The 55,221-nt window shown below is 60.0% G+C and carries 57 protein-coding genes, 2 tRNA genes and 1 rRNA gene (1 of these 60 only partly in view); 44 read left to right on the top strand and 16 right to left on the bottom strand.

Annotated features, from left to right (window positions below; genetic code table 11):
- From tolQ to BLO49_RS15435, 12 genes are all read left to right on the top strand, one after another.
- A protein-coding gene (tolQ, locus tag BLO49_RS15490) for a protein TolQ (RefSeq protein WP_170828359.1) crosses the window boundary here: on the top strand, positions 1-45 show its 3' end. Its footprint begins 681 nt before the window's first position; 45 of the gene's 726 nt are visible here — the last part of the coding sequence; its start codon lies off the left edge, out of view; its stop codon occupies positions 43-45.
- A 4-nt stretch (positions 46-49) separates the two neighbouring features.
- Positions 50-535 carry an ExbD/TolR family protein gene (locus BLO49_RS15485; RefSeq protein ID WP_090650258.1) on the top strand — a complete coding sequence of 162 codons (486 nt, stop codon included), beginning with the start codon at positions 50-52 and terminating at the stop codon, positions 533-535.
- Between the two features lie 4 nt (positions 536-539).
- Positions 540-1,373, top strand: a complete 834-nt coding sequence (locus BLO49_RS15480; RefSeq protein ID WP_090650256.1) for a hypothetical protein — start codon at positions 540-542, stop codon at positions 1,371-1,373.
- Positions 1,374-1,404: 31 nt separating this feature from the next.
- Positions 1,405-2,757: a Tol-Pal system beta propeller repeat protein TolB gene (gene tolB, locus BLO49_RS15475; RefSeq protein WP_415500616.1), complete on the top strand. Its 1,353-nt coding sequence runs from the start codon at positions 1,405-1,407 to the stop codon at positions 2,755-2,757.
- 282 nt (positions 2,758-3,039) lie between these two features.
- Entirely contained in the window at positions 3,040-3,588 is a 549-nt protein-coding gene (gene pal, locus BLO49_RS15470; RefSeq protein ID WP_245679062.1) for a peptidoglycan-associated lipoprotein Pal, read from the top strand.
- A 245-nt stretch (positions 3,589-3,833) separates the two neighbouring features.
- Positions 3,834-4,793, top strand: coding sequence for a CsgG/HfaB family protein (locus BLO49_RS15465; protein WP_090650250.1), 960 nt, complete (start codon positions 3,834-3,836; stop codon positions 4,791-4,793).
- A 158-nt stretch (positions 4,794-4,951) separates the two neighbouring features.
- Positions 4,952-5,911: a tol-pal system YbgF family protein gene (locus tag BLO49_RS15460; RefSeq protein WP_090650249.1), complete on the top strand. Its 960-nt coding sequence runs from the start codon at positions 4,952-4,954 to the stop codon at positions 5,909-5,911.
- A 50-nt stretch (positions 5,912-5,961) separates the two neighbouring features.
- Complete coding sequence (gene tilS / locus BLO49_RS15455; protein WP_170828358.1) at positions 5,962-7,251, top strand: tRNA lysidine(34) synthetase TilS; 1,290 nt, start codon at positions 5,962-5,964, stop codon at positions 7,249-7,251.
- A gap of 98 nt (positions 7,252-7,349) precedes the next feature.
- Complete coding sequence (gene ftsH / locus BLO49_RS15450; protein ID WP_090650245.1) at positions 7,350-9,251, top strand: ATP-dependent zinc metalloprotease FtsH; 1,902 nt, start codon at positions 7,350-7,352, stop codon at positions 9,249-9,251.
- Between the two features lie 72 nt (positions 9,252-9,323).
- Entirely contained in the window at positions 9,324-9,686 is a 363-nt protein-coding gene (locus BLO49_RS15445; protein ID WP_090650244.1) for a ribonuclease E inhibitor RraB, read from the top strand.
- A gap of 4 nt (positions 9,687-9,690) precedes the next feature.
- Positions 9,691-10,047 (top strand): DUF2200 domain-containing protein, encoded by a 357-nt coding sequence (locus BLO49_RS15440; RefSeq protein WP_090650242.1) that lies wholly within the window; start codon positions 9,691-9,693, stop codon positions 10,045-10,047.
- The gene (locus tag BLO49_RS15435; RefSeq protein ID WP_090650240.1) at positions 10,044-10,592 is read left to right on the top strand and encodes a dihydrofolate reductase family protein; all 549 of its coding nucleotides are present in this window, start codon (positions 10,044-10,046) and stop codon (positions 10,590-10,592) included. Before BLO49_RS15440 ends, BLO49_RS15435 begins: the two co-directional genes overlap by 4 nt.
- 12 nt (positions 10,593-10,604) lie before the next feature.
- On the opposite strand, the gene BLO49_RS15430 is transcribed toward BLO49_RS15435, so the two are convergent.
- Positions 10,605-12,035 (bottom strand): DUF6880 family protein, encoded by a 1,431-nt coding sequence (locus BLO49_RS15430; protein ID WP_090650239.1) that lies wholly within the window; start codon positions 12,033-12,035, stop codon positions 10,605-10,607.
- A 265-nt stretch (positions 12,036-12,300) separates the two neighbouring features.
- On the opposite strand from BLO49_RS15430, the gene BLO49_RS15425 reads away from it, so the two are divergent.
- Complete coding sequence (locus tag BLO49_RS15425; protein WP_090650237.1) at positions 12,301-13,239, top strand: cell division protein FtsQ/DivIB; 939 nt, start codon at positions 12,301-12,303, stop codon at positions 13,237-13,239.
- 21 nt (positions 13,240-13,260) lie between these two features.
- Entirely contained in the window at positions 13,261-14,649 is a 1,389-nt protein-coding gene (gene ftsA, locus BLO49_RS15420) for a cell division protein FtsA (protein WP_090650235.1), read from the top strand.
- Between the two features lie 99 nt (positions 14,650-14,748).
- Here the strand turns inward: ftsA and BLO49_RS15415 are convergent, their stop codons facing one another.
- Together BLO49_RS15415 and BLO49_RS15410 are read right to left on the bottom strand one after the other, a co-directional pair.
- Positions 14,749-15,801: an aminotransferase class V-fold PLP-dependent enzyme gene (locus tag BLO49_RS15415; RefSeq protein ID WP_090650234.1), complete on the bottom strand. Its 1,053-nt coding sequence runs from the start codon at positions 15,799-15,801 to the stop codon at positions 14,749-14,751.
- Positions 15,798-16,538: a tryptophan 2,3-dioxygenase family protein gene (locus BLO49_RS15410; RefSeq protein ID WP_090650232.1), complete on the bottom strand. Its 741-nt coding sequence runs from the start codon at positions 16,536-16,538 to the stop codon at positions 15,798-15,800. Before BLO49_RS15410 ends, BLO49_RS15415 begins: the two co-directional genes overlap by 4 nt.
- 119 nt (positions 16,539-16,657) lie before the next feature.
- Here BLO49_RS15410 and BLO49_RS15405 point away from each other — a divergent pair, with 119 nt between their 5' ends.
- The gene (locus tag BLO49_RS15405) at positions 16,658-17,101 is read left to right on the top strand and encodes an Lrp/AsnC family transcriptional regulator (protein WP_090650394.1); all 444 of its coding nucleotides are present in this window, start codon (positions 16,658-16,660) and stop codon (positions 17,099-17,101) included.
- Here BLO49_RS15405 and plsY read toward each other — a convergent pair whose 3' ends face one another.
- From plsY to BLO49_RS15390, 4 genes are all read right to left on the bottom strand, one after another.
- Complete coding sequence (gene plsY / locus BLO49_RS15400; RefSeq protein WP_090650231.1) at positions 17,102-17,737, bottom strand: glycerol-3-phosphate 1-O-acyltransferase PlsY; 636 nt, start codon at positions 17,735-17,737, stop codon at positions 17,102-17,104.
- A gap of 42 nt (positions 17,738-17,779) precedes the next feature.
- Positions 17,780-18,082, bottom strand: a complete 303-nt coding sequence (locus BLO49_RS18235) for a hypothetical protein (RefSeq protein ID WP_139159712.1) — start codon at positions 18,080-18,082, stop codon at positions 17,780-17,782.
- Positions 18,083-18,193: 111 nt separating this feature from the next.
- Entirely contained in the window at positions 18,194-19,492 is a 1,299-nt protein-coding gene (pyrC, locus tag BLO49_RS15395) for a dihydroorotase (RefSeq protein WP_090650393.1), read from the bottom strand.
- 154 nt (positions 19,493-19,646) lie between these two features.
- Positions 19,647-20,618: an aspartate carbamoyltransferase catalytic subunit gene (locus tag BLO49_RS15390; RefSeq protein ID WP_090650229.1), complete on the bottom strand. Its 972-nt coding sequence runs from the start codon at positions 20,616-20,618 to the stop codon at positions 19,647-19,649.
- Positions 20,619-20,755: 137 nt separating this feature from the next.
- Here BLO49_RS15390 and BLO49_RS15385 point away from each other — a divergent pair, with 137 nt between their 5' ends.
- Positions 20,756-21,568, top strand: a complete 813-nt coding sequence (locus BLO49_RS15385; protein WP_090650228.1) for an isocitrate lyase/PEP mutase family protein — start codon at positions 20,756-20,758, stop codon at positions 21,566-21,568.
- Between the two features lie 146 nt (positions 21,569-21,714).
- On the opposite strand, the gene BLO49_RS15380 is transcribed toward BLO49_RS15385, so the two are convergent.
- Positions 21,715-22,653 (bottom strand): AEC family transporter, encoded by a 939-nt coding sequence (locus BLO49_RS15380; RefSeq protein ID WP_090650226.1) that lies wholly within the window; start codon positions 22,651-22,653, stop codon positions 21,715-21,717.
- Between the two features lie 183 nt (positions 22,654-22,836).
- Positions 22,837-23,328: a Holliday junction resolvase RuvX gene (gene ruvX, locus BLO49_RS15375; RefSeq protein ID WP_090650225.1), complete on the bottom strand. Its 492-nt coding sequence runs from the start codon at positions 23,326-23,328 to the stop codon at positions 22,837-22,839.
- A gap of 266 nt (positions 23,329-23,594) precedes the next feature.
- Here ruvX and BLO49_RS15370 point away from each other — a divergent pair, with 266 nt between their 5' ends.
- The 7 genes from BLO49_RS15370 to BLO49_RS15340 all read left to right on the top strand — a co-directional run bounded on the left by BLO49_RS15370 (position 23,595) and on the right by BLO49_RS15340 (position 27,805).
- Positions 23,595-23,948, top strand: a complete 354-nt coding sequence (locus BLO49_RS15370) for a UrcA family protein (RefSeq protein WP_170828357.1) — start codon at positions 23,595-23,597, stop codon at positions 23,946-23,948.
- 23 nt (positions 23,949-23,971) lie between these two features.
- Positions 23,972-24,322, top strand: a complete 351-nt coding sequence (locus BLO49_RS15365; protein WP_090650222.1) for a UrcA family protein — start codon at positions 23,972-23,974, stop codon at positions 24,320-24,322.
- A gap of 234 nt (positions 24,323-24,556) precedes the next feature.
- Positions 24,557-24,922 carry a UrcA family protein gene (locus tag BLO49_RS15360; RefSeq protein WP_170828356.1) on the top strand — a complete coding sequence of 122 codons (366 nt, stop codon included), beginning with the start codon at positions 24,557-24,559 and terminating at the stop codon, positions 24,920-24,922.
- Between the two features lie 121 nt (positions 24,923-25,043).
- Positions 25,044-25,331, top strand: coding sequence for an Asp-tRNA(Asn)/Glu-tRNA(Gln) amidotransferase subunit GatC (gatC, locus tag BLO49_RS15355; RefSeq protein WP_090650219.1), 288 nt, complete (start codon positions 25,044-25,046; stop codon positions 25,329-25,331).
- A 2-nt stretch (positions 25,332-25,333) separates the two neighbouring features.
- Positions 25,334-26,818 (top strand): Asp-tRNA(Asn)/Glu-tRNA(Gln) amidotransferase subunit GatA, encoded by a 1,485-nt coding sequence (gene gatA / locus BLO49_RS15350; RefSeq protein WP_090650217.1) that lies wholly within the window; start codon positions 25,334-25,336, stop codon positions 26,816-26,818.
- 84 nt (positions 26,819-26,902) lie between these two features.
- Positions 26,903-27,271, top strand: coding sequence for a hypothetical protein (locus BLO49_RS15345; protein ID WP_090650215.1), 369 nt, complete (start codon positions 26,903-26,905; stop codon positions 27,269-27,271).
- Between the two features lie 93 nt (positions 27,272-27,364).
- Positions 27,365-27,805 (top strand): hypothetical protein, encoded by a 441-nt coding sequence (locus BLO49_RS15340; RefSeq protein ID WP_139159711.1) that lies wholly within the window; start codon positions 27,365-27,367, stop codon positions 27,803-27,805.
- A gap of 10 nt (positions 27,806-27,815) precedes the next feature.
- Here the strand turns inward: BLO49_RS15340 and BLO49_RS15335 are convergent, their stop codons facing one another.
- A complete protein-coding gene (locus BLO49_RS15335; RefSeq protein ID WP_090650212.1) occupies positions 27,816-28,082 on the bottom strand; it encodes a hypothetical protein in 267 nt (88 codons plus the stop codon).
- 269 nt (positions 28,083-28,351) lie between these two features.
- On the opposite strand from BLO49_RS15335, the gene BLO49_RS15330 reads away from it, so the two are divergent.
- From BLO49_RS15330 to BLO49_RS15320, 3 genes are all read left to right on the top strand, one after another.
- Positions 28,352-30,391: an OPT family oligopeptide transporter gene (locus BLO49_RS15330; protein WP_090650211.1), complete on the top strand. Its 2,040-nt coding sequence runs from the start codon at positions 28,352-28,354 to the stop codon at positions 30,389-30,391.
- Positions 30,392-30,456: 65 nt separating this feature from the next.
- On the top strand, positions 30,457-30,888 hold the full coding sequence (locus tag BLO49_RS15325; protein ID WP_090650209.1) for a RidA family protein: 432 nt from the start codon (positions 30,457-30,459) through the stop codon (positions 30,886-30,888).
- A gap of 37 nt (positions 30,889-30,925) precedes the next feature.
- Positions 30,926-31,480, top strand: coding sequence for a hypothetical protein (locus BLO49_RS15320; RefSeq protein ID WP_090650208.1), 555 nt, complete (start codon positions 30,926-30,928; stop codon positions 31,478-31,480).
- Positions 31,481-31,844: 364 nt separating this feature from the next.
- Here the strand turns inward: BLO49_RS15320 and BLO49_RS15310 are convergent, their stop codons facing one another.
- Positions 31,845-32,396 carry an NADPH-dependent FMN reductase gene (locus tag BLO49_RS15310; RefSeq protein ID WP_090650204.1) on the bottom strand — a complete coding sequence of 184 codons (552 nt, stop codon included), beginning with the start codon at positions 32,394-32,396 and terminating at the stop codon, positions 31,845-31,847.
- A 16-nt stretch (positions 32,397-32,412) separates the two neighbouring features.
- Positions 32,413-33,486 carry a DNA topoisomerase IB gene (locus BLO49_RS15305; RefSeq protein WP_139159710.1) on the bottom strand — a complete coding sequence of 358 codons (1,074 nt, stop codon included), beginning with the start codon at positions 33,484-33,486 and terminating at the stop codon, positions 32,413-32,415.
- A gap of 123 nt (positions 33,487-33,609) precedes the next feature.
- Here BLO49_RS15305 and BLO49_RS15300 point away from each other — a divergent pair, with 123 nt between their 5' ends.
- From BLO49_RS15300 to virB11, 12 genes are all read left to right on the top strand, one after another.
- On the top strand, positions 33,610-34,509 hold the full coding sequence (locus BLO49_RS15300; RefSeq protein WP_090650203.1) for a dienelactone hydrolase family protein: 900 nt from the start codon (positions 33,610-33,612) through the stop codon (positions 34,507-34,509).
- A gap of 86 nt (positions 34,510-34,595) precedes the next feature.
- On the top strand, positions 34,596-35,495 hold the full coding sequence (gene ku / locus BLO49_RS15295) for a non-homologous end joining protein Ku (RefSeq protein WP_090650201.1): 900 nt from the start codon (positions 34,596-34,598) through the stop codon (positions 35,493-35,495).
- Entirely contained in the window at positions 35,496-38,066 is a 2,571-nt protein-coding gene (ligD, locus tag BLO49_RS15290) for a DNA ligase D (protein WP_090650199.1), read from the top strand.
- Between the two features lie 65 nt (positions 38,067-38,131).
- The gene (locus BLO49_RS18685) at positions 38,132-38,263 is read left to right on the top strand and encodes a hypothetical protein (RefSeq protein WP_281187280.1); all 132 of its coding nucleotides are present in this window, start codon (positions 38,132-38,134) and stop codon (positions 38,261-38,263) included.
- A gap of 51 nt (positions 38,264-38,314) precedes the next feature.
- Entirely contained in the window at positions 38,315-38,536 is a 222-nt protein-coding gene (locus tag BLO49_RS15285) for a hypothetical protein (RefSeq protein ID WP_245679061.1), read from the top strand.
- 221 nt (positions 38,537-38,757) lie between these two features.
- Positions 38,758-39,060, top strand: coding sequence for a TrbC/VirB2 family type IV secretion system protein (locus BLO49_RS15280; protein ID WP_090650196.1), 303 nt, complete (start codon positions 38,758-38,760; stop codon positions 39,058-39,060).
- A gap of 1 nt (position 39,061) precedes the next feature.
- Entirely contained in the window at positions 39,062-39,346 is a 285-nt protein-coding gene (locus tag BLO49_RS15275; protein WP_090650194.1) for a VirB3 family type IV secretion system protein, read from the top strand.
- A gap of 8 nt (positions 39,347-39,354) precedes the next feature.
- The gene (locus BLO49_RS15270; RefSeq protein WP_090650193.1) at positions 39,355-41,829 is read left to right on the top strand and encodes a VirB4 family type IV secretion/conjugal transfer ATPase; all 2,475 of its coding nucleotides are present in this window, start codon (positions 39,355-39,357) and stop codon (positions 41,827-41,829) included.
- Entirely contained in the window at positions 41,829-43,100 is a 1,272-nt protein-coding gene (locus BLO49_RS15265) for a TrbL/VirB6 family protein (protein ID WP_090650191.1), read from the top strand. The genes BLO49_RS15270 and BLO49_RS15265 overlap by 1 nt, the downstream gene beginning before the upstream one ends.
- The gene (locus BLO49_RS15260; protein ID WP_245679060.1) at positions 43,100-43,879 is read left to right on the top strand and encodes a TrbG/VirB9 family P-type conjugative transfer protein; all 780 of its coding nucleotides are present in this window, start codon (positions 43,100-43,102) and stop codon (positions 43,877-43,879) included. Before BLO49_RS15265 ends, BLO49_RS15260 begins: the two co-directional genes overlap by 1 nt.
- Positions 43,879-44,961, top strand: a complete 1,083-nt coding sequence (gene virB10 / locus BLO49_RS15255; protein WP_090650188.1) for a type IV secretion system protein VirB10 — start codon at positions 43,879-43,881, stop codon at positions 44,959-44,961. Before BLO49_RS15260 ends, virB10 begins: the two co-directional genes overlap by 1 nt.
- A 10-nt stretch (positions 44,962-44,971) precedes the next feature.
- Complete coding sequence (virB11, locus tag BLO49_RS15250; protein ID WP_415500634.1) at positions 44,972-45,946, top strand: P-type DNA transfer ATPase VirB11; 975 nt, start codon at positions 44,972-44,974, stop codon at positions 45,944-45,946.
- Here virB11 and BLO49_RS15245 read toward each other — a convergent pair.
- Positions 45,915-46,781: a CPBP family intramembrane glutamic endopeptidase gene (locus BLO49_RS15245; RefSeq protein WP_090650184.1), complete on the bottom strand. Its 867-nt coding sequence runs from the start codon at positions 46,779-46,781 to the stop codon at positions 45,915-45,917. The genes virB11 and BLO49_RS15245 overlap by 32 nt on opposite strands.
- 151 nt (positions 46,782-46,932) lie before the next feature.
- On the opposite strand from BLO49_RS15245, the gene BLO49_RS15240 reads away from it, so the two are divergent.
- The gene (locus BLO49_RS15240; RefSeq protein WP_090650183.1) at positions 46,933-47,871 is read left to right on the top strand and encodes a dioxygenase family protein; all 939 of its coding nucleotides are present in this window, start codon (positions 46,933-46,935) and stop codon (positions 47,869-47,871) included.
- 116 nt (positions 47,872-47,987) lie between these two features.
- Here BLO49_RS15240 and hfaD read toward each other — a convergent pair whose 3' ends face one another.
- From hfaD to hfaA, 3 genes are read right to left on the bottom strand one after another with little or no spacing between them, the layout of a single operon-like run.
- Positions 47,988-49,217 carry a holdfast anchor protein HfaD gene (gene hfaD, locus BLO49_RS15235; RefSeq protein ID WP_090650181.1) on the bottom strand — a complete coding sequence of 410 codons (1,230 nt, stop codon included), beginning with the start codon at positions 49,215-49,217 and terminating at the stop codon, positions 47,988-47,990.
- Positions 49,159-50,205, bottom strand: a complete 1,047-nt coding sequence (gene hfaB, locus BLO49_RS15230; RefSeq protein WP_090650392.1) for a holdfast anchoring protein HfaB — start codon at positions 50,203-50,205, stop codon at positions 49,159-49,161. Before hfaB ends, hfaD begins: the two co-directional genes overlap by 59 nt.
- Positions 50,206-50,213: 8 nt before the next feature.
- Positions 50,214-50,666 (bottom strand): holdfast anchoring protein HfaA, encoded by a 453-nt coding sequence (hfaA, locus tag BLO49_RS15225; protein WP_090650179.1) that lies wholly within the window; start codon positions 50,664-50,666, stop codon positions 50,214-50,216.
- A 245-nt stretch (positions 50,667-50,911) separates the two neighbouring features.
- Here hfaA and BLO49_RS15220 point away from each other — a divergent pair, with 245 nt between their 5' ends.
- The 5 genes from BLO49_RS15220 to BLO49_RS15200 all read left to right on the top strand — a co-directional run bounded on the left by BLO49_RS15220 (position 50,912) and on the right by BLO49_RS15200 (position 54,859).
- Positions 50,912-51,607 (top strand): rhomboid family intramembrane serine protease, encoded by a 696-nt coding sequence (locus BLO49_RS15220; protein WP_090650177.1) that lies wholly within the window; start codon positions 50,912-50,914, stop codon positions 51,605-51,607.
- A 91-nt stretch (positions 51,608-51,698) separates the two neighbouring features.
- Entirely contained in the window at positions 51,699-52,130 is a 432-nt protein-coding gene (locus tag BLO49_RS15215) for a CBS domain-containing protein (RefSeq protein WP_090650174.1), read from the top strand.
- A 923-nt stretch (positions 52,131-53,053) separates the two neighbouring features.
- Positions 53,054-54,512 (top strand): 16S ribosomal RNA (locus BLO49_RS15210).
- A 178-nt stretch (positions 54,513-54,690) separates the two neighbouring features.
- A tRNA-Ile gene (locus BLO49_RS15205) sits at positions 54,691-54,767 on the top strand.
- 16 nt (positions 54,768-54,783) lie between these two features.
- Positions 54,784-54,859 (top strand) — tRNA-Ala (locus tag BLO49_RS15200).
- The last annotated feature ends 362 nt before the right edge of the window (positions 54,860-55,221 follow it).

Here is a 55,221-nt window from a genome sequence, read left to right as displayed (position 1 = left end):
ATGGTGTCGCTGACCCGCCGCCTCGGCGACAAGCTGGGGGGCTGATCGCATGGCTATGGGAGGTTCAGGCCACGGAGGAGGCAGCCGCCGCGGACGCCGCACGCGCCGCCGCGCCGCCCTGTCGGAAATCAACGTCACCCCTATGGTCGACGTCATGCTGGTGCTGCTGATCATCTTCATGATCTCGGCGCCGCTGCTCAATTCGGGCATCAAGATCAACCTGCCCAAGACCGAAGCCGCCGCGCTCAAGGACGAGGGCGAGCCCGTCACCGTGTCGATCGACAAGACCGGCCAGCTTTATGTCAATGACGATCCAGCGAGCTACGATCAGGTGGCGCCGCGTCTGCTGGCCATCACCCGCGGCGATACCGAAACCCAGATCTATGTCCGCGGTGCGGGCGAAGCGACCTGGGATTCGGTCGCCCGCGTGATGGGCAAGCTGTCCTCATCCGGTTTCACCAAGATCAGCCTGGTGACGGATACCATGGGCAAGCCTGCCGCCACCGCTGCTGAGCCCGAAAGCGTGACCCCATAGACGCATGAAGAAATTCGGACCGTCCTTTATTGTCTCCCTTCTGCTGCACGTCGGCCTGATCCTGCTTGCCTTCATCAGCCTGAAACTGACGCCGCCGCCGCTCAAGGTGGCGTCAGTGCCGGTGACGATCATTTCCGACATGCCGAGCCGCCAGATGGCGGAAGCCCCGGTCGATGAACTGGCGGTCAAGACACCGGAACCGATCCCGCAGCCGGAGCCTGTGCCACCGCAGCCGACGCCGGCACCGCCGCAACCGGTGCCTGAGCCGATCAAGCCGGCAGCCAAGCCCACGCCCGCCCCGCCCAAGCCGGCCCCGGTCCCGCCCGACAAGAACGGCCTGAAAAAGCCGGATCCGACCCCGGCGAAAAAGCCGACAACGGCCAAGCCTGCGCCCAAGGCCAAGCCGCAGGACGACCTCCTGAGCCGCCTGGCCGCCACACCATCACAGGCGCCGACCCGCCGCGCGCCTTCGGCCAGTACACAGAAGACGACGGGCGCATCGGCTTTCGGTTCCGGCCCGGCCGATGCCGGACTGAAGACCGAAATGAACGCCCTGACCCAGAGGCTGAATAAGCTGTGGCTGATCAACTGCGATGTGCCGGGTAGTCAGGATGTGAAACCGGAGATTCGCTTCACAATTTCGCCCAGCGGCCGTGTTACCGATGGGCCTACATGGCTTAACAAGCGTAGTGACCCCGTGTGGCAGGCGGGGGCCAATCTGGCCCTGGCCGCTGTAAACAAGGGCCAGCCCCTGGCCTATACCGATCTGCCGGAGGGGCTTTATAACCGTCCGCTCAGAATTACTTTCGATGCCTCAAAGGCGTGCCAGGGACGCTGATACGCGACCGACCGACCAAAGGAGCTACATGATGCGACTGATAAACAAAATGCCATTCAGCCAGATTTTGGCGGCGGTGACCGGCGCGCTTCTGCTGATGTGCGTGCCCGCTTTTGCCCCAAATTACGCATATGCGCAGGATGAACTGACCGGCACGGTCGATCAGGGCAATATCCAGCCCCTGCCGATCGCCATTGCCATCGGCGGCAATGACGCGTCCGGCGGTGATCTCGGCAACAAGATTTCCAAGGTGGTTATGAATGACCTGGAAAGTTCCGGCTATTTCGCGCCGATCAATCCGGCCGCCTTCATCCAGCAAAACCCCGATGTCTCCGTCCAGCCGGAATTTGCCGCGTGGAAGACGATCAATGCCCAGTATCTCAGCAATGGCCGAGCCTTTGTCGATTCCGACGGCCGTCTGCAGGTCGATTTCCGCCTGTGGGATATCTTCTCGCAGAACCAGCTTCTGGGCCAGTCCCTGACCGCCACACCGGAGAACTGGCGCCGCATCGCCCACAAGATCGCCGACGCCATCTATGAAAAGCTGACCGGCCAGGAAGGTTATTTCGACACCCGTATCGTCTTCGTGGCTGAGAGCGGCTACAAGACGGCGCGCATCAAGCACCTGGCCATCATGGACCAGGACGGCGCCAATCCGTCCTACCTGCCGGTGGCCGGCAACAATACCAAGGTCATGACCCCGCGCTTCTCCGCCGACAGCCAGGAGATTGCCTACATGGCCCTGACCGCCGACAGCGCCCGCATCTATATCTATAATTTAGAGACCGGCCGTCAGGAGGCCGTGGGCCAGATCAAGGGTATGGCCTTCGCGCCGCGCTTCTCGCCCGACGGCTCCAAACTGGCTTTCTCGGTCAGCCAGGGCGGCGCCACCAATATCTATGTCATGGACCTGCGCACCCGCTCGATGACCAAGCTGACCAGCGGTGGCTTCATCAATACCTCGCCGTCCTTCTCGGCCGATGGCTCCACCATCGCCTTCACCTCCGATCGCGGCGGTTCGCCGCAGATCTACCTGATGAATGCCTCGGGCGGCAATGTGCGCCGGATCACCTTTGGCGGTGGCTCCTATTCCACGCCGGTCTTTTCGCCGAAGGGCGACCAGATCGCGTTCACCAAGCAGTCAGGCGGCCGCTTCTCGATCGGCGTCATGGATGCCGGCGGCGGCAATGCCAAGCTCCTGACCTCCTCCTATCTGGAAGAGGGGCCGACCTGGGCGCCCAATGGCCGCTACATCATGTTCTTCCGCGAGAGCCAGGGCGGCAATCCGTCGCTGTGGATGGTCGAGGTCACCGGCCGCGTTGAGCGCGCCGTGCCGTATCCCGGTGGCGCCTCCGATCCCGCCTGGTCACCCCGCCTGAAGTAAGCTGCTGAAACAGGGCGCAAACTTTGTATTTATAAGCTGTGTAAGGATTGGGCAACCATGTCCACAAACCGAAAATTCATCGGATTTGGTGTAAAGCGGTCGTGAAATTGCCCTATTCCGCCGCAAGATGGAAAAAATATCCAGTTCTCTGGAAAAATGACAACGCCCGTTTGACAAAAGTTAACAGCCATATCATCGTATCTTTATAAGTTTTGTGCATAATCCCGTCACAGAACAGAGATATGTTCAGCGCATTCTATTGAAATGAGAGGATTCAACATCATGGTATCGACCAAGTCCGTAGCAAAGTTCGCCGTAATGGCTCTGGTTATGGCGTCTATGGCGGCCTGTACCAGCAAGCCGAAGCCCGTGATCGAGCCGACCCCGGCTCCCGCGCCTGAGCCCGCGCCGCAACCGGTTCCGCAACCGCCCGTCGCCGAAGCGCCGCTGCCGGGCATCGTTCCGGGTTCGCAGCAGGACTTCGTCGTCAATGTCGGCGACCGCGTCTATTTCGATACCGATTCCTCCGACATCCGTTCCGATGCGCAAGGCATCCTGGCCGCCCAGGCCGCCTGGCTGGTTCGTTATCCGCAGGTCAATATCCGCATCGAAGGCAATGCCGACGAACGCGGCACCCGCGAATATAACTTCGCCCTCGGCGCCCGCCGCGCGCAGGCCGTTTCGGACTTCCTGGCCGGCAAGGGCGTTGCCGCCAGCCGCATCTCAACCATCTCCTACGGCAAGGAAAGCCCGATCGACAACGGTTCGGGTGAGGATGCCTGGGCCAAGAACCGTAACGCCCACACCACCCTGACCTCGGGTGCGCAATAAGCTTTAAACCGGCCTTATACGTCGGTTTTTGGATTGAAACTCATGCCCTCTGGCCGTAAGGTCAGGGGGCATGATGCGTTTTAGGGGCTCCATTCCCGGCGCTGTCACCTGTTCAATTCGGCCCAATTGGCCGCCAGTCAGTTCGCGTATTTCTGATATTTTCCGGTCATCCTGCCTTCGGCTTGTGCTTAGCCGTTGCCGCGGGGTGTCCGCCTGTTTTCAATCGATTATTGGGGAGCTGTTCCATGACATTCAATTCCATCCGCAAGAGTGCTGCCGCAGGTGTGGCAGTCGCCGCCATGCTCGGCCTGACCACAAATGCGCCGGCCTTCGCCCAGGCCAAGGCGAGCAAGGCGCAGCAAACGCAGGACAAGATGATGGCCGGCCTGCCGCATTGTTCGGCCAAGCTCGGCACCATCTCCGTCGTCAATGGTGACGATCCTTCCGGGTGGACCAATAACAGCCTGGCCGCGCCGCAAAAGCTGCTCAAGGTCATTGTACAGAAATCCGGCTGCTTCTCGCTGGTTGATCGTGGTGCCGGCATGGATGCGGCGCAGCGTGAGCGCGATATCGGCGGCAGCCTGGGCCTGCAACACGGCTCGAACATGGGCAAGGGCCAGATCAAGGCGGCGGATTTCGTGCTGGTGGCGGAGGTCGGCAGCGCCGATTCCAATACCGGCGGCGGCGGGGCCGCTGGCCTCTTGGGCGGCCTGGTCGGCGGCCGGGCCGGCGCCATTGTCGGCGGGTTCCGCACCAAGAAGAGCGAGGCCGATGTGGTGCTATCGCTCACCGATGTGCGTACCTCGGAATCCAATTCCTTTGAAGGCCATGCCGCCAAGAACGACCTGAGCTGGGGCGCCGGTGGCGGCATCGGCTTCGGCGGCGCGGTTGGCGGCGGTTACGAAGATACCGATATCGGCAAGATCGTGACCCAGGCGTTCATTGTCGCCTATGCCGAGATGGTCAATAATCTCGGCGGTATCGATGTCGGCGGCAAGGAAGCGGCGCCGAGCCGCAGCTTCACCGTCCGGACCGCGACCACTCTGCGTTCGGCGCCCAATGCCACGGGCAAGGTCATCCGCGCACTGCCGGTGGGGCTGACGGTTTACCCGACCGGCAACAAGGACGGCATGTACTGGGAAGTGGCCGACGACAATGACAATGTCGGCTGGGTGAAGAACGACAGCCTGGCGGCATCGCAATAAGCGCAAGGCGCGTTGAGCTGTAAAAGGAGGGCGCGGCCGCACGGCTTGCGCCCTTTATTTCGCCAGATGCAATTTAGGGTTTGCGTCTTATTTCAGCCTGACTATGTTGTTAGTTATAGGATAATTCCCTGGTTTTCGAGTAAAAGGGCGATCTGCACATGACGGATAGTAATATGACCCGCCGTGGTTTGCGTATGGGCTTGCGTGGCAAGATGGCCGCCGGCCTGTCCATTCTGGCGCTTTCCCTGCCCTTGACGACGATTACCCTGTCGGTTTTTGCACCCGCCGGTGCTCATGCCCAGATTTTCGGCGATGACGATGATGAAGAAATCCCCGGCCAGCAGCCGACCGATAACACGGTCTGGGACGCCAAGAAGCTGCAAAAGCTGGATCGCAATGTCCGCAAGCTGGAACGGGCCGTGTCGCGCGTCGAAAACAGGAAGGGCACGCCGCCGATCCTGATTGAACCCGATCCGGAAGTGGTGGCACTTCAGGCAACGGTAGACAGCCAGGCGCGCAAACTGGACCAGCAGGCGGGATCGATCACCACCCTGATCGGCCAGGTCGAGGAGTTGCAGCACCAGAACCAGTTGCTGCAGCAGGCCCTCAATAACCAGGCGGCCCGCATGGACACCCTGACCAAGCGCGCCGATCTCGCCGATGCCCACATCAAGGATCTGGAGGCGCAACTGGCGCCGCCACCACCGCCGCCGGCTTCGACCGGCAACGCCCAGGGCGATTTCGACCAGGCGTTCAGCCTGATGAGCTCCGGCCAGACGGATGATGCCGGGCGCGCCTTCGAAGCCTTCACCACGGCCTGGCCACAATCGGCGCAGACGCCGGAAGCCTGGTTCCGCCTGGGGCAGGTTCGCGCCATGAAGTCCGATCCGTCGGGCGCCGTTTCGGCCTTCGCCACCTCGCTGAAGGGCTGGCCCAAGACCTCCTGGGCACCGGAAGCGACTGTGCGTCTGGCCCAGGCACTGAACGACAGCAACCGTCCGGCCGATGTTTGCGCCTCGCTGGCCCAGTTCGACAAGGTCTATGCCAAGCTGGCCACCAATGAGATGCGCAATCAGGCCAAGGTTCTGAAGGACAAGAACAGGTGCGGGGCGGTTTAAGCGCCGCCTTGCCTGCTCCGGCTTTTATTCAGAATAAATTCCCAGATTTCGTGGCTCGTCTTGATGGTGACGGGCCCATCGGTGTGGCCGTTTCCGGCGGTGGCGATTCCGTGGCGCTGCTCTATGCGCTGGCGGCGTGGAACAAGAGGCCGCTGGAGGTTTTCTGCGTCGATCATGGTCTCAATCCCCTAAGTCCGCAATGGACCCAATCGGTGGCCGATCACGCGGCACGGGTCGGGGCCGGCTTCACCGCGCTTTACTGGCAAGGTGAAAAACCGGCCACTGGCCTGTCGGCGGCGGCACGGCTGGCGCGGCATCGTCTGCTGGCGGTGGCCGCGCGGGAAAAGGGTGTGTCCGTGCTTTGCCTGGCCCATACCGCCGATGATATCGCCGAGGCTCAGGCCATGCGCGCGCAGGGCTCCAATGTCGGCGCGCCGAAAGCCTGGGCGCCATCACCGGTCTGGCCGGAGGGGCATGATGTCTTTCTGTACCGGCCGTTCCTTGACGTGCGGAGGGAAGCCTTGCGGGATTATCTGCGCGGTCTGGAAGTGACGTGGATCGATGACCCCGCCAATGACAGTCCGCACTCCTTGCGGGCGCGGACACGAAAATATCTGCGCGAAAAGCCACTGGTGGCGCAGGCGTCCGAAGCAGAACCGCCCCTCGCGGCGGCGCAGTGGCAGGCCCTGCTGCACCTGCCGGAAACATTTGGCCCGTCAGGCATGATCGCTTTCAATGCGGAGGCATTCGATGCCCTGCCGCGCGAAACGGCGCTTAAACGGCTGGCCACCGCAGCGGTCTGTGCCGGTGGCGGTGATAAATTGCCGGGGCGGGACAAGGTCGAGGGCCTGCTCGAAAATCTCACATCAGTTCGCCCCCTGAATCTCGCCGGGGCGCGGATAGCCCGCCGGAACGATGTTATCACCTTTTGCCGCGAAGCGGGCGATATCGGCCGCAACCGGCCCGCCTCCTGTTCGCTGAATGGAACGGATGAGGTGGTCTGGGACGGCCGTTTCCTTGTCCGGTCATCGCAGGCAGGTGAAATTGTGGCCTCCGGGCGGGTGCGCGGTGACCTGAGCGAGGCTGACAGAGCCTGGCTTCTCACCTTGCCTGCGGACTTGCGCGGCACTCAGCCGGCCTTTGTGCCGGCTGCTCAAAAAGATAATCAAAATAAATGCTTGCTGACAAACCCGGCCTTAAGACAAAATGCGTATAAGGCCATTATGACCCGATGCCTGGTCGGATCGCGTCTGCGGGCCGCCCTGGGATTGATCACGACGGAAAGCGCTGTAATAGGCGCAAAAAGCGATTGCGTTTTTACACCGATAAATGGCGTGTAGCGAAACCGCACCGCGCGTCCTATATGGTAGTTTAATGTAAGATAACCCCGTAGAGGGGCGGCCCGTTTTCAAGGGCCTTATTGAGGATAGACACTGGCATGAACCTGAAGTCCATGGCGATTATCGGCGTGATACTGGCCTTTCTGCTCGGCATTTACGTGGTCATGAACACCAACGCCCGTGGCCTGGTGGCTGACCCGAACAAGCCGGTCGAGATGATCTATTCCGAACTGGTGTCAAATGTGAACGATGGTAAGGTAACAGAAATCGTCATTCATAACGACGAGGCCGCCGGCAAGACTGCCGATGGCAAGAAGTTTCATGCCGTGGTTGGCTTCGATCACAAGGATCTGGATGACGCCCTGGCTCAGAAGAAGGTGCCGACCAAGAAGGAAAGCGGCAAGACATCGCTGCTGATGAATGTCGTTACCACCCTCCTGCCGGTTATCCTGATAATCGGCATCTGGATCTTCTTCATGCGCCAGATGCAGGGTGGCGGCCGCGGCGGGGCCATGGGCTTCGGCAAATCGAAGGCGCGCCTGCTGACCGAGCACAAGAACCGCGTCACCTTTAACGATGTCGCCGGCGTGGACGAGGCCAAGGAAGAACTGCAGGAGGTCGTCGATTTCCTGAAAGACCCGTCCAAGTTCCAGAAGCTGGGCGGCAAGATTCCGAAAGGCGCCTTGCTGGTCGGCCCTCCGGGTACGGGTAAGACGCTTCTGGCCCGCGCCGTGGCCGGTGAGGCGGGCGTGCCCTTCTTCTCGATCTCCGGTTCGGACTTCGTGGAAATGTTCGTCGGCGTCGGCGCCTCGCGCGTCCGTGACATGTTCGAACAGGCCAAGAAGAACGCGCCGTGCATTATCTTCATCGATGAAATCGACGCCGTCGGCCGCCATCGCGGCGCCGGTCATGGCGGTGGCAATGACGAGCGTGAGCAGACGCTCAACCAGTTGCTGGTCGAGATGGACGGTTTCGAGGCCAATGAAGGCATCATCATGATCGCCGCCACCAACCGCCCGGACGTGCTCGATTCCGCCCTGCTGCGTCCCGGCCGTTTCGACCGCCAGGTTACGGTTTCCAACCCTGATCTGACCGGCCGCGAAGCCATACTGCGCGTGCATATGAAGCCGGTGCCGCTGGCGGTCGATGTCGATGTCAAGGTGATCGCGCGCGGCACGCCGGGCTTCTCCGGCGCCGATCTCGCCAACCTGGTCAATGAGGCGGCGCTCATGGCAGCGCGCAAGGACCGCAAGTTGGTCACCATGCGTGATTTCGAGGACGCCAAGGACAAGGTCATGATGGGCGCCGAGCGCAAGTCCATGGCCATGTCGGAGGAAGAGAAGCGCAATACCGCCTATCACGAAGGCGGCCACGCCATCGTGGCGCTCAAGACCCCGCAGGCCGATCCCGTCCACAAGGCGACGATCATCCCGCGCGGCCGGGCGCTCGGCATGGTGATGCAGTTGCCCGAAGGCGACCGCTATTCGATGAACTTTACCCAGATGACCTCGCGCCTGGCCATCATGATGGCCGGCCGCGTGGCCGAGGAAATCATCATGGGCAAGGACAACATCACCTCCGGCGCCTCATCCGATATCCAGGCCGCCACGCGCCTGGCCAAGTCGATGGTCACGCGCTGGGGCTTCTCGGACAAGCTGGGCTTTGTCGATTACAAGCAGGGCGAGGACGAATATGGCGCGCTCGGCCGCGATACCTCGGAAGCGACGCAGCAGATCATCGATGACGAGGTTAAGCGCTTGGTCAATGACGGTTATGAAGAGGCGAAGCGCATCCTGCTAGAAAACCTCGATGGCCTGCACCGCCTGGCCAAGACCCTGCTGGACCTCGAAACCCTGACCGGTGATGAAATCGCCAAAATTCTCAATGGCGAGGAAATCGTCCGCGATGAGGAAACCGGCGTGGCGATCGAACTGAGCGCCAATTCGGCGGTGCCGGAAACCGAAGCGGCCCCGACAGCCGTTCCGGTGATCGCCGAGTAAGTTTTCCGGATATATATGTGCTAAAGGCAGGCGGGAGCGCATCCCGCCTGCCTTTTTATTTGGAGTCCTGCCATGCCTGTTGATTTTCCCGCCGATGAAAACGGCGATGTCCTGCGCGCGATGCAGGCCGATGGGGACGATCTCTCCGTGGCGCGCGATATCGATTTCTCGCTGCTGTTCGGGGATGAGGAGTCGGCGAAAGCCTTCTGTGTCATCTTCGCCGAGAGGGGCTACGAGGTTGATTATGGCCCGTGGGAGATTGATCATGACAACGTGACCGATCTCAAATTCGGCAAATGGAATGTCCAGGTCGTTCACCACATGGTGCCGGATCATGCCCTCATCACCGCCTTTGAAGCGGAATTGCAGGAGGCCGCCACGCCGCTCGGTGGCCGCAATGACGGCTGGGGCTGCTTCCAAGTGAACGAGGCCTGATATCATGGCCGGTCACCGCATCTATGCCATGCATTTTGCCAGCGTCTATCCGCACCTTGTCGCCAAGGCGGAAAAGAAGGGACGCCGCCGGGATGAGGTCGACGAGATCATCCGCTGGCTGACCGGCTACAGCCAGGCCGAACTTCAGCAGCATCTCGAAGCCGGGACCGATTTTGAAACCTTCCTGACCGCCGCGCCTCGGCTAAATCCGGCGCGCAGCCTGATTACCGGTGTTATCTGCGGTGTGCGCATCGAGGATATCGAAGAGCCTACGATGCGTGAAATCCGCTATCTCGACAAGCTGATCGATGAACTGGCCAAGGGGCGGCCGATGGCAAAAATCCTGCGGAGTCCATCATGAGCAAACTAATCCTGGCCATGAATGTCTCGATTGACGGCTATGTCGATGATTTGGCTGGCACACTGGTGATGGGACCGCCTAGCCCTAAGGTATTTGAGTTCTGGACCGAGACCGTGCGTGATCAGGCGGCGGCGATCTATGGGCGACGCATGTACGAACTCATGCGATACTGGGACGAAGACCGCCCGGAATGGGACGCGCCGCTGCGGGCGTTTGCCGACGCCTGGCGCAAACTGCCCAAATGGGTAGTTTCACGCACACTCAAGGCCGTCGGTCCGAATACCACTCTTATTTCCGGTGACATCGCGGCACAGGTCCGCGATCTGAAGACGCGCATCGACGGCACGATCAGCGTTTCCGGTCCGGAACTGGCCGGCCTGATGACCGATCTGGGGCTGATCGATGAATATCATCTTGTCATGCGCCCCTGTGTACTGGGCCAGGGCAAGCCGTTTTTCCATACCACACCGCCGCCGTTGCGCCTGATTTCCAGCGCCAAGCTTGATGACGACACCCTGCATCTGATTTACGCGCCCGTTAATTAAGGCCAATTCTTACTAAAACACGCCCTTCCAGAAAATCGTGCGTCGCGCATAGGTATTAGCAAGCTTTTTCCGCCAGATGTCATGCGGATCGTGACGGCCGAAGTCGTCGATATGCCGCGCCAGGCTCTCGGCTTCCAGAAAGGGCAGGACGGCGGCTTCGTGCGCCGCTTCGCTGAAGGACGCCAGGCGCGCCTCGACGATCTGGCGCTGGAGCAGCAGGGCCGCCAGCGGGTAACGTGACGACAGGCGGTCGGCGGCGTAGGTCAGACGCTCGCCGTCGTTGCCATCCATCTCGCGCACCCGGTCGATGACCAGTTGGGCCGCCCGTTCAAGCGACGGCCAGCCGATGAGCAGCGCCAGCGCCACATTGGCGTCGGGCCACGCCTTGACAAGGTCCAGTTCCGCATCCTCGGCCTCGATATCGTCGAAATAGGGCAGGCGCTTGAGGTAGGCGCGCAGGTAATCCGGCTGCAGGGTGCGGCGGAAGCGTTCCAGGCGCACAGTTTGCGCCTCATCCTTGCGGTCCAGCGCCTCCAGCGCCTCGATGCGGGCATTGATCCACTCGGTCGGCATCTCGAAACGCGGGTTTTGCCGGGCGCTGTTAAGCGCCTTCAGCGCATCGGTCGCGCGCCCCGCCTTGAGCAGGCGATGGGCGATCTGCGCGGCGGTGGCCGGCAGGTAAGCGTCGGCCATCAGGGCGATGAAGGCATCGACATCGCCGAGGGCATCGGCAATGGCCAGCAGGGCCACCCGCGTGCTTTCGGCGCGGGTGCGTTTACGCAGGGCTTCGGAGGCAGCCAGCACCCGCTTGCGCCACCGTTTCACCGGCCGCGGCCGCGTGGCCGGTGAAGCCACCGGTTCCCCGGCGGCGGCCAGTATGGCGGCCCTGAGCCGCAGCAAGCCATCTTCACCGAGAAAAGGCGCCAGCAACGGGATAAGGGCATCATTCTGGCCGTAGCTGTTGGCCATCTGCGCGGCGGTGATCCGCATCACCAGATCGTCCACGGCTGGTCTGGCCACGGCTGAAATCGTCGCCGCATCCTGGCAGGCGCTGGCCATGACCTCGCGCACGCCGCCCGAAGCATCGCTGGTGCGTTCGATGACGGCATCGCCAAGCGCAATGAACTGCCAGATCAGGTCATGGGAATCCTGCGGTGCGGCGGTCGTCACCTGCTCGGCGATCAGCCGGCGCTGGGTATTCAGGTCGGTGCGGAAGCCCTTCAGTGTCCGCCACCCCACATTGGTGGTCGCGGCTCCAATGGCTGTCAGGCGCTTGCGGATTTCATTGCCGAGCTTCGATGGGCTTTCGCTGCCGGCCAGTTCGAGGCGCAGCCGGCGTTTGGTATTGGCATTGCCCTCGCTGATCTCGATCAGCAGCCGGGCCAGATGCGCGGCGCCCAGGGTTTCCAGGTTCTGGGCGTTGAGGGTCGTCTTGGAGGCCATTTGCCCAAGGTAGGCGCAGAGGCGCGGCTATACAAGCCGCGGCGGAATTCCGGCAAATATCGTTACAATTTCCTTACGATTTTCGCAGGCGTTATCACTCTATTAAGGACGTTCTGGCTTTTATAGGCGCTTACCAGCCGGGCGGGAGTATTTGGACGAAGCGTGCGTGATCGAGCGCGCGGCGGACACGCTCTTTTCCGGACAGACTGTGGCCAGAGAACCCTTGGCCAGCCAAAAACTGGCTAGAATGAATTGGAGAGTGCCCATGCCCGCTGTCGTCCGAGGTGGCAGACGTCAAGCCAGCCCCGCCGACACGAAGCCGGCGGCGAAGCCTGCGGGACGCGCCGGGGCGAAGCCGCGCGCGGCAGGTAGGTCTTCCGGACGCAAGGGCGCGCCGGCCGGCAAGGCGAGCGTCATCGGCACCGTTCACATGCCCAATGAATTGACGGCCTGGCTGGCGGTTCTGGTGATTGCCGGCCTGCTTTCCGTCGTGCTCCTGACCGGCCATCGCGCCGAGGCCCTGGGCAGCGCTATCACAAATTTTGCCGATGCCCGCCTGGCCTCCATCGGCCTGAAGCTGCAAAAGGTCCAACTCGTAAACGTCAGTCCGAAAGCCTCGCCCGATGTGCGAAAGGCGCTCAAGTTCGAGAAGGACCAGCCTTTCGCCCTGATGAACCTTGCCGATGTTCAGAAAAGTGTAGAGAATGTCGGCTGGGTGAAGTCCGCTACGGTCCGCCGCCAGTTTCCCGGCGTGCTGATCATCGAGGTGGTCGAGCGGCCACGTCTGGCCGTCTGGCAGTATAACGGCAAGAATACCGTCATCGATGACGAGGGCCATATCATCCCCGAAGCCGTATCGACGCGCTTCACTGAGCTGCCGTTCGTGGTGGGCGAGGGCGCCAACGAGGCCGCGCCGGCCATTATCGAACTGCTGCGCCAGCGTCCGGCCCTGCTGGAACAGACCTACGCCCTGCAACGCGTCAATACGCGCCGCTGGAATATCCTGCTGAAGAACGGCGCGGTCATCAAGCTGCCGGCGCTCAACCAGGAACAAGCCATGGCCCGTCTCGATGTCCTGATCGCGCAGCAGCGTGTGCTGGATCAGGGCTTTGCCTCCATCGATCTGCTCGATCCCGATTCCCTCGTCGTGGTGCCGCTTGAAGCGCACCCTGCCTCACCCCCCGCCGCCGTAGTCCTCCCCTAAGTCTGACAAAGTAGAAAACTCATGTCCAGATTTGAAGATCGCCAAAACGCCAAGGCCGCCGCCCTCAATCCCGATGTGGCAAAAGCCCGCCTCGCGCCCGCCACGAGCGGTGAAGCCCCCGGTCGCCCGCCCGCTTCACAGGGTCTGATCGCTTCGCTCGATCTCGGCGCCTCGAAGATCGGCTGTTTCATCATGCGGCCCGAAGGCGCGCGCCAGTCCGACCAGTCGATCCGCGTCGCCGGCGTCGGCTATGTGCAATCGAAGGGCATTCGCGCCGGTTCGGTCATCGATATGGAAGCGGCCTCGCAGGCCATCGCCCAGGCCGTGGAACGCGCCGAAGCCATGGCCAATGTGTCGATCCAGGGCGTGCGCGTCACCATTCCCGGCGCCCAGACCGCCTCGCACAAGGTGTCGGCCCAGGTGTCTCTGGGTCTCAAGCCGATCTCTGACCAGGATCTAAACCGCGCCATCGCCTCGGCCCTGGCGCAGGTCCGTTTCCCCAACCGTCGCGCCATCCACCTGCTGCCGGTGTCGTGGAGCGTCGATGACCAGTATGGCGTGCGCGATCCGCGCGGCCTGAATGGGCGCAATCTCGGCCTCGAGCTTCTGGTCGTGACCATCGACGAAAGCGTCTTCAACAATATCAATACCTGTGTTGGCCTGGCGCACCTGGAAGTCCAGGCCATTGTCTGTGCCCCGCTGGCTGCCGCCGTGGCCGCACTGGAAGAAGACGAAAAGGAACTGGGCTGCATCTGCATCGACATGGGCGCCAGCAGTACGACCGCGGCCATCTTCGCCAATGGCACGCTCGTGCATGTCGATTGCCTGAATGTCGGCGGCAGCCACGTCACGGCCGATATTGCGCGTGGTCTTTCGACCACCCTGGCCGGCGCCGAGCGCATCAAGACCCTGCATGGTTCGGCCATTGCCTCGGCCCACGAAGACCGCGAAACAGTCGAAGCCCCGCCGCGCGGCGACGACCGCGGCGGCGCGCCGATCACCGTGCCGCGCTCGATCCTCAAGGGCATTATCGCGCCGCGCGTCGAGGAAACCTTCGAACTGCTGCGCGAGAAGATCAAGGCGTCCGGCGTCCAGATCGAGCCCGGCGCCGGTATCGTCCTGACCGGCGGCGCCTCGCAACTGGCGGGCGTCCGCGAACTGGCCATCCGTGTCTTCGACCGCCCATGCCGGCTCGGCCGCCCCATGCGCGTGCCGCACCTGGGCGACGCGGCGGCCGGTCCGTCCTTTGCCGCCACGGCCGGGGTGATCCTGCGCACTCTCTACGGCCCGCGCGACGTGGTGCCGGTCAAGAAGATCATGGCCGCCAAGATCGGCCCCAAGGATGCGCCCAGCGGCGGCAGTGGCAATATCGTCGCCCGCATCATCGACTGGCTGAAGAGCAACCTGTAGCTTTAACGGCAAGAAACCCACCTCTTGCCACCGTAAGCGCTGGCTTCGTGTGGTGACCGGCCCCGGCTGCGCGGCTCCCGGACAAGCGCAGAGGTATAATCAAATCAAGCATCCCACCACGATATCGGCGTCCTGTTCCGTATTATAGATATGAAACGACAGCCGCAGGGTGTCGCCGCGGCGATCAAAGCGGCAGCCGGCGGCGGTCAGGGCGGCCATGGTCTTTTCCATATCCGCTGGCCTGTAGCAGAGGGTGCCGCCTTGGCCTGAACGGTCTGACGGATCGATCCGCGCGATCAGGGCGCGGTTGTGGTTGAGAATTTTTTTAACGCCGATTTCGCTGATCGTCCGGATGCCGGTGGTGGCCAGCACATAGGGCGCGACCGAAGGTGTACCGCCCCAGAACCGGCGGGCATCCGACGCATAGCGAAAATCGCGGATATCGAATTCAAAAGGGTTCTCGTGCGAAAACCAGCCGACATTCAGCGGCTTCAGGTCATGCGGGCACCACAGGAAACCGGCGCCCGGCCCGCCGCACAGCCATTTCAGGCACGAACCGGTCAGGGCATCGGCCTGCCAGGCCGTGACATCGATCGGCAATATGCCCGCCGATTGCGCGACGTCGATGATGCTGAATATGCCACGGGCACGGGCCAAAGCCGCGATCTCCGCCACCGGGGACACGATACTCGTGTTGGAATGGACGTGCATGACCACGACCACGGCCACATCCGGCGTCAACGCGGCCTCCCAGGTGGCGATATCGGCGGGATCGCCGTCGAACAGTCGCAAGCGTAAACCCAGCCGTTCGGCCTGTTGCGCCACAAAACCCAGCGAGGGGAAAGCCAGCGCAGACATGACGATGGCGTTGCGGTCGGGCGTCACGGTCAGCCCCGACAGCAGGGCAAACAGCGCCGCCGAAACATTGGGCTGAGGGCACCAGTCCTCCATGCGGCCGCCGAGCAGCCCAGCCAGGGCCACGCGAAAGTCGTCAATCGCGGTAAGCCACTGCGGCCAGCTTTCACCGGGCTGCGATTGCCACGGTCCGAAGAAGCCGGCCTCGAAATCACTTCGCGCCGCCTTGGGTAAGAGGCCCGCCGAATGGCTGAGCAGGTAAGGGCCGCCGGGTGGTTTCTCGAACAGATCGCTCATTCGGCGGCGCTCAGTGACGGCCGAACCTTGCCATAGGCGCCGCCCCAGGCATCGGTCATCTCATGGCGCACGGCCCACAGGTCCGGGAAGAAGCGGTGGCGCGCGCCGGCATCGAGCAGTTCGACCGGCCGGCCTTTCAGCGAAGCCGCGCCCATGCCGATGGAGCGCTGGATCAGGAAGATATGGTTGGATCGGAACTTGCCCATGCGCTCATCGAATTCGATCAGGCATTCGGCAATGACATAGGCGTCGTCATGGGCATATTGGGTGTCGTAGATATCGCGCACTGTCAGGCCGCGGCCGGTGAGATAACGCGCTTCAAAGGTCTCCCAAAGCTCCGGCGGCATCTTCATCAGGCAGCGGAAGCCAGGCGATTCCTGGCCGGAACCATTGCCCAGTTGCAGGCGGATCTGCTGGTAATCGTGCGGCGACATGGTCTCCAGCAGGTCGAGCTGCTCGCTCATCAGTTTCATGATTATGTTGCAGCGGGCGAACAGGGTCACGACCTTGTGGGCGCGGCCGGCCTGCATGTGGTCGTCGATATCCATCAGGGTATGGATCATCAGCTTCATCCACAATTCCTCGACCTGGTGGACGATCTGGAATTGCAGTTCATCAGCATTGACCATGTCCGCCGGCGGTTTCTGACAGGCCAGCAGACGATCGGTTTTCAGGTAAAGTTCGTAATCCAGCTTCGCGGGCGCGGAAAGCTGATCGATATAGGACTGGCGGTTCATGGCGGGACTCCATTTGCCGCCAGCCTAGCGCGCTTTTCGCTGAACATTGTTTCTATTGTGCTTAAAATTTGCTCTATAAAGGAAACGATTGGCTCAATTGTTTATAAATGGAGAAACGAATGGATCGCTTTGATGAGGCCATATTGCGCGAACTGGAAGCCGATGGGCGGTTGTCATTCGCCGAACTGGGCGACCGCACCGGCCTATCGAAATCGCCGTGCTGGAAACGGGTGCAGGCGCTTGAGGCGGCGGGTGTCATTCGCGGCTACCGCGCCGATCTCGATCCGGCCCTGCTGGGGTTGTCGACGCTGGCCTTTGTGCAGGTGACGGTGGCCTTCGAGCGCCATGAAGCGTTCGAGCAGGCGGTGGCGGCGCATCCGTCGGTCTTGAGTTGTCATGCTACGGTCGGCGCCACCGACTACCTGATGCAGGTGATCATGCCGTCTATGGCGGCGCTGGATGATTTCCTGCGCCAGACCCTGTGGCGGTTGCCGGGCGTCGAGCGCTTCACCACCACCCTGGCCATGCGAACGATTAAGTATAACGGCCGGCTGATGGTTTGATCAGGCTTTCTTCTTCTTGCCGATCTTCGGTTCTTCGCCCTTGAGCAGGCGGCGGATGTTTTCATGGTGGCGGATATAGATCAGCACCGCCATGAACAGCGCCATGCCGAGAAACGGGTAGGGCGCCATATGCAGCAAAAAGGCCAGCGGCACGACCAAAGCCGCGGCGACCAGGGCGCCGAGCGAGGATATGCGGAAGATAAACGCCGTCAGCAGCCACAGGGCCGCGGCGATCAGGCCCATTGGCCAGCAGGCAGCGAACAGCGTACCGAAAAAGGTGGCTACGCCCTTGCCGCCCTTGAATTTCAGCCACATCGGGAACAGATGGCCGAGGAAGGCCGCGGCCCCGGCCAGCGCCATGGCGGTCTGGCGAGTCTGGATATCGGCTTTCAGCAGCAGGACAAAGGCCAGGCCCACCGCCAGCGCGCCCTTGCCGGTGTCGCCGATAAAGGTGATTGCCGCCAGGTCCTTGCGGCCGGTGCGCAGCACGTTTGTGGCGCCGATATTGCCGGAACCCACGGTACGGATATCGATGCCCGCCGCCTTTGCCGAGATATAGCCGAACGGGATTGAACCGAGCAGATAGCCGCCGATCAGGGCAAGTGCGTAAAACAATGTATCAGGAACAGACGGCATATCAGTGCTTATCCAAGAGCAGGTTGTGTATATTCGTTTCTACTAATTAAGGCCAGAAGCCGCCGCATTGACAACTCTTCCATTAATAGTCGCAATACTTAAATTCGACTGATCCTCGTTCTGCCAAAAATAGACCACTTCACCAGGGTTGGCCACGATAACTCCATCGATATGTTCGCCATTTATCATACGTCCTTTATGACCAATTATGCGCTCTACTTGGTCCATGGTCATATTGGGGTGAATTTGTCGAAACTTAGAATAAGTCACAACATCATGGTGCCCACAGGAGGTTAGCAGCAAAAGAAAAACAAATGCGATCCCTGTAAATCCAAGACTTTTCATGAATGTTTCGTCCGCAAAAAAAGTTATAGCTCGCTAGGTGCCTGCAATTTACCGACTCTTTTTTGCGTGTCCTCTATGGAGTTTAAAGGGGGAGCAAAAAACGAAGCTGTATCAGCTCTCGTAGACGATACGGCCGTCGATGAGCGTTTTCAGCACCTTGCCCTGCAAGGTGCGGTTTTCAAAGGGTGAGTTCTTCGATTTCGACAGGATGTCCTTTTCGCGCAACGCGAACGGCGCGTCGATATCGACCAGGATCAGGTCGGCCGGCGCGCCCTTGGCGATACGGCCGGCATCCAGGCCCAGCAGTTGCGCCGGGTTTTGCGTCACGGTGCGCAGCAGGTCGATCAGCGGGATGTCGTTCTCGTGGTGCAGGCCGATCAGCGCCGCCAGCAGGGTTTGCAGACCGAGCGCGCCTGGCGTCGCTTCGGAGAACGGCAGGCGCTTGTGCTCCGCCGGCTCCGGCGAGTGGTTGGAGACGATGACATCGACCAGCCCGGTCGAGACGGCGTCGATCAGAGCCAGGCGGTCGCGCTCGGCGCGCAGGGGCGGATCGAGGCGGAAGAAGGTGCGGTAGTCGCCGATGTCGATCTCATTGAACATCAGGTGATTGATCGAGGCCGAGGCGAAGACCTCCAGCCCCTTGGCCTTGGCGCGTTCGAGGGAGCCCAGCGCCTCACGGGTCGAGATCAGATCGACCAGAAAGCGCGCGCCGGTCATTTCGGCCAGACCTAAGTCGCGCTCGATCATGATGCGTTCGGCGAGCGGCGAAACGCCGGAAAGCCCCATGCGCGCGGCCATTTCGCCGGAAGTGGCCACGGCGCCTTCGGAAAGCCACGGCTCCTTCGGGCGATGGGCGATCAGAGCATTGAAACCGCCGGCATAGTTCAGCACACGGCTGAAAATCTTGGAATTGACGATCGGCTGGTCGGCATTGGTAAAGTAAAGCGCGCCGGCCTCGGCCATCAGGCCGATTTCCGCCATCTGCTTGCCTTCCAGCTTCTTGGTGGCGGCGCCGGCGGGATAGACGTGGACCAGTTCGATATCGCGCGCCCGGCGCAGGATGAAGTCAGCCATGGCCGGTTCGTCGATGCACGGATCGGTATCCGGCTGGACGACGAAGGAGGTCACGCCCCCGGCGGCAGCGGCCAGGCTGGCGGATTTCAGCGTTTCAGCGGGTTCGTGGCCGGGCTCGCCGGTCTTGACGCGCATGTCGATCAGGCCGGGCAGGATGGCGTTTTCGTCGCAATCTATGATGCGGATGCCGGCGGGCAGGGCAGGCGTGCCGTGACCCAGGGTGACGTCTGTGATCACGCCATCGGCGACGATGACCGAGCCGGGGCCGTCATATTCGGTGGCCGGATCGATGATACGAGCGTTGACGAAAGCAATGGCGGGAGAGTCTTTGGTCATCATTGGCACCCAGATTCATTTTCGCCCACCCCGTTTACGGGGAGGGGGGACCATCGCTTGCGATGGTGGGCGGTGGAATGGCCCCTTCCGTCATTTGCTTCGCAAATGCCACCTCCCCCATAAATGGGGGAGGCGGAAATAAACATATATCCGCTCATCGATCGTTCTCCAGACGGGCGGCGAGGGAGGCCAGAACCGCCATACGGGCGGCGACGCCCATTTCGACCTGATCCTGAATAAGGGAGACCGACAGGTCGTCGGCGATTTCCGAGTCGATCTCGATACCGCGGTTCATCGGGCCGGGGTGCATGACCTTCACATTCTTCGCGGCCACGGCCAGCTTTTCGCGGTCGAGACCAAAGAAGCGGTAATATTCGCGGGCCGAAGGGATAAAGGCGCCGTCCATGCGCTCCAGCTGGAGGCGTAGCATCATCACCACATCGGCGCCGGCAATGCCTTCGCGCATGTCGTGATAGACCTCGGTGCCCCACTGGTCAGCATCGCCCGGAATGAGCGTCGGCGGGCCCACCAGCCGCACATTGGCGCCCATGGCGTTGAGCAGGATGACATTGGAACGCGCCACGCGGGAGTGGGTGACGTCACCACAGATGGCGATGGTCAGGCCGTCGACGTGTCCGAAGGCGCGGCGGATCGACAGCATGTCGAGCAGGGCCTGGGTCGGGTGCTGGTGCTGGCCGTCGCCGGCATTGACCACCGAACAACCAACCTTTTGCGCCAGCAGGGCCGCAGCACCCGAGGCCGAATGGCGCACCACCAGCAGGTCGGGCTTCATGGCGTTGAGCGTGACGGCCGTATCGATCAGGGTTTCGCCCTTGGCGACTGAAGAGGTCTTCATGCTCATATTGATGGTGTCGGCGCCGAGACGCTTGCCGGCCAGTTCAAACGAGGACTGCGTGCGGGTCGAGTTCTCGAAGAACATGTTGACCAGGGTGCGGCCGCGCAGGATATCCAGCTTCTTGGTCGATTGCCGGTTGAGATCGACAAAGACGTCCGCCAGATCGAGCAAATTGGCGATATCGGGCGGATCGAGATCCTGAGCGCCGAGGAAATGGCGCTTGGGGAAGGCGTGAAGCCGTGTCCGGATCAGGTCATTTACATCTGTCATCGTGGCGTCTTTATATGCCTGCCAAGGGACATGCTGACAGAAATGGCCGGCACGGTTGTCACTATGGCGCAGGAATGGGCTTTGCCGCGTTTTGGCGGAGAATGCCGAAAAGCACAAGTGATAAGGACGACATATTTATGGAGACACAAGCGGAAAAGGCGGCGGATTTCGCGCGCCTGCATGAGCGTGGCTGTTTCGTTATCCCCAATCCCTGGGATCGCGGGACGGCGCGGCTTCTTGCGGGGTTGGGATTCCGCGCCCTGACCACCACCAGCGCCGGCTATGCGCGCTCATTGGGTGTCAGTGATTATCAGGCCGGGCGGGATCATGTGCTGGTCCATGTCCGCGATCTGGTGACGGCGACCGACCTGCCACTGGCGGCCGATCTGGAAAACGGCTTCGGCCATGCGCCGGAGGATTGTGCGGAGACGATTCGCCTGGGCGCCGAGGCTGGTCTGGTCGGCGGCTCGATTGAGGACGCCACCGGCGACGAACGAGTGATTTATGAGATTGCCGAGGCGGCCGACCGTATTCGCGCTGCGGCCGAAGCGGCGAAGGGCCTGCCGTTCAAGTTCATGCTGGTGGCCCGGTGTGAGAACTACCTGCATGGCCGCGCTGATCTGGTGGATACCATCGCGCGCTTGCAGGCCTATCAGGAGGCCGGCGCCGATGTGCTGTATGCGCCGGGTATTTCCACCGCAGAGGAGATCGGGGAGATCTGCCGCAGCGTCGACCGGCCAGTCAATGTTCTGGGCGGAATCGGTAAGAAACCGTTGTCGGTCTGCGAACTGGCGGAACTGGGTGTTAGGCGGGTATCGCTGGGGAGTTGGCTGCATTCGGCGGCCATGACGGCCTTTGTCAATGCGGCGCAGGATGAGTCGTTTGGTTATATCGCGGAGTTGATCGGCGGCAGGCAAATGGATCAGTGGATGAAAGAGGGGGCGGGATGACTATTTAAAATCTCCCCCTCTTGGAGGGGGAGCTGACGAAAATCATGAAATGATTTTTGGTAGAGGGGGTAAATCTTTGCAGGTCATACCCCTCCGTCGCGGACTACGCCGCGCCACCTCCACTCCAAGAGGGGAGGATCTTGTCGTTATACCAAATGAAACAGCCACAGCAGCAAGGGCATGGTGACTGCACTCAAGGTGGTCGTCAGGGCAACAATACCCGCCATCAGGGTCGCATCACCGCCCATATGACGCGCCTGGACATAGGCCGCTGCTGCGCAAGGGGCCGCGCCGCAGGCCAGGGCAATGCCCTGCGCCATGCGGTCTCCGCCCAGCGCATAGCAGATCGACCAGGCCAGGATCGGCATAATCAGAATCTTGAACAGCGACACCAGACCGACCAGCACCGGCCGCCGCCACACATAGCCGAAGCTCAGGCCCGCGCCGGCAAGGATCAGGCCGGTCGGGATGGCGGCCTCGCCCAGCATGTTCAGCGCCTTTTCAGCGAAGGTAATATCTGGCACCTGAAGGAAGTTGAGGAACAGCCCGATCAGGCAGGAGGCGAAGATCGGATTGGTCAGCAGGGTCTTGACGAACCACAGGGGCGTGCGGTCGGGCGTACCGCCTTCCGGTTCACCCCAGCGCGCCAGCACCAGTATGCTGATCATGTTGCTGGCGGGAATCAGCGCGCTGATCGCCACGGCGGACAGGCTGTTGGCGTCCGGTCCGAAGATCGATGCCGCCACCGGCACGAAAACAAAGGAATTGAAGCGGATCAGGCCCTGGAAGACACTGGTGAAGGTCGGACCGGACAGTTTCAGGAACGGCTTGAGCGCAAAGCCGAAGGCAGCGCCGATAACCACCGACCCGGCCACGCCGATGGTGATCGGGCCAGTCGAGAAGCCGGAAAGATTGGCGTGCCAGATGGCCGGAACCAGAAAGCCGGGATAGAGTACATAGATGGCGAACTTCTCGATCGGCGGCCAGACATTGAGCGGCAGGAAGCCGGATTTCTTCAGGCCGTAGCCGAGCGCGATCAGGAGGAAGACGGGGACGATGCCGTTGAGGATGGTGATTGAGGTCATGTGGCAGCTTGTGTAAGAAAGCAAGAAACCCCACCACCACATCTCACCGCTTCGCGGTTCGTGCGGTCCCCCTCCCCGGCAAAGCCGGGGAGGTATAATATTTCTTGTACCTCCCCACCTTGGGTGGGGAGGGGGACCATCGAGCAAAGCGAAGATGGTGGTGGGGTTTCTTGCTTGATAACCCTACCCACCCGCCGCGTCTTTCGAACCTTCGTTCCGAAGCCGGTCCAATGCCCCCTGCAATATATACGCGGCGGCGAAGCGATCGATAACCTCGGCGCGTTTGGCGCGGGTCAGGTCGGCTTCCTCGATCAGGAAGCGGTTCATGACGCTTGACGACCAGCGCTCGTCCCAAAAAGCGATCGGCATGTCCCGCAAGCGCAGGATATTGCGGGCAAAGGCACGGCAGGACTGACAGCGCGGCCCTTCGGTGCCGTCCATATTCACCGGCAGGCCAATTACCAGGCCATCGGCCTCGCGCAGGGCCATCAGCTTGAACAGGCGCTCGGCTTCCAGGGTGAATTTTGATTTTTTAATCAATTCCAGCGGCGAGGCGATGGTCAGGGAAATGTCGGACACGGCGACGCCGATGGTCTTTTCGCCTAAGTCCAGCCCCAGCAGGGCGCGGCGCGGCGCCAGTGCGCCGGCCAGTTCGGTAATGTCGATAACGGCCATGGCCTGCTTTGGCGTTTATAACGGGGGGAGTCAATCCCGGTTCGATGGTTACTGTTGAAATGGTTTCCGCGCGCAAATATTCGACTGAATTTGAATATTAAATCTACGTAATAAATTACCGCAATGTAATTAATGAAATTCATGTAATACATTGATCCGATTTAATAATATTAATGTTTCAATTTCATTTTGACGAGCGTAGATGTCTCTCCAGTTCTTCTGAGTATTCATTCATCATCTGCTTAAATCGCAAAAGGAAATTCATCATGTCCCGTTCAATCTTCATCGCCGCCGCCCTCTCTTTTGCCGCCCTGGCCGCCGGCGCCGCCAATGCCCAGGAACGCCAGGCCGCTCAGGTCCATGTCTCCGCCAAACATGTCGACTTCAACAATGCTCGCGAAACCCGCGGCTTCTATGCCAAGCTCAATGCGGCTGCCCAGCAGGTCTGCACCAGCGAGGTTTCCGATCCGATGACCAACATGGCCGACGCCGCCTGCGAACGCGAAGCCGTCTCTGATGCCGTCAAGCAGATCGATGCTCCGCAACTGAGCGCCCTCCACGGTCATGCGGATCAAGCCGTCGCCTATGCCGAGCGCAACACCGGATCGCGTCACAACTAAGGGGGCAGAAGGGAGTTATTGCCATGTTACGTATTGCTTTGACGCTGGCCCTCCTGTCGGGCCTGACCGCTGCGCCGGCCGCTTTCGCCCAGGAACCGGGCACCACCAAGGTCGATGTCACGTTCCCGACGCACCAGCTTGAGGATCCGGCCGAGGCGAAAGCCGTCTATGCCCGGCTTTATAAAGTGGTCCAGTATGCTTGCCAGACCGAAGGCGGTGAAGGGCCGTCCTGGCGGATCGCCGATGATCGCGCCTGTGAGGATGAGGCCATGCAGGGCGCCTTGCAGCAACTGAACAAGCCTGAACTGACAGCGCTTTATACGCCGGGCGCGCCCCAGATGGCCTTGGCGGACATTACGCAGAGGAAACATTGATGTTTCTTGTGTAATCGTTTCTTTGAGCGCGTATTTTGTTAATATAATTATTATAATTAAAGCGTCATTTTACCTGTTGTTTCATTTGATATTTTAATCATCAGGTATGATTTTAATAAATGTCAAAAAATTCACAATAATTGTGTTTCCATTTACTGTGAATGCGCGTAAACCGCGTGCATTCACAGTTGCGTATCCACTAAAATTGGAGAGGAAAAGATCATGCGTAGATCGATGTTTTATGCTGCCTTGCTTTCCGCCGCCGCCATGACGACAGGAAGTGCGTATGCGCAGACCCTTGTCACCGCACAACGGACCGTTTCCGCCAGGGAGGTGAATTTTCAGGACGTAAAGCAGGTCCGGTTCTTCTATGCCAAGCTCACCGCGGCCGCCTATGATGTCTGTGCCAGCGAATTCTATGATCCGCTGACTCAGATGGCAGACAAGGCGTGCCAGGACGAGGCGGTAAATTCCGCCGTAAGCCAGGTGGACAAGCCTTTGCTTAACAGTGTGAGCAAGCGGCCCCGCGTTGAACTGATCGCGCGGAATACAAGCAGCGGTGACAGGCCGGCGCTTCTCGTTTCCGGGCTTGATAAGTAAGGCAGGCGTGGACAGCCTGGAGTGGTGACGGGCACAGGAGGGGCTTTTGAACGCGGCCCCTCTTGCCAAATCCATCCTCAGCCTTTAACCGGACTGCCTTAGAGAATTAAGGAGTCTGGTCATGGCCATTGATGTGGCAACCGTCAAGAAAGTGGCGTCGCTCTCCCGCCTGCGGAAAAGCGACGAGCGCCTGCAATCGCTCGCGGGAGAACTGAATGGTATTCTCGGCTGGATCGAGCAGTTGAACGAGGTCGATGTCAGCGGCGTCGAGCCGATGACCACGGCCATCGAAATGCCGCAGCCGATGCGCGAGGACGTTGTCACCGATGGTGACAAGGTGCGCGAAATTGTTGCCAACGCCCCGAAGACCGTCGACGGCTTCTTCATCGTGCCGAAGGTGGTTGAATAGATATGAGTGATTTGACGAAACTGACGCTGAAGGCCGCGATCGATGGCCTGAAGGCGAAGACCTTTTCTTCCACTGAACTGACCAACGCCTTCATCGGCGCCATCGAGACCGCCAATCCGGCGCTCAATGCCTATGTCGAGACGACCTTTGATAAGGCCCGCGCGCAGGCCGCCGCGTCCGATGCGAAGCTGGCAAAAGGCGAGGGGGGGGCGTTGGAAGGCGCGCCGCTGGGCATCAAGGATCTCTACTGCACGGCTGGCGTCCGCACCACGGCCTGTTCGGGCATCCTGGAAAACTTCGTGCCGACTTATGAATCGACCGTAACGCAGAACCTGTGGGATCAGGGCGCCGTCATGCTCGGCAAGCTGAACATGGATGAGTTCGCCATGGGCTCCTCGAACGAAACCTCGAAATGGGGCAATGTCGTCAATCCGTGGAAGTCGCGCGGCTCCAATGCTGAACTGACGCCGGGCGGTTCTTCGGGTGGTTCGGCCGCGGCCGTTGCCGCCGATCTCTGCCTGGCCGCCACGGCCTCCGATACCGGCGGATCGATCCGCCAGCCCGCCGCCTTTACCGGCACGGTCGGGATCAAGCCGACCTATGGCCGCTGCTCGCGCTATGGCATGGTGGCCTTTGCCTCGTCGCTGGACCAGGCCGGCCCGATCACCAAGACGGTGGAAGATGCCGCGATCATGCTACAGGCCATGTGTTCGCACGATGTCAAGGATTCGACCTCGCTTGATCTGGCCATCCCCGATTTCTCGTCCTTCATCGGCAAGTCAGTGAAGGGGCTGCGCATCGGTATCCCCGACGAATATCGTCTCGACGGCATCCCGGCCGAGATTGATGCGCTTTGGGAGCAGGGCATTGCGTGGCTGAAGGACGCCGGGGCCGAGATTGTCCGCATTTCCCTGCCGCACACAAAGTACGCCCTGCCGTGCTACTATATCATCGCCCCGGCAGAAGCATCGTCCAACCTGGCCCGCTATGACGGTATGCGCTTCGGCCATCGCGCCGAGGGTGTGACGTCGCTGACAGATACCTACGAACTGTCGCGTTCGGAAGGCTTCGGCAAGGAGGTCAAGCGCCGCATCATGATCGGCACCTATGTGCTGTCGGCCGGGTTCTATGATGCCTACTATGTCAAGGCGCTCAAGGTCCGCCGCCGTATTGCCGAGGATTTCACAAAGGCGTTTCAGGCTTGCGACGTGATCCTGACGCCGGCCACGCCATCCGCCGCCTTTGAACTGGGTGACCAGGCCAAGGCCGCCGATCCAGTGCAGATGTATCTGAACGATGTCTTTACCGTCACCACCAACCTGGCGGGTTTGCCGGGCCTGTCGGTGCCGGCGGGGCTGGATAGCCAGGGCCTGCCGCTCGGCCTCCAGGTCATCGGCAAGGCCCTTGACGAAGGTACGGTGTTGAACATCGCCTCGGTGCTGGAAAGGGCCGCTGGTTTCTCGGCCAAACCGTCAAAGTGGTGGTAGCGAAAAACAGCTTATCTTGATACGCTGCCTCCTCATGGCGGCCGGTCATTTAAAGCCTCCCGCCGGATTGCGGGAGGCTTTTTGATGTTCGGGCGTCTGGTGATGGGGATGATGCTGGTGGCGGGCGCCGCCCAGGCGCAGACGGCTGTTCCGCCGGCGCCTGTCCCGCAGTCGTCAAAGCAGGAACTGGAGGAATTCGCCAAGGGGTGCGCGGCGGTTTACCTGATGGCGGCAGATACGGCCAAAGGCGATGACCTCAGCCAGGCCATGGTGCGAGGCGCCAGCACCGTTGATTATTACCGGCAATCGACGGGTTTGACGGCGGAACAGGTTAATCAGGCCATCACCGATATGCGCGACAGGCTGACGGAACGGCTGGCCCGCAATCCACAACCCAGTCTGAAGGAATTGCGGGCCAATTGTGATGCCGCCTTTTCAAGAGCAGGCGGCTGACCGGTCTGATATATTGCCTTGCGCATGGCGGTGCCCTAACTTGTGAGTCGGGCGCGATGCCCTTTAGGAGCGGGTGAATCCCGGCGTGATAAGATGAACAGGATCAGGACGGGATGCGTAGTGTTGGCAATGGTATTGCTGAGCGCCACGGCCACCGGAGCGCAGGAGACACCGGCGCCGATCAAGCCGGATTCGGCTGCCCCTAATGATTCACCCAGCGATGCGCCCAGTGACGCCGATATCGCCAATATGGCCCTGGTGTGCGTGGCGACCTATGACCTGGTGCTGGCCGTAAAGCCCACAGGTCCGCTGGCGGATGATGCCGCCGATGCCCGCGACCTGGCACGGTCCATCTATATCGAAGCCAGCCAGAGCGATGAGGCCACGGCTGATGATGATATCGCGCGGGTCGATAAGGCACTGGCTGCCGCCATTTCCAGCGGCCAAGGCAATCTCGATGAATATCATTCGACCTGCGACAGCCTGCTGATGGACGATGACCAGGATAGCGCCGATACCGGCGCGATTTCCTGATCATTTCTGATTAGCGTGCCGCTTGCGGCGCCAGCCAGACATCGGCGGTTTCGACGACCGGATAGACATTCATGCCTTCGGCGCCCGGCGGTATGACGGCGATCTGGTCCGGCGTCGGCAGCTTTTCCAGTTGGCTGGCCACGGCCACACCACTGCCGATCAGGGTGGTAGCGAAGACGGCCAGGCTTACGGTCAACGCATTTACAAACGCCGGTTTGCGAATGACGGGCGGGTTCCAGTAAATCGAATAGGTGCCGGGATGGGTTGCGTCCAACATGTTTAATCTCGTGCCATAGATATGTAAGGCTCCGCCTCGCCTTGTCTTGAGCAAGATTAACCGTCTGGCTGTAAGAATTCAGTGCGCCCTCGATTTTCGGGAAATAGGCGGCCGGTCAGGGCAGCGGCTTGCCGTTTCCTTTCATCTTCTTTCCCCGCCCTGACGGTTCCCTTAAGCCGCATTTAGTTGAATCTGTATCTAAAGCTTGTGTTCGCCGCGCTTTTGGGCACTATCGGCAAAAATGCCAGGTACTGGGACCGGAGAATGCCATGACAACCCCCGCCGCCACACATCCGAAGGAAATTACCGTTCGCGGGATTATCCTCGGTGTGCTGATCACCCTGATCTTCACCGCCGCTCAGGTCTATCTCGGCCTCAAGGTCGGTCTGACCTTCGCCACTTCGATTCCGGCGGCGGTGATCTCCATGGCCCTGCTGCGGTTCGCCAAAACGGCTACCATCCAGGAAAACAATATCGTCCAGACCATTGCTTCGGCGGCGGGCACCCTGGCCTCGGTGATCTTCGTCCTGCCGGGCCTGATCATCATCGGCTGGTGGAAGGACGTGCCGTTCTTCATCACCTTCGGCGCCTGCGCCATCGGCGGTGTTCTGGGGGTGATGTACACCATGCCGCTGCGTCGGGCCCTGGTGTCGCAATCTACCCTGCCCTATCCGGAAGGCGTGGCGGCGGCGGAAGTGCTGCGCGTCGGCACCTCGTCGCGCGAGGGCGCGGCGGAAGGCTCGGCCGGCCTGTGGGCGGTGATTCTTGGCTCCGTCACCTCGGCGCTTTACGCGGCGGGGGCGGCGTCCAAATTCCTGGCGGCGGAAATTTCAAGCTATTTCAAGGTCGGTAAGACCACGGGTGTTTCCGGCATGGCCGGCTCTTCGTCGCTGGCGCTTGTCGGCGCCGGGCACCTGATGGGGATCACGGTCGGCATCGCCATGTTCTTCGGCCTGTTCCTCGCCTGGGGCGTCGGCGTACCGGTGCTTTCCACCTATCAGATCGACAGCTTCTGGCCGCTGCACCTCGTGGCGGCGCATCCGGACCCGGCGCTTTCGGTGGCCGCTTATGCCGAACAGGTGCGGGCGGACCAGATTCGCTTTATCGGGGCCGGCGCCATCGGCATGGCCGCCATCTGGACCATCGGCAAGCTGATCGTGCCGGTGTGGGGCGGACTGATGTCGGCGCTGGAAGCCGGCCGCGCCCGCAAGGCCGGCACAATGGATCTGCCGCGCTCCGAGCATGACCTGCCGGTGTGGATCGTCGGTCTCGTCATCATGCTCTCCATGGTGCCGGCGGGCTGGCTGCTGTTCGGTTTCCTCTCCGGTGGGCCGTTGACAGACCTGGCCCTGCCGCTGGTGATCGCCGGTGTGCTTTACATCATCGTGGCCGGCCTGCTGGCGGCGGCGGTCTGCGGCTATATGGCCGGCCTGATCGGTTCCTCCAACTCACCGGTTTCCGGCATCGCCATCCTGACCGTATTGGGCGCCGCCGTCATCATCGGCATGATCGGTTACAGGTTCACCGGCCCGAATGTGGAAACCGCGCTGATCGCCTTCACCCTGATGGTGACGACCGTGGTGCTGGCCGTGGCCGTGATCGGCAATGACAATCTTCAGGATCTGAAAACCGGCCAACTGGTCGACGCCACGCCGTGGAAGCAGCAGGTGGGCCTGATCATCGGCGTGTTGGCCGGCGCCTGCGTCGTGCCGGTGGTGCTGAACCTGCTCAATAATGTCTGGGGCTTTCCCGGCGACCCGAATTTCCACGCTATCGATGTGGCCGGCGGCACGCTCAATGCGCCGCAGGCCGTGCTGATCTCGACCCTGGCTAAGGGCGCCATCGGCGGCCATCTGCCACTCGGCTATCTCGGCATCGGTTGCGTGGTCGGCATCCTGCTGATCGCCATTGACGAAGGTTTGCGCCTGTCCTCGGCCGGCAAGTTCAGCCTGCCGCCGCTGGGCGTCGGCCTGGCCATCTACCTGCCGGCCTCGGTGACGGCGCCGGTAGTGGTCGGTGCGGTGGCCGGCTGGATTTTTGTCAAGCTGATTGCCCGGATGAAAACCAAGGACATCGCCGATCGCCTGGGCGTGCTGGTGGCTTCGGGCTTTATAGTCGGCGAAAGCCTGTTCAATGTCGTCTATGCCGGCCTGATCGCCGGCACCAAGAACCCCGATATCATCGCCATGCCGACCCCGACGCCCGAAGCCCTCGGCATGGGGCTGGCGCTGGGCATCGGCCTGGTCATCATTGTCGCGCTCTACATCTGGTCCGCCGGACAGGCGAAGAAGATCGGCGACAGATCATAGACCACGCACGAAAATTTGCACAAAACCCGCTTTTCCCGTCACGCAAAGATCGCTAAAACCACGCCATGAGCAATGTAGCCGACCGCCCCGTCATCAACCCCATTCCGGCCGATGGCATCACCTATTTTCTGCATCCGCATCCGCGTTCGCCTTTTTCGGAGGCCGTCCAGGTGGGGCAGGTTCTTTACCTGTCCGCCATGATCGGGCTCGATGAAAACGGCAAGCTGGCTGAAGGCTTCGAGAACGAAGTCAGGTTCATCATGAGCAATACGGCGGATATCCTGAAGAAATACGGCCTGGGGCTGGAGCATATCTTCAAGGCCACGGTCATGCTGACCGACATCACCAAGTGGGGCGATTTCAACCGACTCTACAAGCCCTATTTCCACCCGGCGCAACTGCCGGTGCGGACGGCATTTGGCGTCACCAACCTGGCCTATGACGCCACGGTCGAGATCGAATTCTGGGCCCATGTGCCGGTAAGTACAGAGGTCTAAGCGCAAGTCCGTCAATTATTAAATTACAGGCGGATACGTGTTTAACGACATAAATAATTTTTTTTATCGCAATATTGTGGTCAGATATAAAGAATATCAGGATCACCGCGACAAAATGGAGTTCGGCAATTACAACCACACTGTGGTTGCGTTGGAGCTTGCCGAAACCTTGTTTCATTTTCGTGAGCAGTTGGACGGTCAAATTAGACCTTCATGGAAGCAAGTATATAGCGTCTGCCCCGATTATCGACTTATTACTAATGCCGCAAACGCTTTCAAGCATGGTCAATTAGACCATCCAGATGCTATCGGCCTGCCGCTTATTTCAAAAAGCGCGCAAATTGTCGAAATGACAGTGTCGACTTTCTTTACCGACGAAAGTGGTGAATACTCAAATAACGAAAAAGCTATATACGCAAATTGCACCGATGGAATTGAGAGGAACTTTGATCAAGCCCTAGCAAATGTCATGAACTATTGGCTGCAGTTTATGCGGGATATAGGTGAAAAGGACTTTGGTGTTAGAGTCGTACCAGATGAGCCAGGTTCCGTTATATTACTAGGGAAGAAGCAAGTGCTAGGCTGGATTTAAATATAACCGCAGGGCTTGCCTTCAGTGCCAATTTCAAAGCACTTCGATATGACTCAGCATTGGGATATGCGAAACCAATTGATTTAACTGGGTGCAGCCTACGTTGGGAAATTTGGAAGCCCGCTGCATCTTCGACCTGACAGTGACGTCTCCAGACGGACGAACCTCAACTACAGTATCGTTTGAGTTAACAGACGAAGAGGCCGTAGAGCATACTTTGATAAAAGATGAAGCTAAGATGGCCGCTTTCGAGCAGAAGGTATTTGATGCCCACCGAGATGAGATATTTCAAAAGCTCAAAACGACCACTTGGGTTGCAAAAAACGATAACACGTCTGATGATAAATCTTAAAAGCGCAAAGCATTACCCCACCATCTTCTTCACAAACGCCGCATAGCCGTCCATCCAGCCTTGCAGGAATCTGTGCGTACCCTCGTTGAAGTCTCCGTTCTCCGTAAAGAAGTCGTCTTTCACCGTCAGGTAGATTTCCGGGCCGGAAAAGACCGTGACCCCAACCCCACCCATGACCGTGCGCAGATGTGACTGCATGACCGCGGTGCCTATGGCGCCGGGCGTGGCGCCGAACAGGCCGCCGGGTTTGTTGCCCCAGCCGTTGTGACCATTGGGTTTCGAGGCGATATCGATGGCATTTTTCAGCACACCGGGAACCGAGCGGTTATATTCCGGCGAGACAAACAGAAACGCCTGGGCTGTTGCAATCTGCTGGCGGAATGACGCCACGGCCGGCGGCGGTGCGGCTTCGAAGTCGGCATTATAAAGCGGCAGGTCGCCGATCTCGACGAAGGTGAAGGCCAGACCCGGCGCGTTCAGCCGTGTCACGGCCTGGGCCACCTTGCGATTGATCGAGTCCCTGCGCAGGCTGCCGACGATAACGGCGACGGAAATATCACTCATAGGTGTCTCCCTGAAATTAGGCCAGACGCTGCTTGAGGAAAGCCAGAACTAGAATCTCCTCCGGCGTCAGTTGTTCATACTGCGCCTGAAGCGTCTTGTCGATTTCGCCGGTGATCTGTTCGATCAGGCTGCCATTCAGATAGGCGTCGATGATCTGCGGATGAATGTAGGACTTGCGGCAAACGGTCGGCGTGTTGCCAAGCTTTTTCGCCACATGCTCGATGGCGGCGACCACATTCTTTTTCGCCTGCGCCTGGGTATCGTACTCCGCATAGTCCTGCAGGGCCATGGCGGCCAGAACCGTGCCGGTCCAGGTGCGGAAATCCTTGGCGGTAAAGGCCTCGCCGGTGATGGATTTCAGATAGGCATTGACATCGCCGGAGGTGACATCGCGCACCACGCCGCTATCATCGATATATTTGAACAGTTCCTGGCCGTCGATTTCGGCGCAGGCCCGCACCACACGGGCAATGCGGCGATCGGTCAGTTTCAGGTTCCATGCCTTGCCGGACTTGCCCGAGAACTGGAAGCGGATGGTGTGGCCGCTGACATCTACATGCTGATGGCGCAAGGTGGTCAGGCCATAGGACTTGTTGTGTTTGGCATATTCGCCGTTGCCGACACGGATTAGGGTTTTTTCGAGCAGGGTGACGACGGTGGCCAGCACCTTGTCGCGCGTCAGGCCGCGCTGCGACATGTGCTCGGCGGTGACGGCGCGGAGCTTCGGCAGGAACTCACCAAAGGCCAGGATATGGCTGAATTTCGAGCTGTCCCTGAGGGTGCGCCAATCGGGATGGTAACGATACTGCTTGCGGCCCCTGGCATCGAGCCCGGTGGCCTGGATATGGCCATTCGCATGGGGGCAGATCCAGACCTTCGTATAGGCCGGCGGAATAGCCAGCTTGCGGATGCGGGCAATGACCGCCTCGTCGCGGACGCGCTCGCCCCTGGTATCGAAGAAATGGAAATGCTTGCCGTATCGCTTGCGCGTAAAGCCGGGTTTGGCGTCCGTGACATAACGCAGGCCCTGCGACCGGGCCTGGGCTTCGCAGTCGGTAAAATCAATATCGAGGAGGGTGGCGGTTTTCATGCCCTTAGGCTGCGACGCCCAACCAGCGGAAAGCGATTGGAAGATGCGCGGAATTTAATAGGTGCGGCGTAAATCCCGTGGCATGGTATCGGCCAGCCGGGGCCATTTTTCAGGAGTCACATCATGACCAAAGCCGATATGCCGCAGGCGAGCGATTTCAAACCGGAAGTCCTGAAACTGTTCGATAAGTATGTGCATGGCCTGATCGACCGGCGCACCTTCCTTAATCGCAGCGCCCGCTATACGGCTGGCGCCGCCGGGGCTGCGGCAACGCTTGCGGCCCTGGCGCCCGATTTCGCCCGCGCCCAGCAGGTGAAACCGGATGACGCGCGTATCAGGACGGACTGGGTCGAGATCGCCTCGCCCAAGGGTTACGGCACAATCAAAGCCTATGTGACGCGCCCGGCAGATGCCGCAAAGCCCCTGCCGGTGGTGCTGGTGGCGCACGAGAACCGCGGCCTGAATCCGCATATCGAGGACATCGCCCGTCGTCTGGCCCTGGAGAATTTCATTGCCGTTGCGCCCGATGCCCTGACGCCGCTCGGCGGCTATCCAGGTGATGAGGACAAGGCGCGCGAAGCCTTCGCCAAGCTTGACCAGGCGAAGACGCGCGAAGATTTCGTGGCGGCGGCGGGATATGCGCTGAAAGTTGAGGGCGGCAATGGCTCGCTGGGTACGGTCGGCTTCTGTTATGGCGGGGGCATCGCCAACCTGCTGGCCACCTGTATTCCCGAACTGAAGGCGGCCGTGCCATTTTATGGCGCACCGCCACCGCTGGAGGCCGTGCCCGATATCAAGGCGGAATTACTGCTTAATTTTGCCGGCAATGACGATCGCGTGAATGCGCAGTGGCCGGCCTATGAGGCGGCGCTCAAGGCGGCCGCCATCCGCTACCATGCCTTTGTCTATCCCGGCGTTGAACACGGCTTCAACAACGACACCACGCCGCGCTTCAATGCGGAGGCGGCGAAACTGGCCTGGATGCGGACGCTGGAACTTTTCAACCGGACGCTCCGAGCCTGATCACTTCTTTACGGGCGTTCCCGGTTTTCCTCCTGCGATTCTTACCCCGGTGAGGATAGGTTGGGCGGACACAAAGGAGCGTTCTCATGGCCTTGCGTCCCTACTGGAGCGGCACAATCCGCCTGTCGCTGGTCTCCCTGCCGGTCAATATGTACCTGGCGGTCAATCGCCAGCGCACCATCGCCTTTCATGAAATCTACAAGCCGACCGGCGAGCGCGTTCACCACGCCCTGATGGCCGGCGACAAACAGGTCGATCGCGATGACCTGGTGAAGGGCTACGAGGTCGAGAAGGGCGAATATGTCCTGATCGAGCCGGAAGAGATCAAGGAACTGAAAATCCCCTCCAGCAAGGTGCTCGATATTGCCGAGTTTGTCGGGGTGGATGAAATCGATGACGTCTATATCGAAACGCCCTATTTCATCGCACCCGATGGCAAGGGGAATGACCTGACCTTTTCGGTGATCCGCGATGCCCTGCGCGCGGCGAAGAAGGTGGCGGTGGGGCAACTGGCGATCGGTGGCCGCGAACGCCTGTGCCGCATCCGGCCCTTCGGCAGCGGCATGGTGCTGGAGACCCTGCGCTATGAAGAGGAACTGCGCGAGGAAGACCCGTATTTTGACGAGATCCGCGATCGCAAGCCGGACAGCGAGGAGGTCGAACTGGCGCAGGAACTGATCAAACGCAAGACGAAGCGTTTCGATGCCGGCCAGTTCCATGACCATTACCGCGAGGCGCTTCAGGAACTGATCAATGCCCGCATCGAGCATCGTGAACCGCGCGAGGTGATGGAGGATAAACCGACCGCCAGGGTGATCAACCTGATGGATGCTCTGCGCCAGTCTTTACGCGAAAAGGACGGTGACGAACCGGCTGTTGAGAAAGAGAAGCCGGCCCGCAAGGCGCCGGTCAGGTCACGCACGCGCAAGGCCACGCCGCCGAAATCGGATAAGCCGAAAAAGGCCCCGGCCAGAAAGGCGGGTTAGATGGCTGACAATCTGGAAAAATATCGCCAGAAGCGCGATTTCAAGGTCACCGCCGAGCCGGAAGGCATCGTCAGGAAAACATCCGGTCATCGCTACCTGATCCAGAAACACGCGGCGTCGCGGCTGCATTATGACTTCCGCCTCGAACTGGATGGTACTCTGAAATCGTGGGCGGTGACCAGGGGGCCGAGTCTAGATCCGGCCGATAAGCGCCTGGCGGTCGAGGTCGAGGACCATCCGGTCGATTATGGCCGCTTCGAGGGCACGATTCCGCAAGGCCATTATGGCGGCGGCACGGTCATGCTGTGGGACGAAGGCGACTGGGAGCCAATTGGCGACCCGCATGAGGGTCTGAAAAAGGGCGATTTCAAATTCCGTCTGAATGGCAAACGCCTGCAGGGCGAATGGGTGCTGGTGCGGATGAAGCCGCGCCCGCAGGATAAGGGCCGCAATAACTGGCTGCTGATCAAGCATCATGATGGCCGCGAGGTCGAGGGCGACGACGACCATATCCTGACCGACAACATGACCAGTATTGTGAGTGGACGGACGATGGAGGAAATCGCTGCCGGCGAGGGCGGCGGCAAGGTGTGGAAATCCAGCCATGCCGAAAAGACCGCGCCGACAAAAAAGGCGGGCAAGACGCCAGCGCTCAAATTTATCGAACCCGAACTGGCCACCCTGGCCGACACCATCCCGACCGGCAAGAACTGGCTGCACGAGGTCAAGTTCGACGGCTATCGCACCTTCGCCTATATCGAGGATGGCAGCGTGCGGATGATGACGCGCAAGGGACTGGACTGGACGCCGAAGTTCCAGGCCCTGGCCGATCGGCTGGAGGGCCTGGGTGTGAAATCCGCCATTATCGACGGCGAGATCGTGGCGCTGAATGCTGAGGGGCGGTCGAGTTTCACGGCGCTGAAGAATACGCTTTCCGCCGGCAAAAGCGCCGACCTGCAATATTATGTTTTCGACCTGCTGTATCTCGATGGCGAGGATTTGCGCGGCCTGCCTTTGCTGGAGCGCAAGGCGCGGCTGGCGGGTTTGCTGAAGGGCAAGGACTTTGCCGGCCGCATCAATTTCAGTGAGCATTTCTTCGAGGCCGACAAAGGATTCCTCAACAAGATCTGCGACATGGAAATGGAAGGGCTGATCTGCAAGCGCGCCGATGCGCCCTATACCAGCGGCCGGGCGAAATCATGGCTGAAGGTCAAGTGCCACAAGCGTCAGGAATTCGTCATCGGCGGCTTTTCCGAACCGACCCATGCCGAGCGCGGCATCGGCGCCATTCTGCTGGGCTATTACGAGGAGGAAAAGTTCATCTATGCCGGCAAGTGCGGGACCGGTTTCGACCGTGATACCTCGGTCGCTCTGCGCAAGGCGCTGGACAAGCTGGAAGTGACAAAAAGCCAGTATGACGACAAGTTACCGGCCGACGCGCGGCGCGGCGCGCAATATGTGACGCCGAAACTGGTGTGCGAGATCGAATTCACCGAATGGACCGATGATGGACGGCTGCGTCATCCGTCTTTTCAGGGCCTGCGTGAAGACAAGCCGGCGGAAGAGGTGGGGCGCGATCGCGCATTGCATGTTACAAAGGAGGTCATGGAAGCCGATCCGCCCCTCGCACCGAAGACGAAGTCCAAATCGGCCGAAGCCGAAGTGGCGGGCATACGCATTTCGCATCCGAATCGGGTCATCTTTCCGGCCCTTGGCGTGACCAAGCTGCAACTGGCAGAATATTACGACAGAATCGCCGACCGGATGCTGCCCTATATCATTAACCGGCCGATCTCGATGCTGCGCTGCCCGGAAGGGCTAAGTCCTGAAAACAAGGCGGAGACCTGTTTCTTCCAACGCCATCTCGGTAAAGGTGAGATGAAGCACATCTACGATACCGGCGTGAAGGTAAAGGGCCGTGACGAGGACTATATTATGATCAGGGACCGCGCCGGCCTGATCACCATGATCCAGTGGGGCGTTATCGAAATCCATCCGTGGGGCGCCATGGCCGACGCGCCCGACAAGCCTAACCAGATCATTTTCGATCTCGATCCCGATCCGGAAACACCGTGGGATAATGTCATCGAAGGCGTGCGCGAGGTGAAGACTCGGCTGGATGAATTCGGCCTGAAAGCCTTCCTGAAAACCACCGGCGGCAAGGGGCTGCATGTGGTGGTGCCTCTGACGCCGAAATATACCTGGGCCACGGTCAAACCCTTCACCCGCGCCATTGCGCAGTCCATGGCGCATGATTATCCGGATCGCTATATCGCCATGGCCAGCAAGGCGGCGCGCAAGGGCAAGATTTTCGTCGACTACCTCCGAAATGACCTGACTGCCACCGCCGTGGCGCCCTATTCGGTCAGGGCGCGCGAAGCCGCCGGCGTGGCAACGCCGCTGTTCTGGGATGAGTTGTCGGTAAAACTGAAGCCGTCGGGCTATAATATCGGCACCATAGCCGAACGTCTGGCGCAGTTGAAAAGCGATCCGTGGGCTGATTTCCTGACCACCAGACAGACGATCAGTGAAGATATCCTGACCGCACTCCGGATCGATATTCACAATTAACGCGCTTTCCCGGCCATAACCTGCGATAAGGTGGCACGCCATTCAGGCGAATTAGGAAAACGACCATGGCCAAGGGACAAAAGAAGAGCACTAAGGAAATCCGCAAGCCGAAAAAGGCCGTCGTAAAAATCGAAACCGTCTCGGCCGGTTTTAACAAGGATCAGCGCAACACGCTGGACAATATCAAGAAGTCTTGATGTGGCGGGGCAAAAGCTGTTAAGCGGGTTTCCGAAATGGAGACCTGTGACGTGACCACTGCTGAAGCCCTCGAAAAAATTTATGAATCGCTCGCTAACGACAACGTCGAACTGGATGCGGCTATCAAGGATTTGAAAGCGGCGCTGGCGGCCGAGGGCCTGAAGGAAGCCGTTGTGGAACCGACCCGCCTGGCGCAGAACAACCGCCAGGGCCGCAAGCTGATGCAATCCTATTTCAAGAAAAAAGGCGTCACGGTCACTTTCGCCGCGTGATTTTGTCCGCATGGACATGGCCGCGCCATGCTAACGGCGTTATTATGATATGTGCTTCCCCATATCCCTGCGGAAACGCACGCTATAGTCATACAAAACCTTGCTTCCAATGCAATCCTGGGCAAGAGTGACGCCCGTCTGGTGACTTTGGCGGTGCTTTCGGCTCGTGACAGGCGAATTTGCCGGGGCAACGATAAAAGGGTCGATAAGGGTAGGTGTCCATGAAATATCTTTCGCATACATTGATGGCCGTTTCGGCGTCGCTGATGGCGTTCGCCACCCAGGCGCACGCCCAGATGGTGCCGCAGGGTTCCTCGCCGATCTCCAATGCGCTGGATTGGATACAGGGAACGCTGATGGGCAAGGTGGCGACCACCGTGGCCGTCATCGCTGTGGCTGCCGTCGGCTTCATGATGCTGACCGGCCGGATGAACTGGCGTTTCGGCGCCACGGTCATTGTCGGCTGCTTCATCCTTTTCGGCGCCGCCACGATTGTCGGCGGCATCCAGGCTGTCGCCAACTAGAATGTCTGACCTCATCAAGTCACCCGTATTCAAGGCGCTGACCCAGCCGCAGATGTTTGCTGGCGTTACCTACAGCTATTTCATTATCAATGCGGTGGTGACGACCGAAGCCTTCCTGATCACGCGCTCCTTCTGGGCCTTCGCCGTGGCGCTGGTTGTCCATGTGGTGGGCTATCTTTTTTGCCTACGTGAGCCGCGCATCTTCGATCTGTGGCTGACTAGTGTGTCGCGTTGCCCGCGTGTCCGGAACTACCGGTTCTGGCGTTGTAATTCCTATCATCCGTAAAGAAGAGTATGGCTGACGGTCCAAAGACTTTGAGTGGTTTCGCTGGCTGGTTCGCCAAGGAACAGCGCGTTGGTGACCGGCTGCCTTATGACCGGCTGCTTGATGACCGTACGATTGTGCTGCGTGACGGTTCGCTGATGCAGTCGCTCTATCTTGAAGGGTTTGCCTTTGAGACGGCCGATACAGACGAGGTCAATCACCGCCAGATCATCCGCGCCGCTGCCCTGCGCGCGGTCGGATCATCGCGCTTCGTACTCTACCATCATATCATCCGCCGCCGGGTCAGTGTCGGCCTGCAATCGAGCTTCGATGATCCGGTGTGCAACCTGATCCAGCAGAAGTGGCAGGATCGGCTCTCCAGCCGGCAATTGTTCGTCAATGACCTGTTCATCACCATTGTCCGGCGCAACCCGAAGGGCAAGGTCGGTTTCGCCGAAAGCATTGCCAACCTGTTCGGGCGCGGCATGGGCGAAAACAGTCAGGCCGCGGGTCTGGCGCGCGACCACAAGGAATTGCAGGCGGCGGCCGAAGCCTTGCAGGCGGCGCTTCAGGCTTACGGGCCGCGTGTGCTCGGCGGTTACGAAACGGCGAACGGGCGATGCTCCGAACCGCTGGAGCTGCTGTCGGCGCTGTATAATGGCGAGATGCGCCCGGTGCTGCGGCCGGCCAGCGATCTGGGGCAATATATCCCCTATCGCCGGGTCAGTTTCGGTCTGGAAGCGCTGGAGCAGTCGAGCCTCGGTGACGGCAAGGATTTCTCGGCCATATTGTCGCTTAAGGACTATCCGCCGCACGCCACGCCGGGTATGTGCGATGCCATATTGCGCCTGCCGTTCGAGATGACCCTGACGGAGAGCTTCGCCTTTGTCGACCGTCAGATCGGGCTGGAGCGCATCAATCTGGCCCTGCGCCGGATGCGCGCCGCCGATGAAGAAGCCATGTCGCTGCGGCAAGGCCTGATGTCGGCCAAGGACGATCTCTCTACCGGTTCAATGGGACTGGGCGAGCATCATATGAGCCTGCTTGTCAGGGCAAAATCGCTGAACGCGCTCGATCCGGCGGTGGCGCAGGCGCTTGCCGCCCTGGCCGATCTCGGCGCTGTGGCGGTGCGCGAGGACATCAATCTCGAAGCCGCCTTCTGGGCGCAGTTCCCCGGCAATGAACCCTATATCGCCCGCAAGGCGCTGATCTCGACGGCGGCCTATGCCTCCTTCGCTTCGTTGCATGGTTTCCCCATCGGCCAGCCGGAGGGCAATCACTGGGGGCAGGCGGTCAGCGTTTTCGAGACCTCGTCTGGCACGCCCTATTATTTCAACTTCCACAAGGCCGATCTCGGCAACTTCACCGTCATCGGGCCATCGGGTTCCGGCAAGACGGTGGTGCTGAACTTCCTGGCGGCGCAGGCGCAGAAGTTCAAGCCGCGCACCGTACTGTTCGATAAGGACCGCGGCGCCGAAATCTTCATTCGCGCCATCGGCGGGCATTACGCTACCTTACGCCCCGGCGAGCCGACCGGCTTCAATCCGCTGCAACTGCCGGATAATCCCGGCAACCGCGCTTTTTTGCGGTCGCTTATAGCACAATTGCTGCATCGCCCGGACCAGCCGCTCAATTCAGAAGAAGAGGCGATTATCTCCGAAGCGGTGGACGCCAATTTCGAGCAGGAACCGCAATATCGCCGGCTGCGCTTCTTCCGCGAACTGCTGGGCGGTGTGCGCCGGCCGACACATGGCGATCTGGCCGCGCGATTGAACCCTTGGGTGGGAGGGCGCTCAAGCAGCGATAGCGGTAGCGCAACGCAAAATGGAGAGCACGCCTGGCTGTTTGATAATGCCGAGGACGAGCTGGACATGGAGGCCCGCACTCTGGGCTTCGACATGACCCTGCTGCTCAATGACCCGACCCTGCGCACGCCCTGCATGATGTACCTGTTCCAGCGCGTCGAGGAACGTCTGGACGGTACGCCGACGATCATCATTATCGATGAGGGCTGGAAGGCGCTCGATGACGAGGTCTTCGCCGCCGCCATCCGCAACTGGATGAAAACCCTGCGCAAGCGCAACGCCATCCTTGGTTTCGGTACGCAGTCGGCGCGCGATGCGCTCGACAGCCGCATTTCCTCGGCCATCATCGAGCAGGCAGCGACGCAGATTTTCATGCCCAATCCCCGCGCGCAGGCAGAGGATTATTGCGACGGTTTCGGCTTGACGCAGCACGAACTGGACCTGATCCGCGCCCTGCCGCCGCACGCCCGCGCCTTCCTGGTCAAGCACGGCAATCATTCGGTGGTAGCGCGGCTTGATCTCTCATCCATGCCCGATATCCTGACCGTGCTGTCCGGCCGTGAGGCCAGTGTGCGCCATCTCGATGACCTGCGCGCCCAGTATGGCGACGCACCGGCCGACTGGTGGCCGCACCTGACCGGTTCGCCGTGGCCGGAAGATGCGGGCCAAAAAACATCATCCCAGAAGGGGCGGGCGTGATGCAGATCGGTTACTGCCCCGCCATCTCGCTGGTCGGCGAAACCTCGGTGTCGGGGTCGCTCTATGCCATGGACTGCCACATCAATGCGGCGGTCGAGACGGGCTATAACCGTTTGTTCGGACCGGGCGGCGCCTTCGGCTATGCCCTGACCGCCATGCTGATCATCTATGTCGGCCTGATCGCCTATGGTTTCCTGACCGGACGGACACGGCTGACCGTGGTGATGATGAGCCCGCGCATCATGACCATGGTGCTAGTTCTGACCTTTGTTTCCTTTTGGCCGGCCTATCATGCGGTTTTCTATGGCCTGATGATGGGCGGACCGGACGAGGTGGCGGCGGCGCTGCTCGGTCAGCGCGGCAGCGCGGTGATGAATTTCGCCCAGAGCCTCGATAACCTGTTCGTCCATTTTGCCGATATCGCCAAGCGGCTCGATCCGGCCTATGGCAGCGCCGCTCGCAATATCGGCAATGTGGCGACCACCTCGGCCCAACCGGTGCTGATCCTGCCGCATTCCATGCCGGTGACCCTGTTCTGGCTGTCGGGCCTGTGTCTTCTTGTCTCGACGCTCGGTGTACTGATCCTGACCCGGCTAGTGCTTTACCTGCTGCTGATCCTTGGGCCGATCTTTATTATCTTTGCCCTGTTTCCGCAGACGCGCGGCCTGTTCAATGGCTGGCTGCGGACGACGCTGGTTTTTGCCCTGGCGCCGCTAATGACGGTTCTGGGCGGTACGGCGGCCCTGATGCTGTTCGTGCCGCTGATCGAGGCCATCGGTAATGATCCGATCGCCGCGGTCACCTCGGTGCAGCCCATGGTCATCCTGTTCATGGGATCGGTGATCTATTGCGCCTTCCTTTTTACCCTGATGTGGGTGGCGGCCTCGCTGGTGCGTGACTGGCAGGCGGCGATCCGCGAAAAGCCGGCCGGTGATATGCCGATGAGTTCCGTGGCATCGCAAAGCACCCAGGCGGCGATCTGGCAATCGGCCAACCCAGCCTCGCGTGGTGGCATGGTGATGCCGACCGGTGATGCCTATGCCCGTACCGATCCGATGGTGACGGCGATCAGCCGCAGTGCTGATGTGGCGGCAGGCATGGCCGGTGGGGCGGCCAGTCGCGTCGAGATGCTCGGTCTTTACGATCCGCAGGCGCGCCAGGGCTCGGCCGACCGCTTCAGCCGTGTGCAGGGGTTGGGCCAGCGCTTCCGCAATCCGGCCAGCCTGCCCAACCTGACGACTCCCACCGTCCCCAAAGGGACTGAGCTATGATGAAAAAAGCATTTCTGTTTATGATGATGGCGGCGTTGCCCTTACAGGCCCTGGCGCAAAGCTATGAGCCGGACAGCCGCCTGCGCACGATCGATTACGATCCGGCGGCGGTGGTGAAGCTGGACGGCTGCCAGAACTTCCAGACCATGATCACGCTCGCCTCGGATGAGCACGTCGAAAATGTCGGGGTTGGTGATTCAGCCGCCTGGCAGGTGACGCCCAACAAGCGCGGCAACCTGATCTTCGTCAAAGCCATCGCACCGAAGGGCTACACCAATATGTCGGTGGTCAGCGACAAGCGCACTTACAGTTTTGAGCTGCGTACCGCGTCGGAATCGGACTGCGCGCATGGTCGCATCACCTACGAACTGCGTTTCCGCTATCCGCCGGCCCAGAGCAGCGGCACGCCGGTCAATCCCGCCTCGCCGCCGGACCCGAATGCCTTTCTGCCGGTGCCGGAAAAGCGCAATGCCGCCTATACCTTCAGCGGCGCGGCCGACCTGGTGCCGATCCGGGTGTTCGATGACGGCATCTCTACCTACATGAAGTGGGCCACGGGCGTGACGGCGCCGGCGGTCTATGCCCTGAATTCTGACAATACCGAGAGCATTGTCAACTATGCCTCGCGGGGTGATTATTTCGTCGTCGAACAGGTGGCGCCCGCCTTTGTCCTGCGGCGCGGCGAGTTGAAGACCGTGCTTTATAACGACACCTATGCCGTGCAGGGGCTGGACAGCCTGTCGCCCAGGCCGCGCGGCAAGAATGGGAGTACGAAGTAATGGCGATTGGCTCGCGTTTACCCCCCGGCAACGACCCCCGGCTGAAGATTGATGCCGATGAACTCGACGCGGCCAATGTCCAGGCCATGCCGCAGGTGGCGAAGGCATCTGGCATGGGCGATGGCGTCGGTTTGGCGCTGGGCGTCATTGGCGTGCTGGCCCTGGGCGCCCTGACCTGGGCAGGGCTTTCCGACCAGAAGCCGCGACCTCAGCCGGCCCCGCCGCCGCAGGCCACGCGGCCGGCGCCTCAGCCTTCGGTATTGCCGCCGATCGATCCGACAATCAATCCGGTTGAGACGCCCGAACCGCAGTCGCTACTGGTTCAGCCGCCGGTTCAGGTCGCGCAGCCGCCGGCACCGGCGCCGGTGAGTGACGGCAGTACGCGCGCTCCAGCCCTGATCATCGATAACAGCGTGCCCGCGTCACAGCAGGCAGCGCAACAGCAGGCGGCCGCAGCGGCTGCGGCAAAACCGGCCAACAGCAATGACGCCTTCCTCGCCTCCCAGACGGCGAACGTGTCGCAAAAGGCCTGGAAGATCGGCGATCCGTCGCGCGTGGTGCCGCAGGGCGCGGTCATTCCGGCCGTGCTGGAGACGGCGATCAATTCCGACCTGCCGGGCTATACGCGCGCCATCGTTTCGCGCGATATCCGCAGTTTCGATGGCACCAATATCCTGATCCCGCGCGGTTCGCGCCTGATCGGGCAATATAAGTCCGGCCTGACCAGCGGCGAAACGCGCGCCTTCATCATCTGGGACCGGCTGATCCGCCCTGACGGCCTGTCGGTGCAACTGGCCTCGCCGGCGACCGATGATCTCGGCCAGGCGGGCGCCACCGGCAAGGTCGATACCCACTTCGCCAAGCGTTTCGGCTCGTCCATGCTTTTGTCGATCGTCAATGGCCTGTCGACCATAGCCAGCGGGAAAAGCTCGTCTACCATCGTCATCGGCACCTCCAGCGATGCCTCCGGTGTCATCGGCGAGGCGCTTTCTAACGACATGAAGATTCCGCCGACGATCAAGGTTCCGCAGGGCGCGCCGATCCAGGTCTTCGCCGCGCGCGATCTCGATTTCAACCAGTAGGACAATGCCCGTGGCCGAAGACAGCGTGGTGGCTCTGGATGGCGTATACTTACGCACCTATCTGCGGCCATTCCTGCCCTTTCTGGAACGCGATGATGTCACCGAAATCCTGGTTAACCAGCCGGGAGAGGTGTGGATCGAGGCGTCTGGCCAGCCGCATATGCAGCGGATTGAAAATCCGGAGATCGACGACCTGCTGCTGAGCCGTCTGGCGGCGCAGATCGCCCGCGTGGCGCATCAGGGCATAAACCGCGAAAATCCCCTGCTGGCAGCCTCATTGCCGACGGGTGAGCGCGTCCAGCTTGTCGGCCCGCCGGCGGCGAAGCACTGGGCCCTGGCAATCCGCCGCCACCGCATGGTTGATCTCTCGCTGGACGCCTATGATCGCGGGCCGATCCCCGATCTTGGCCACAAGGGCAAACGCGATGACCTGGCCTATGCCCGCAAGGAACCGGTCAAGTTCCTGAAGGAGGCGGTGCAGGCGCGCAAGACCATCCTGATCTCCGGCGGCACGTCTTCCGGCAAGACGACCTTCCTCAACGCCATGCTGAAGACCATCCCGGCGAATGAGCGCATTATTCTGGTCGAGGACACGCCGGAAATCGCCGACAATCACGCCAATAGCCTGCGTTTGGTGGCGGTGAAAGGCGAGATGGGCGAGGCGCGGGTGACGATCAACGACCTGCTTCAAGCCAGTCTTCGCCTGCGGCCGGACCGGATCATTGTCGGCGAAATCCGTGGCGAGGAGGCGGTGACCTTCCTGCGCGCCATCAATACCGGCCATCCCGGCTCCTTCACAACGGTCCACGCCAATACACCGAAAGGCGCGCTGGAACAGATCGCCCTCATGGTCATGCAATCGGGCACGCAACTGACGCGCGCCGAGACGCTGTCCTACGCCGCGTCGCTGATCGATGTGGTGGTGCAGTTGTCGCGCACTGGCGGCGAGCGCCTTATTTCGGATATTGAGCTGCCGAACCGATAAACCGGCCATCCTTCAGGACCAGAATCGCCAGAACCGCCATGATGCCGATGCCGAAAACGGTATCCCACCACATCAGGCCGGGCGTATTCTGCGTGATAATGGCGGGCGTACCCTTGAAGACGTCATTGGCGGACACAACGATAATGGCGCCGAACAGGTTATTGGCGAAATGCAGGCCCCAGCCGAAGGCCAGGCCGCCGGTGCGTATGGCGATCAGCGACAGAACAAAGCCCAGCACGGTGGCGCCGACAGCCTGGGGGAGGCCGTTCGGAATATGCAGCGAACCAAAAGCGACGGCGGCAATGGCGGCCGCCACCATCGGCCGTTTTGTCGCCAGCAGCAGGCTTTGCGTCAGGTAGCCGCGAAAGATGAATTCCTCGGCGAAGGTCTGTATGGCCAGGCAGATTATGGTGGTCAGGATGACGGCGGGGTTGAGCGTATCGATCGTGAAGGTGAAGCCCTTCGGCGCCAGCGCCCAGTCAATGGCCGTGGAGAGGATAAGGACCACCAGCCAGACCAGCGCGCCGCTTCCCACCAGCCGCCAGTCCCAGTTGCCGCACAGGTCTTTGAAGGTTTTGCGGTGGAGCAGGAAGGCCGCCAGGGTGAAGCCGGCGATCAGGCCGGCGAAAGCCACGCCCTGCAGGGCGAAAAACATGACCGGGTGATCACCGGCGCCCTGCGCTTGCAACTGGTCCGGCATGATCAGGTGCGTCAGTATCAGCGGCAGGAGTGTGGCGACCACCAGGATCAGCCATATGACTAATGCCAGTGGCCAGGCGACAATATAGCGCCAGAGGCTGTTTTTTCCGCGCGAAGCAATGTCGAGATAGGTCATAAAGGTAAGGGAAGGCCGGCCAGGCGCGTTTGTCAACCTGGCAATGTGTCGGCCTCGCAAAACAGTGTTTTTCTCGTAATAAAGCTTCGATCTTTTTGCCGCATTGGCCCGGTATCCCTGTCGACTTCATCAATTACTCCGGGGAGTTACCATGCCTGACCATCACATCCATGAACCGGCCCACAAGGAAGAAGGCAGTCTTGAAGACCTGATCCTGTCCGCTCTGCCGTCGCGGCGAAAAGCTCTTTGGTTCCTTGGCGCATCCGCCCTTTCCACCATCGCTCTGGCGGCTTGCGGCGGTGGTTCCGGCGGCACGACGATCAGCACCTCCAGCACAGCCTCCAGTTCATCATCAAGCGCCGCTTCCAGCAGTTCCAGCAGCGACAGCAGTTCTTCCTCTTCCTCTTCCTCTTCCTCGTCGGCCAGCGGCGAATGCACCCTGGCGGCCACGGAAACCAATGGTCCCTATCCGGCGGACGGCACCAATTCGGTCAATGGCTCGATCGTCAATGTCCTGACAGAGAGCGGCGTGGTCCGCAGCGACATCACGACCAGCTTCGGCAGCTATTCCGGTACGGCGGCCGGTGTGCCCCTGACCCTGACCATTACGGTGGAAGATTACAGCCTGGGCTGTACACCGCTGGAAGGCTATGCCGTCTATATCTGGCATTGCGACCGGTCGGGCCTATACTCGCTCTATTCCTCTGGCGTGACGGCGCAGAATTACCTGCGCGGCGTGCAGGTGACGGATGCGAATGGCAAGGTGACCTTCACCACCATTTTCCCCGCCTGCTACAGCGGGCGGATGCCTCATATCCACGTTGAGGTCTATGTCAGCCTGTCGACGGCCACGACCTCAAACAATAGTGTCAAGATTACGCAACTGACCTTTGACCGCTCGACCTGCGAAACGGTCTATAATAACGCCAGCGGTTACAGCGCCAGCGTCAGTAATCTGGCGGCGATCAGTTTCGCGTCGGATAATGTGTTCAGCGACGATAGCTTGGCACAACTGGCGGCCGCGACGGTCAGCCTGTCAGGTGATTACAGCAGCGGCTTTACCGGTACGGTGTCTATAGCGGTGCCGTAATAACACTTTCGGGCAAATCGCTACGACCTTGGGCTTGTTCATGCCTGATCCTCCCCCGCTGCGCAGGGGAGGATCAAGTCGTTGGATGGCGCACTTTTGATTGAAATATAAAGCTATCAGTTGCCGACGTAATAGGACGCACTGTTGCCAACGGCGCGGGCGGTCGAAACGATGGTGCGGCCCTTGGCGATCGTGGCGTTCGCCGTGGCGTTGACATCGGAATTGTTGACCTGGCTATTATCGACGCCCATGTCGGCTTTACAGCTTGAACAGGCATAGCCGATGGCGGAGTTGCCGGTGGCATCGGCGGTGACATAGCCGTCCCAGCCGGTGGTGCCGTCAAATGAGGCCAGCACATCGACCCCACCGGAAGACAACTGGTTGTTGTCGATGCGGACGTATTTGTCGTTATTGCCGGCGGCCATGCTGTTGCCGATACCGGTCGCCGTGGCATAGGCCGCGCCATACTGGTCGGCCGCGATCACGGCCTGAGACTGGACAGCGCCCGCTTGGGTCTGGTTGTTGGTGACGACCAGAGAGCCGCCGGCATTCTGGATATTGACATCGTTGCCGGTGGCCGCCGCATTGGCCTGCATGTTCCAGACATTGCCAGCGTAGACCTCGGCGCGCGCCTGGGTCATGGCTGATTGTGTCTGGGTGATGTCGTGTTCCTGCGAGCCGCGGTCAGCGCTGTAGGCGCCGTAATAGTTGTTGGTCGCCGTGGCGTTATAGGCATTGGGCGAAGGTGAGTAATGGACGGTCGCCGAGGTATTGGCATGGGCGGCGGTGGTCGATGACTGCACCGATGTCGAATCGAGGCGGCCATTGGTGACCTGATAGGCCGTGTGGTTGACCACGGTGGTGGCGTCGCCTTCACCGCTGACATATATGGCGTTGTTCGGCGCCTGGACATCGGTGGTGGCGATCACCTGGTCGGCGGTCGATTGCTGGTTCGTGCTGGCGGTCAGGTGGCCGCCGGAGGTTACGCCCGACGCATAGTTGGCGATGGCCTGGCTGGTGGCATAGACCGGCGTACCGAGCGAAGTATCCTCATCGCCGGTATTGACGGCGTTGATATGGGTCTCGGCCGTTATCCGCCCCTTGTTGAACTGGAACGAATAGAGCGTGGCGTCGTAGTCGACATTGCCAAACTGGGCATTATTACCGGCAGCGGAGGTATCCGCTTCGGTCAGGCCGTCATTCTGCTCGACATTCAGGGTCTGGACCGCGCTGATCGGATTGTTTTGCGTCTGATCATTGCTGAACTGCCCGTCAGGGATTTCCTGACTAGTAGCGGCTGTCGCCGTCAGCAGACACAGGATGGCGAGGCTCGCCGGCGGCAACATTCTGCCAGCGGTTAGGATCGGCGCGCGTACCGGCATTGTTGGTCTCCAGGTTGTCGTAGGCCGGGGTCAGGCCACCCGTGGCGCCCAGCGTGTCATTGTAGAGAAAGTCGTTTTGCGGATCGAGGCAGACTTCGGGGCCCGGCGCGCCGTACAGATTGGCCATGAATTCCAGCGTGGCGCGTTCGATCATGGCGCGGACGGCCAGTTGCATCGGTTCCAGCGCGCCCTGGCCGCCGGAGATATCGAAGATATTGCCGTTCAGCACATCGAACACGCCGGCCTTCACTTCCTTGCCGACAATCTGCTTCTGGTACGAGATGACATCGACCACTTCCAGTGTGCGGGTGTCGACTAGGCGCAGGTCCAGCGCCACGTTCATCACCAGGGTGCGGCCATAGGCCATGCCCTTGAGGCCGGTGTCCTTGGTCTCGCCGGCATAGGCGTCCACGCCGGAGGAACGGATATTGTTGTTCAGTTCGGTGATGCCGCCGACAATGAAGAAGTCGGAGCCCGCCACCTGACCGGCCATGATCTTGCGGTAATCGGCCGGGCGCGTCGGATTGGCGACGGCGTCATCGGTGATCAGCTTGTTGTTGGCGTATTTCAGCTCCAGTTCACCGACTGAGGTATCGAAACGCTCGACCTGGCGGGCGCCGGCCTTGGCCAGTGCCGTCATCGCCATCAGGGAGGCGCCCTGGGTGATTTCGCGGCCGCCATCCAGCGAGGCGCGGCCGGTGTAATCCGAGATGCGGCCGACGGCGAGCCGCGGCGAGGCCAGGCGGTGCGAGCGGGCGTATGAGCCGAGGCAAACCAGGGCATCCGAATAGGCTGTCGGGTTAGCCGTCACCGGCGCCTTGCCGATCGGGTTCTTGTAATTGCCGGAAGCGTTGACGCTCGGCGTGGTCATGCAGCCGGTAAGGGCGACGCTGAGGGCGGCCAGGCTGGTGATCGTTGCGACCAGCTTTTTGCCGGTTTTCGGGTGTGTCATGTGAGCCATTAGAATTGCAGATCCCCAGTGATGTCCGTGCCCTTCGCGCCCGTGGCCGTTGAGCCATTGGCAGTGGCGGTGACATTGCCGTTGTTGGTTTGGTTATTGTGTACGATGACCGTGTTGTAGCTGCCGTTGACCACGACCGAGAGGCTGTTGCCGATCGCGGTCGCGCCGCCCAGCGCACCGGCACCGGAATAGGCATCGCCCGCGCCGAGTGTCTTTGAATAGGCATAGACGCTGTTGTCGGTGCCGGTAACGATCATGCCGTCGACCAGGACGCGATTGCCATTGGCATCGCGGGTCGAGGGATCGACCGCCGTCTGCATCTGGTGGAGGCTGAGGCCATAGCCCGCCTGGAAGGAGGCCGAACTGGTGCTCATGCTCTGGGCATGGGCCGCGCCCGAAAAAGCGGCGGCGCCCAGCGCGCTGGTTATGAGCAGGGTCTTGATTATCGTCATTCGTGCGCTCCAGGCCTGAGGCGATATCGCCCCAGACGCAGCCATGGCCAGCAATTCGGATGCCACTTTGGGAGGGAACCCTAAAAATTAGGTGTATTTTTTCCGGAATTGACGCATTAAATTCAATTTTATGGGTTTTTTGGTGCCAGGCTGATCGCCGAACCCCTGTCAAAAGGGGAAAAGCAGGGTCATATATAACCAAAATGAACCGTTTTCATTGCGTATTAGCCGAGAAGTCCCGAAATATGACAGACGACGCCGAACGGCCTGACCTGGCGCCCCGCAAGGAGCCTGCTTTTAATGCGCCGCTGATGGCCGTGGTCCTGCCATTGCTGATGATTGGCTGTTACGCCTTGCAGATTTCCAGCGGGCCGGCCTTGGAGGCCGCGCTTCTTGACAGTTTCGCCTTATCGCCGGTTCTACTCAGGCAAGGCAATTTCGAACTGCTCTTTACGCATATATTCTTGCATGGAAGCTGGACGCATGTGCTCTTCAATGCGGCGGCCTGCCTGATCTTTGCCACGCCGGTCATTCGCGCCTTCGGCAAGGGCATAGGCGCGACCTTGTCCTTCTTCGCCTTTTTCTTCCTGTGCGGGATGGCAGCGGGACTTGGCTTCTGCCTGCTCAACCTGTCTTCGAGCGTTCCAGTCGTCGGGGCTTCGGGCGCCATCTATGGCTTGATCGGTGCCTCCAGCCGCATTGGCGGGCAGCGCGGCATTTCGGGCGGCATCGTGCCGCTGACCAATTCACGTGTGCTCAGTTCCGGTGCCGTCTGGATCGGTATCAACCTGGCCACGGCCCTGCTGCCATTCCTGCCCGGTGGGCAGGGCGTGGTCATTGCCTGGCAGGCGCATATCGCCGGCTATCTGTTCGGTGTGCTGGTGATCGGTCACTGGCTTAAGGCGTTTCACCCTCACTTCTTCACGAGAAATTTGAATTGATTTTCCACAGGGTGAGCGCACCCTCAGTCTCCCTTTAATGCGAACGCCACAAGGCGTCTAAATGCCAGACAACATCCGGGGAGGGTGCTTCATGCTGATAAACCAGTTGCTGAGTACAAAAGGCCGCGAAGTCTTTACGGTCACGCCTGATGACAGCCTCGCCTCGGTCGCGGCGCTGCTATATACGCGCAAGGTCGGCGCCTTTGTCGTGCTTGATCGCTCGGATCGGGTTGTTGGTATCGTGTCTGAGCGCGACATCATCCGCGCCATCGCCACGTCGGGCGGTCAGTCCCTGGGGCAGCCGGTGAGCAATATCATGACGCGAGAAGTCTTTTCGGCCGATCCAGGTGAAACCATAGATGCATTGCTGGGCCATATGACCGATCGGCGTATTCGTCATCTGCCGGTCATGGAAGGCGAGCGGCTCGTTGGCATCGTTTCGATCGGTGACCTGGTCAAGGCCAAGATCGCGGCGACGGAATATGAGGCCCAGACCTTGAAAGCCTATATTACGGCCGGTTAAGGCCTGTTGCTTTTCATCTGCATATAGAAGTGTGGTCTTGATGGCCGCTTTTATAAGGTGTGGAAAAGACTCACTTTGTACGCATTGAGGGGTTGCGACTCCGGGATCGTATCTGTAGAGACCGCACCTCGCTGTACGGTCCTTTACGGGTTGCGACGAAGGCGGAATTGACCAGTTTAGTTGATTCATTTTGGGTTTGTAAAAATTCAATTAACGCTTGATGCCAATTTGAAATGGAGTTAGAACAGCGCTTCTTCTGAGTCTCGCATATCTGACGGGGATTGTTCTTCGGAATGGTCTATTGATAATGTGTTGTCTCTGTTTCATTGGCCGGAAACGGTGCTGTTGAAAAAGAGAAAATCTCGGTTGACACGGTGCGGTGGTTCTCTTAGAAGCGCCGCTCCTGCTGAGGGAGCTTTCGGGTTTCTGCGGCGTTTCTGGTTTGAGTTTTTTGTTTTTAAAACATTTTAAAAATAAGGGCTTGACTGGGAAATTTGAGCGGTTATATACGCCGCTCCGCTGACGAAGGGGTCCGGTTTGACCGGGTTGTTTTGGAAGTGAGGGTTGAGAGCAAAAACTTTTTAAAAAGAATTGCTTGACACTAAAAATTGATGCGGTATAAGCGCCGCTCTCCTCGACAAGGATTTAAGTTGTCGCTCTGGACGGTTTAACCGCCGTTTGGTGAACTACCTTTTGCGCTTCGGATGTTGCGCATTTCGGTCTTTGACATTGTAGATATTGGAAAGAGAATCGCAGGCGGCGGTGTTCTTGCGGAGTGTTGAGATACACTCCATACGACACTTAATTGTTTGCGGTCTCTTTAATAGACAACCATTCGATCTGTCTTCGGATAGATCGTGTGGGAACTCGTTAATGAACGTAAACTTACGCAGTGATTTAGATTACTGAGAAAAGTGTCAACTCAACTTGAGAGTTTGATCCTGGCTCAGAGCGAACGCTGGCGGCAGGCCTAACACATGCAAGTCGAACGAGCCTTCGGGCTAGTGGCGGACGGGTGAGTAACACGTGGGAACGTACCTTTAGGTTCGGAACAACACAGGGAAACTTGTGCTAATACCGAATGTGCCCTTCGGGGGAAAGATTTATCGCCTTTAGAGCGGCCCGCGTTAGATTAGCTAGTTGGTGAGGTAAAGGCTCACCAAGGCTACGATCTATAGCTGGTCTGAGAGGATGATCAGCCACATTGGGACTGAGACACGGCCCAAACTCCTACGGGAGGCAGCAGTGGGGAATCTTGCGCAATGGTCGAAAGACTGACGCAGCCATGCCGCGTGAATGATGAAGGTCTTAGGATTGTAAAATTCTTTCAGCAGGGACGATAATGACGGTACCTGCAGAAGAAGCCCCGGCTAACTTCGTGCCAGCAGCCGCGGTAATACGAAGGGGGCTAGCGTTGCTCGGAATTACTGGGCGTAAAGGGAGCGTAGGCGGGTTATCAAGTTGGAGGTGAAAGCCCAGGGCTCAACCTTGGAATTGCCTTCAAAACTGATAGCCTAGAGTATGATAGAGGTAAGTGGAACTCCGAGTGTAGAGGTGAAATTCGTAGATATTCGGAAGAACACCAGTGGCGAAGGCGACTTACTGGATCATGACTGACGCTGAGGCTCGAAAGCGTGGGGAGCAAACAGGATTAGATACCCTGGTAGTCCACGCTGTAAACGATGATTGCTAGTTGTCAGCCGGCATGCCGGTTGGTGACGCAGCTAACGCATTAAGCAATCCGCCTGGGGAGTACGGTCGCAAGATTAAAACTCAAAGGAATTGACGGGGGCCCGCACAAGCGGTGGAGCATGTGGTTTAATTCGAAGCAACGCGCAGAACCTTACCACCTTTTGACATGCCTGGACATCATGGGAGACCATGCTTTCTCTTCGGAGACTGGGACACAGGTGCTGCATGGCTGTCGTCAGCTCGTGTCGTGAGATGTTGGGTTAAGTCCCGCAACGAGCGCAACCCTCGCTGTTAGTTGCCATCATTTAGTTGGGAACTCTAACAGGACTGCCGGTGCTAAGCCGGAGGAAGGTGGGGATGACGTCAAGTCCTCATGGCCCTTACAGGGTGGGCTACACACGTGCTACAATGGCGACTACAGAGGGCAAATCCCTAAAAGTCGTCTCAGTTCGGATCGTCCTCTGCAACTCGAGGGCGTGAAGTTGGAATCGCTAGTAATCGCGGATCAGCATGCCGCGGTGAATACGTTCCCGGGCCTTGTACACACCGCCCGTCACACCATGGGAGTTGGTTCTACCCGAAGGCGCTGCGCTAACCGCAAGGAGGCAGGCGACCACGGTAGGGTCAGCGACTGGGGTGAAGTCGTAACAAGGTAGCCGTAGGGGAACCTGCGGCTGGATCACCTCCTTTCTAAGGATATTTGTCCAGCTCTCACGAGCTATTCAGATGTCACTTAACAAAATATATGCGGTTCGCCGCCGTCTTCGTTTCTCTTTCCAACACACAATCAGCCGCTGAGGTCATACGGACATCAGATAGGTTGGTTGTGCATCGTAAGCCGGATCGATGTGATCTTGCTTCTGCCTATGGGCCCGTAGCTCAGTTGGTTAGAGCGCACGCTTGATAAGCGTGAGGTCACAAGTTCAAATCTTGTCGGGCCTACCAGGCTAGTCTTGGCGAAGGGGCCATAGCTCAGTTGGTAGAGCGCCTGCTTTGCAAGCAGGATGTCGTCGGTTCGAATCCGTCTGGCTCCACCAGTCCTCACTAACATTCGTCCTGGCGTCGCCAGACGCATGGTTACGTTTTGCACTTTTTGCCTTCGCAAAAAGATGCGGGCTGGCTCCACCCTGCAGCGCTCGAATGAGCTGCTAAGGGTTGGTTGTGCTGCTGCTTACGATGTGTTGCAAGTTTCGTTGGTTATCTTCGGATGACTAACGGGTCCAGGGTCTGTGACCCTGGTTGTAATTGTAAATGAAGGGTTTCTCCGGCATGTTCATAGCTTTAGGAGATATCCGAGAAGACATTGTCTGACAAAAGATCTCAGTACAACCATCCGTTTCCTACTTCTTTCCAAGGGGCGGATCGGTGAGATCTAAAACTCTTATGTTGTCACGCTGCC

Origin of the sequence: Asticcacaulis taihuensis, assembly GCF_900100255.1 — a bacterium.
In the GTDB taxonomy this organism is placed as follows: Bacteria; Pseudomonadota; Alphaproteobacteria; order Caulobacterales; family Caulobacteraceae; genus Asticcacaulis; species Asticcacaulis taihuensis.
This window is presented reverse-complemented; position numbering and strand designations above follow the sequence as displayed.

Excerpts from the sequence above, each read along its gene's own strand:
- BLO49_RS15485 (WP_090650258.1), top strand. The coding sequence starts at position 50 with ATGGCTATGGGAGGTTCAGGCCACGGAGGAGGCAGCCGCCGCGGACGC.
- BLO49_RS15480 (WP_090650256.1), top strand. The coding sequence starts at position 540 with ATGAAGAAATTCGGACCGTCCTTTATTGTCTCCCTTCTGCTGCACGTC.
- tolB (WP_415500616.1), top strand. The coding sequence starts at position 1,405 with ATGCGACTGATAAACAAAATGCCATTCAGCCAGATTTTGGCGGCGGTG.
- pal (WP_245679062.1), top strand. The coding sequence starts at position 3,040 with ATGGTATCGACCAAGTCCGTAGCAAAGTTCGCCGTAATGGCTCTGGTT.
- BLO49_RS15465 (WP_090650250.1), top strand. The coding sequence starts at position 3,834 with ATGACATTCAATTCCATCCGCAAGAGTGCTGCCGCAGGTGTGGCAGTC.
- BLO49_RS15460 (WP_090650249.1), top strand. The coding sequence starts at position 4,952 with ATGACGGATAGTAATATGACCCGCCGTGGTTTGCGTATGGGCTTGCGT.
- ftsH (WP_090650245.1), top strand. The coding sequence starts at position 7,350 with ATGAACCTGAAGTCCATGGCGATTATCGGCGTGATACTGGCCTTTCTG.
- BLO49_RS15445 (WP_090650244.1), top strand. The coding sequence starts at position 9,324 with ATGCCTGTTGATTTTCCCGCCGATGAAAACGGCGATGTCCTGCGCGCG.
- BLO49_RS15440 (WP_090650242.1), top strand. The coding sequence starts at position 9,691 with ATGGCCGGTCACCGCATCTATGCCATGCATTTTGCCAGCGTCTATCCG.
- BLO49_RS15435 (WP_090650240.1), top strand. The coding sequence starts at position 10,044 with ATGAGCAAACTAATCCTGGCCATGAATGTCTCGATTGACGGCTATGTC.
- BLO49_RS15430 (WP_090650239.1), bottom strand. The coding sequence starts at position 12,035 with ATGGCCTCCAAGACGACCCTCAACGCCCAGAACCTGGAAACCCTGGGC.
- BLO49_RS15425 (WP_090650237.1), top strand. The coding sequence starts at position 12,301 with ATGCCCGCTGTCGTCCGAGGTGGCAGACGTCAAGCCAGCCCCGCCGAC.
- ftsA (WP_090650235.1), top strand. The coding sequence starts at position 13,261 with ATGTCCAGATTTGAAGATCGCCAAAACGCCAAGGCCGCCGCCCTCAAT.
- BLO49_RS15415 (WP_090650234.1), bottom strand. The coding sequence starts at position 15,801 with ATGAGCGATCTGTTCGAGAAACCACCCGGCGGCCCTTACCTGCTCAGC.
- BLO49_RS15410 (WP_090650232.1), bottom strand. The coding sequence starts at position 16,538 with ATGAACCGCCAGTCCTATATCGATCAGCTTTCCGCGCCCGCGAAGCTG.
- BLO49_RS15405 (WP_090650394.1), top strand. The coding sequence starts at position 16,658 with ATGGATCGCTTTGATGAGGCCATATTGCGCGAACTGGAAGCCGATGGG.
- plsY (WP_090650231.1), bottom strand. The coding sequence starts at position 17,737 with ATGCCGTCTGTTCCTGATACATTGTTTTACGCACTTGCCCTGATCGGC.
- BLO49_RS18235 (WP_139159712.1), bottom strand. The coding sequence starts at position 18,082 with ATGAAAAGTCTTGGATTTACAGGGATCGCATTTGTTTTTCTTTTGCTG.
- pyrC (WP_090650393.1), bottom strand. The coding sequence starts at position 19,492 with ATGACCAAAGACTCTCCCGCCATTGCTTTCGTCAACGCTCGTATCATC.
- BLO49_RS15390 (WP_090650229.1), bottom strand. The coding sequence starts at position 20,618 with ATGACAGATGTAAATGACCTGATCCGGACACGGCTTCACGCCTTCCCC.
- BLO49_RS15385 (WP_090650228.1), top strand. The coding sequence starts at position 20,756 with ATGGAGACACAAGCGGAAAAGGCGGCGGATTTCGCGCGCCTGCATGAG.
- BLO49_RS15380 (WP_090650226.1), bottom strand. The coding sequence starts at position 22,653 with ATGACCTCAATCACCATCCTCAACGGCATCGTCCCCGTCTTCCTCCTG.
- ruvX (WP_090650225.1), bottom strand. The coding sequence starts at position 23,328 with ATGGCCGTTATCGACATTACCGAACTGGCCGGCGCACTGGCGCCGCGC.
- BLO49_RS15370 (WP_170828357.1), top strand. The coding sequence starts at position 23,595 with ATGTCCCGTTCAATCTTCATCGCCGCCGCCCTCTCTTTTGCCGCCCTG.
- BLO49_RS15365 (WP_090650222.1), top strand. The coding sequence starts at position 23,972 with ATGTTACGTATTGCTTTGACGCTGGCCCTCCTGTCGGGCCTGACCGCT.
- BLO49_RS15360 (WP_170828356.1), top strand. The coding sequence starts at position 24,557 with ATGTTTTATGCTGCCTTGCTTTCCGCCGCCGCCATGACGACAGGAAGT.
- gatC (WP_090650219.1), top strand. The coding sequence starts at position 25,044 with ATGGCCATTGATGTGGCAACCGTCAAGAAAGTGGCGTCGCTCTCCCGC.
- gatA (WP_090650217.1), top strand. The coding sequence starts at position 25,334 with ATGAGTGATTTGACGAAACTGACGCTGAAGGCCGCGATCGATGGCCTG.
- BLO49_RS15345 (WP_090650215.1), top strand. The coding sequence starts at position 26,903 with ATGTTCGGGCGTCTGGTGATGGGGATGATGCTGGTGGCGGGCGCCGCC.
- BLO49_RS15340 (WP_139159711.1), top strand. The coding sequence starts at position 27,365 with ATGAACAGGATCAGGACGGGATGCGTAGTGTTGGCAATGGTATTGCTG.
- BLO49_RS15335 (WP_090650212.1), bottom strand. The coding sequence starts at position 28,082 with ATGTTGGACGCAACCCATCCCGGCACCTATTCGATTTACTGGAACCCG.
- BLO49_RS15330 (WP_090650211.1), top strand. The coding sequence starts at position 28,352 with ATGACAACCCCCGCCGCCACACATCCGAAGGAAATTACCGTTCGCGGG.
- BLO49_RS15325 (WP_090650209.1), top strand. The coding sequence starts at position 30,457 with ATGAGCAATGTAGCCGACCGCCCCGTCATCAACCCCATTCCGGCCGAT.
- BLO49_RS15310 (WP_090650204.1), bottom strand. The coding sequence starts at position 32,396 with ATGAGTGATATTTCCGTCGCCGTTATCGTCGGCAGCCTGCGCAGGGAC.
- BLO49_RS15305 (WP_139159710.1), bottom strand. The coding sequence starts at position 33,486 with ATGAAAACCGCCACCCTCCTCGATATTGATTTTACCGACTGCGAAGCC.
- BLO49_RS15300 (WP_090650203.1), top strand. The coding sequence starts at position 33,610 with ATGACCAAAGCCGATATGCCGCAGGCGAGCGATTTCAAACCGGAAGTC.
- ku (WP_090650201.1), top strand. The coding sequence starts at position 34,596 with ATGGCCTTGCGTCCCTACTGGAGCGGCACAATCCGCCTGTCGCTGGTC.
- ligD (WP_090650199.1), top strand. The coding sequence starts at position 35,496 with ATGGCTGACAATCTGGAAAAATATCGCCAGAAGCGCGATTTCAAGGTC.
- BLO49_RS18685 (WP_281187280.1), top strand. The coding sequence starts at position 38,132 with ATGGCCAAGGGACAAAAGAAGAGCACTAAGGAAATCCGCAAGCCGAAA.
- BLO49_RS15280 (WP_090650196.1), top strand. The coding sequence starts at position 38,758 with ATGAAATATCTTTCGCATACATTGATGGCCGTTTCGGCGTCGCTGATG.
- BLO49_RS15275 (WP_090650194.1), top strand. The coding sequence starts at position 39,062 with ATGTCTGACCTCATCAAGTCACCCGTATTCAAGGCGCTGACCCAGCCG.
- BLO49_RS15270 (WP_090650193.1), top strand. The coding sequence starts at position 39,355 with ATGGCTGACGGTCCAAAGACTTTGAGTGGTTTCGCTGGCTGGTTCGCC.
- BLO49_RS15265 (WP_090650191.1), top strand. The coding sequence starts at position 41,829 with ATGCAGATCGGTTACTGCCCCGCCATCTCGCTGGTCGGCGAAACCTCG.
- BLO49_RS15260 (WP_245679060.1), top strand. The coding sequence starts at position 43,100 with ATGAAAAAAGCATTTCTGTTTATGATGATGGCGGCGTTGCCCTTACAG.
- virB10 (WP_090650188.1), top strand. The coding sequence starts at position 43,879 with ATGGCGATTGGCTCGCGTTTACCCCCCGGCAACGACCCCCGGCTGAAG.
- BLO49_RS15245 (WP_090650184.1), bottom strand. The coding sequence starts at position 46,781 with ATGACCTATCTCGACATTGCTTCGCGCGGAAAAAACAGCCTCTGGCGC.
- BLO49_RS15240 (WP_090650183.1), top strand. The coding sequence starts at position 46,933 with ATGCCTGACCATCACATCCATGAACCGGCCCACAAGGAAGAAGGCAGT.
- hfaD (WP_090650181.1), bottom strand. The coding sequence starts at position 49,217 with ATGTTGCCGCCGGCGAGCCTCGCCATCCTGTGTCTGCTGACGGCGACA.
- hfaB (WP_090650392.1), bottom strand. The coding sequence starts at position 50,205 with ATGACACACCCGAAAACCGGCAAAAAGCTGGTCGCAACGATCACCAGC.
- hfaA (WP_090650179.1), bottom strand. The coding sequence starts at position 50,666 with ATGACGATAATCAAGACCCTGCTCATAACCAGCGCGCTGGGCGCCGCC.
- BLO49_RS15220 (WP_090650177.1), top strand. The coding sequence starts at position 50,912 with ATGACAGACGACGCCGAACGGCCTGACCTGGCGCCCCGCAAGGAGCCT.
- BLO49_RS15215 (WP_090650174.1), top strand. The coding sequence starts at position 51,699 with ATGCTGATAAACCAGTTGCTGAGTACAAAAGGCCGCGAAGTCTTTACG.